Raw genomic sequence first — 57,671 nt, forward strand, 5'->3', positions numbered from 1 at the left:
AGGGCGTTTCCTGTTCAAAATTTGAACAAGAAGCGCCCTATCTTTCTCTAAAACGAATTTATTTATAAAAAACGCAAGTTTTTCAGTGCCCTCGTGGAAAACTTGGCTTTTCCATTATCGTGAAAGTTATTAATGGATTTAATCGCTTGATAAAATGTTTCTTGAGTTAGCTCTTCTGCTAAATCAAGGTTGTTTGTCAAAGTTAACAAGTATTTAAAAATAAAATCCCCATAATCTTGGTATATATTGTCCTTATCCACTGCCACCCTCCCATTTTCCGTCTGGCCATTCACCTATGTATCACAAAATTATTGATTTCGTTACAACATTTTTAAAAAAACTGCATCTTTATAACAGATGCAGTTATTCACTTATTCAATTAAATGGCCCGATTATTGAACAAACCTACCCCGTTACTTTAATAAAACTACTCCCCAGTAAATAAAACTCATAGTAAGAAAAACAAATGCAAATGTAGTTATTGTTTTTGGTAAGTTACGATAAAAGTATATTAATGCTAATCCTATGAGTATTGAATGAAAGCAAAAGAATAAGACTCATTCACCTCTTACCCAAATTGTACCATTGTATGTAGTGGAAAATAATGCCCTCTTTCATTAACCTGCTCCGTTAGTTGAAGAGCAACAATCTTTACGAAAACAACCTTCAATAAAGCTTTAATGGGGAAATTTTGGGGAAAAATATAGAAAATCCATAGAATCTATAGAATTTAAAGACAGAAAATAGGTGTAGAAAACTTGAATTCACTACATTTTCACAAATTCATTTTTTTGAGGAGTGGTGGTTTAAAACTTTCTATAATAACTACGGCATACGCGGCTTTTTAAATTTAATCATACAGCCACATGGCTTTTGAACGAATCACTCTCCATTATTGGAGAGTGATTTTTTTTATCAAAATGAGCTTTCTTGGAAATTATAATGAACTCAGTTTTGCTGAGAAGTAGCACCGCCTAAAGTTTGTTCCCAGTAAAAAGGAAAAGTGTTACAATTAAAAAACAATAATTGGAACATTAAACATCACCCCAGATGACATTTATTAAAGGGCATATCGATTTTAGAAAGCGCACTGATCTTCGTTCTTAGGCGATCTCTTCGTACCAACACCCAGTGGCACATCGGACGCAAATGGAGAGCGTCTCGTTGGAAAGGAACTCATCCCTAAGCTATTGTAGTAAATCAAATACAATTATGAATAGAAAGGAGATATTTATTTTGGGTATGAAAATATGGTGGGTTATAAATATTGTATGGCTATTCATTTTTGCTGCTGGAGCCATTTTTATTGGGGTTAGAGAAGTTGATTATGCAGGGGTAGTTCAAACTCCTGAAGTTAGAATGGTCTCATTCATTGTTTTAGGTATCGCATTTTTGATTGTTGCACTGTTTCAACTAATACTACTCATTTTTATTCATTTTGTTAAAAAAGGTACAACCAATAATTCAACAAAAAGACTATCCTAATAATTGGTGTTCTTTGTAGTTTTCTAAGTCACTTAAAGTAATGTAAAAGTGCCTGTGTTATCTAACTCCCTTCTAGTACCGTTAGCCATCCACCTTGAAGTGCAAAAGCCACACACTTTAGTCATAAAAAAATGCACCCCAATTGATGTGTCTATCAATTGGAGTGCAGTCAACTGCTTCTTTTTTTAAATTAAATAACAAAACCAACAATCGTTGCCGTTAAGATACTAACAAGCGTGGCACCATACAACAACTTTAAGCCAAAACGAGCAACTACATTCCCTTGTCTTTCGTTCAAACCTTTAACTGCTCCGGCAATAATACCGATAGATGAAAAGTTTGCAAAAGATACAAGAAAGACTGAAATAATAGCCAGTGTATGCGTACTCATAGACTTAGCTACTTCTCCAAGGCTTATCATTGCAACAAACTCATTCGTTACTAATTTTGTTGCCATAATTCCTCCAGCAGTAATAGCATCTGCCCATGGTATACCCATTAGGAAAGCAATTGGTGCAAAGATATAACCTAAAATATCTTGGAAGGATATACCAAAAATCATATCAAATAGTGAATTGATTAAATCCATTAATGCTACAAAACCGATCAGCATAGCTCCAACAATGATGGCCACTTTAAATCCATCCATGATGTATTCTCCAAGCATTTGGAAGAACGATTGCTTTTGTTCATCTATCTTTAAAATATCTTCGCTTGCTTCTACTGTATACGGATTGATGATCGAAACAATAATAAAACCGCCAAACAAGTTTAAGACAATCGCCGTTACAACATATTTCGGTTCAATCATCGTCATATATGCTCCAACAACTGACATAGAAACAGTCGACATTGCTGATGCGCATAATGTATACATTCGCTGTGGGCTAATCTTATCTAATTGTTTTTTAACAGTAATGAATACTTCAGATTGACCAACCATTGCAGAAGCAACAGCATTATAGGATTCCAATTTCCCCATACCACTTACTTTACTTAAAAGTAAACCTATCCCTTTCATGATGAGAGGAAGAATTTTAAAATGTTGTAAAATCCCTATCAATACAGATATAAAAACAATAGGTAATAACACATTTAGGAAGAAGGAATACTCCCCTTCATTCGCTAAACCACCAAAAACAAAAGTTATACCTGTACTTGCATAAGCCAACAAATGATCAAATACTTTTGTAAAACCTTTTATTAGAACATAACCAAACTTAGTATTTAGCAGTAATGCTGCAAGTATAAATTGGATGATTAACATAATAATTATGTTTTTATATTTTATTTCTTTTTTGTTTTTACTCATTAACAGAGCTAGACCAAAAACAAGTAGCAATCCACAAATGGATATTAAGTATCTCATGAGTTCCTCCATATATAATATTAATAATTTTTACGCGTTCGATATCCGAAACTACATATCCTTCTGTCATTCATTATGTTCCATTATTGAAACATGAATAACTGCTTTGGATCTTAAAACTGAATATATGTAGACAGTCAGACGTCAGACAAATCACTTCACTATACATTGTTTTCACTAGCAATTCAATAGTTAAAAGAAAAAAACTATGCGAAAAGTGTATACGCTTACAAAATCATCGTTATATAAAAAAAGACCATCATATATATGATGGTCTCTGCTTGTTACAATTTTTTGTAATATTTATTCAAATTTTACTGATTTAAATGAACTTATAAGGATGAAGCGCTGTCTCATAATTATAAATGACATTTAAACCACCCAACCTTTTTATTATAAGAATCTAGGTATTAGCATTTCAATTTCTGTATAAAATTTAATGCTTGCTGCGTAGATTCAATAAGAGATACATCACCATTAAGTTCCCTTAAATTTAATGCTTCTTTAAAGCATTTTTCTGCTTCAGCTATGCCCCCTATTTCTAATAAACACTTTCCTTTATGTTGTATGGCAAAGTCCAAATACAACAATTGATTGTTTGCCTTACTTTTAACTAAAACTTCGTTGAAGATTTCTAATGCTTTTACTGGCTCACCGTTATACTTAATTGCCTCTCCAAGACGTATTAAGGATACGATTTCTCGTTTGCTATTGTTTTGATTGCTGGCAATAGTAACGCATTTAGTTAAAATGTTAACGGCTATTTGTGGTTCTCCGTAAATTCTATATAAGTTCCCTAGCGTTCCCATTAGAAAAAATTTTTCATCTTCATTCGTTAGATTTGCCAGTAAATTTTCAGCCAAGTCTATAATTTCCCTTAATCTAAAAGGATTAGAAGTTTTTTCACGAAGATACTCATTGCTATCAAAATAAATTATTTCACTTATTGTCAAAAGACAGTTTTTAAACTCTGAGAAATTCATTTTTCCGACGCCTCCGATTAAAAAAGATTATAGAAATTATGTAAGTTAGATTTTGATTTTATGACGTTTATCGTTATCAATTTTTCACTTTACACACCCACCAGTATCCCACTTAAGTAGGAATATAAGGTTATATATTACATACACAAAAAAGAATTTATAACCTTCCTTCTTTTTGTATAATTCGCCTCCATTTTGCGCATATATGGTAGTAACAAGGGAGGTTATTACATTGAAGAAATTATTTTATTTATTTTTACTAGCCACACTACTATTATCAGCTTGCGGGAAAAATACAGCTCCAAAGGAAGTTGCCGTCGATAAAAATACTTCCGTTGAAGATATAGTTGGAGCTATCGTTAAAAATAAATTTACCGTTGAAGAAAAGAACGGTACCGTCTCAATCTCTATACAGGATACAGATGTGAAAAAAGGTATGAAAAATCAAATGCTGAAGGATTCCACTAAAATATTTGCAGAGCTGTCTAAGCTACAAAACGTTAAAGCTCCAGCTATTAATTGGTATGCACCTTTAACGGACCCTAAGGGGGATAAATCTATGACGGAGCTATTGAATATTTATTTTAGTGAGGAAGATTTTAAAAAGGCTAATTGGGCAAACTATACCCAGCTAGATATTGAATCTATTGCTACTCATTATCATCAAAGTGCTGCTTTAGGACAATAGAGCATTTCAAGATACCCCTCCGTGTATAACGAAGGGGTATCTTTTTTTTATTTATTAATTTCTTTGGACAAAAGATTTATTTGTCAGATGCCTGTTCCATCTTTCGATATTAAAGGGGTAATCATATACCACGCAAGGTATAAATATGTAAGCTTATACCCATTTAAATTCCCTCTGTATTCATCAATACGAGACGCCAGCCATCAGGATCTTCAATTGTGATACCTTTTTCAGCCCAATATTGATTTTCTGGTTCCACTTCAGGGTAGCCCATTTGCAATAATCGTTCAGCAATACGCTGTATGGTTGAACGATTAGGGATATACAATACGAGCAAATTATCTTTTGTCGGTGCTGGGCAAGGACTTCCTTCAATATGCTCTGTAAACTCTAAATGATAATCAGCATTCGGAAGACCGATCATGATACCAACGTAGCCCCGATGTCCTGAAAAAGAGCCGATTTTTTCTAACCCTACGCCTTCACAATAAAATTTTTCAATTTCCTTTATTTTATCAGTCGGCCGTGCAATGCGGACCTGTGCAACCTGTAATTCATCTGACCATTGTTGTCTCATTGTTATTTTTCTCCTTTTCAATCATTGTATAATTACAAAATAGAGCTAGAGAACAGCCAATAGTCTGAAAAATTATAATCAACCTTAATCCTCTTCTGAAATACCCGCGATATTGGTTGAAATACTCGCGAATCGGAGTTAAATACCCGCGGAAATTATGGGAGATTAACTGCCCGTAAACGCCCGATTGGTGAAGACGCATTAACGGGCAGTAATTATGTACCGAAAGAGAAGCGTCGGTACAACCTCGAGATTAATCGGAAGCCAAAAAATTATATGAGGTTAACTGCCCGTAAACGCCCGATTGGTGAAGACTATTAATCAGTGGGGATGAAGAAAATCCCCACTGATTAAAGTTTCACTTTATAAGGCGACACTAAAGGAAGCAGCTGTCTTCTTTGTTACTTCCTCTAATGAGACACCTTCTGCTAATTCTATGAGCTGCATGCCTTCATCTGTAAAGTCGAAAACAGCCAAATCTGTAATTAACCTATGCACAACGCCTTTACCAGTTAACGGTAGCTCACATTGCTTTTTTATTTTGGACTCGCCGTTTTTATTGACATGCTCCATCACGACGACTACTCTTTTTGCCCCAACTACAAGATCCATGGCGCCTCCCATACCTTTCACCATTTTCCCTGGAATCATCCAGTTTGCAAGGTCACCTGTTTCAGATACTTCCATGCCACCTAAAATAGCAAGATCGATATGACCACCACGAATCATGGCAAATGATTCGGCGCTATCAAAGAAGGAGGCGCCAGGAACAACCGTTACCGTTTCTTTACCTGCATTAATTAAATCAGGATCGACTGCGTCTTCTGCTGGGTATGGACCAATGCCAAGAAGTCCGTTTTCTGATTGTAAAAGGACGTTATAATCAGCCGGAATTGCATTGGCCACTAACGTTGGGATACCAATACCTAAATTGACGTTCATGCCATTTTGTATTTCTTTTACCGCTCTATTTACGATTCTTTGTCTTGTATCAGCCATCACGCATCCCCCTTTTTCACCGTTAAACGCTCGATACGCTTCTTATAATTTTCACCTAGTAAAATGCGTTGCACGAACACTCCTGGCGTGTGAATATGATCTGGATCTAACTCTCCTACCTCAACAATTTCCTCTACTTCTACAATCGTAATTTTTCCTGCCATTGCAGCTAAAGGATTAAAGTTACGAGATGTTTTTCTAAAAACTAAATTTCCTAGCTTGTCTGCCTTCCATGCTTTGACAAGGGCAAAATCTGCAATAATACCTTTTTCTAAAATATATTCTTTGCCATCGAAAACCTTTACTTCTTTTCCCTCGGCAATTGGTGTACCTACACCAGTAGCTGTGTAAAAACCCGGAATTCCTGCTCCGCCAGCTCGCATACGCTCCGCCAACGTACCTTGTGGTGTCAATTCTACTTCAAGCTCCCCACTTAAAAATTGCTGCTCGAAAATTTTATTTTCACCTACATAGGATGCAATCATTTTTTTGATTTGTTTATTTGCTAATAAAAGCCCTAAACCCCAATCATCCACACCGCAGTTATTGCTTACAACTGTTAAGTCCTTTGTACCCCTTTGGACTAGTGCCGCAATAGATTTTTCGGGGATACCACATAGCCCGAAGCCCCCTACCGCTAACGTATCCCCATCTTTAATATCCGCCACGGCTTCCTCAAACGAATTCCACACTTTCCCGTTCCCCATTTCAAAACCCCCTAAAATAGCTCACTTATTAAGAAAAATTCTACCTTAATACCATTTTATAAGTAAAGGAATTAATTAGAATACTATTTATTCTAAAAGTGCATAAATTACTTTTCAGGACATATTGTATTGAGTAGCTGCTTTAATGCAAAAGATTGATATGTATTTTTCTTCGTAATAACACCTAAACGCCATGGCATGTCAAAATTAAGTAACGGAATAATTTTGACATTTTTATTCGTCTGCTTTGCGGCTATTGAATATGGTAAAAGTGTCACTCCTAAATTCGAGGATACTAACTCCACTATTAAATCCCATTGCGAGCTTTTATAGCCGATTATTGGTGTAAATCCTACGCTTTTACATGATTTAATAACATAATCATGCAATGTGAATTCCTCTGCAAAGATAATGAATGTTTCATTTTTCAAATCTTGTAATAGAATATGTTCTTGTTGAGCCAATGGATGGGACTCATTGATAAAGACAAAAAATTGATCTTCCACAAATGATCGGACGGAAAATTTTCTTTCATCTGTAGGTATAACAACAATCCCCATATCAACATCGCCATTTTCTACTAATGTTCCGATCATTTTAGCTCCACGTTCCACAAGCTCTAAATGTACCTTTGGATACTGCTTATGAAACTTTCGAGCGATTTCAGGAAAAAATAGTGTGCCAATTAGCGGCGGAATCCCTAATTTAATCGTACCTGTTTTGATGTTCGATAAATCATCCAATAATATATGTAAATCATGTACAGACCGTATTATTTTTTGTCCTTGTTTATAGACAATACTACCTGCGTCTGTTAATTCTATATTGCGTGTAGAGCGGTTTAATAACTCTACATGAAGAGCATTCTCCAACTTTTTAATGCTTTTGCTTAATGAAGGCTGGGATACAAAGGATTCACTAGCTGCCTTTGTAAAGCTCCCATGTTCAACAACGGTTATAAATGCTTTTAAATCTCGTAACTCCATATAGATACCCCCTATTTATTCTAATTTGTTATAAATAATATTCCAAACTCCCCTATTTATTAATAAATTCTCCTCATATTCTACTAATCCTTCTTCTTAAAAATAAGTAGACAAATACAATAGCAATAAGCATTTGTTATGGTTTTTATAACATTTAATTACACACGATATCCGAGATAACAATCACGAGTTTATTTCTACATTACGTTCCGTTTATCGTTCTTAATACCCGTTTTATCTTTATTTATTCGTTTTCCCATGTACAATTAGAAATAATAGATGGCCGGAAAGGAAGGGGGATTTCTAACATGAAAACGTTAACAAGAATTTCGAATGCTATCATGGAAAAATATTTACCTGATCCATACATTTTTGTCACTATCCTCACTGTATTAACGTTATTATTAGGGGTTGCTTTAACAAATTCTTCTCCGCTCGATATGGTAATCTATTGGGGAGATGGTTTTTGGGAACTATTAGCATTTACAATGCAAATGGTGATTGTTTTAGCTGCAGGTCACATTTTAGCGAATAGTCCCGTGTTCAAGAAAGGATTAGCAGCCATTGCAAGTAAAATAAAAACACCAAGCATGGCTATTATCGTTATTACATTCGTATCTCTAATAGCTTGCTGGATTAACTGGGGATTCGGACTTGTCATTGGTGCCCTCTTTGCAAAGGAAATTGCTCGTCATGTTAAAAAGGTAGATTATCGTTTATTAATTGCTAGTGCCTACTCAGGTTTCGTTATTTGGCATGGTGGATTAGCTGGCTCCATTCCGTTATCCATTGCGACGGAAGGCCATAAATTTGCTGACATTATGGGTATCATCCCAACAAATGTTACACTTTTTTCAACATATAACTTATTTATAGTCATTGTTATCGTCTTCACTTTACCGTTCTTTAATCGTTGGATGATGCCAAAGGAAGAAGATACAGTTGAGATTGACCCTGCTTTATTAGTAGAAGAAAAAACAGAGTTACCTAAGCCTGAAAATAACTTCGCCAGCCGCTCTGAGCGTAGTTATATTTTAACGATTTTAATTGCTATTATCGGACTTGTTTATTTAGTACATCATTTTATGACGAAAGGCTTTGTTCTTGATTTAAATGTGATTAATACGATTTTTATTGTGCTAGGCATCATTTTTCATGGGACACCACAGCGTTTCCTTGCTGCTGCACAAGATGCTATTAAAACAACAACAGGCATCGTTTTTCAATTTCCGTTTTATGCAGGAATTATGGGCATGATGACCGCTTCTGGTTTAGCCGCTGTATTCTCAGAATGGTTCGTTAACATTTCCAATGAACATACTTTCTATTTGTTTACATTCTTTTCAGCAGGACTAGTTAACTTCTTTATACCGTCAGGTGGTGGACAATGGGCGGTGCAAGCCCCTATTATGCTAGATGCTGCAACTACTTTAGGTGCCGATTATGCTAAAACTGCTATGGCTATTGCGTGGGGTGACGCCTGGACGAATATGGTTCAACCGTTTTGGGCATTACCAGCTCTTGCAATCGCTGGCTTAAAGGCTAGGGATATAATGGGCTTCTGCTTATTCGTTTTAATCTTTACGGGCATTATTATTAGCATTGGCTTCCTTTTCTTCTAACCGAATATAAAGTATTTAAATAAACTTCACGAAGATGTTTAAGACCATACATTTTCGTGAAGTTTTTATGTACCTTTAAAAGCTATGCCATATATAAGTTGATTGTAGTGGAGATTAGGTGACGTTCATACTTTCTATGATTTGGACAACTTCTTCAGTTGGAATTTTCATATCATCATTTATCCATTTTCGAATTACTTCAATGATCCCTCCTGTTGAATAAGTGAAAAAATATTCTAACTGAGTCTCACTAGCATTTGGTAGCTTTTTTTGTATTTCTAGAATTGTTATATCATGAGCAGAATTCAAAACTGTATTAAGTACATGAGTGCTATTTTTTTCATTAAAAATAATTTTACAGAGATCCTTATTTATAAGTATCAAATTTAAAAGTTCATTTAGTATATTTTGTTCTCCTGAATTATTAATTGTACTCATCATTTTCTCTATCAATTCTTCTTCAATACTTCTCATTAAATCAAAGGGATCATTATAGTAAGAATAAAAAGTTCCCCTATTAATATCTGCTATTTTGCAAATATCCGTAACTGTAATTTTATTTAGGTTTTTTTCTTGTAGCAGCAATAAAAAAGCCTCTATTATTACCTTTTTACTATACAGTGTTCTTCTATTTCCTGGTGTACCAACCACGTTTTTTCCCTCCTGCTTATTAAGCAAATCACTTCAATCTGTTTTTAAATGGACAAAACAATAATAAATGATTATTTAATAACACATGTTTTCATTTTGCTTATTGTTACCTTCAATTAGCTTTAATATACTTTGTCTACGCCATTAAATCAACAGAGTGTACGATTAATAACTAGTTGTTTTAATGTGCTGTCTGTAATATTAGGATGAAAGGAAGCTGTTAATGGCAAAGTATCTTTATAAATTAGGAAAATTGGCGGCAAACAATAGTAAAAAAATAATTGGGGGTTCATTAACTGTTCTCTTCGTGCTTGCAATTATTGCAATGAATATGGGATCAAATTTTTCTGAGGATATGTCTATACCTGGATCAGAATCAGAAAAAGCCCTTCATCTCATTCAAAAGGAATTCCCCTCTAATACAGGTCAAGTACAATTAGTATTTAAAGCACCTGATAATAAGACCTTAGATTCTGAAGAGATTAATAATATAATTACGGATACATTGAGAGTGATAAAAGAAAAAGATAGTCATATTGTTTCTGTAGCAAGCCCGTTAGAATTAGAGAATTTAAATAAAGATAAGAAAATTGGTTATGCGATTGTTACTTATGATGTAGCAGCAGACAAGGTATCAGAAAAATCAAAGGAAAATATTACGAAAAACATCGGAAACATACGTGATGCTGGCATTCAAACAGAACTAGCTGGTGATGTTATATTTTCTGAAATGGAAATAGGAGGAGCAACAGAAGTAATTGGGGTAATTGTTGCTTTTGCTATATTAGCAATTACGTTTATTTCCTTCATAGCAGCTGGGTTGCCAATCATTACGGCAGTTATTGGACTAGCAATAGGAATATTATTAATTACGATTGGAACAAATTATTTGGATATTACCTCTGTTTCGATAACGTTAGCAGCAATGTTAGGACTGGCTGTAGGCATTGATTATGCTCTCTTTATTATGACTCGTTTTAGACAGCAAAGGAAAGAAGGATATTCTGTTCAAGAGTCTGTAGCAATTGCAAATGGAACAGCCGGTAGTGCTGTAGTGTTTGCTGGTATAACGGTCATCATTGCGCTCTTAGGTTTATCTGTTGCAAAAATACCATTTTTAACAATGATGGGTCTATCTGCTGCTCTTTGCGTATTATTCGCAATATTTATTGCAATAATTGTGGTTCCAGCCTTTTTAGGTCTGATGGGACATAAAGTGGGACCAGATAGAAAAAATACTTTTTTAAGTAAAATTATTAAAAGTAATAAAAAACAAACTACTCCCGATAGATGGGGAAATTTCGTAGTAAAACGCCCGTGGAAGGTAGCGATTATTGGAATCGCACTTTTATCTATAATTGCTATTCCTATTTCCCATATGGAACTCGCATTACCAGATAACGGTTCGAAGAATGAAAAGACAACAGAAAGAAGAGCATATGATTTACTTACCGAAGCTTATGGCCCAGGCCATCTTGCAACATTAATTGTAGCAGCTAAAACCTCAAGCGAAACAACCAATCCTCAAGTAGCATTAAGTGATACTATTGAAGAATTAAGTGGGTTATCAAATGTAAAGACTGTTAGTCCAGCAATTCCTGGACCTTCAGGAGAATTGTATCTTATTTCAATAACTCCAGAGACAGGAGCATCTGATTCAGAAACAAAAGATCTTGTAAACGATATTCGAGACAAGGCAAAGACCTTAGAAAAATCCAAACATATAAAATTAATGGTTACAGGTACTACGGCGGTAAACATTGATATATCACAAAAGTTGAGTGATGCATTGCCAATATTCGCTTTATTAATTATTGGATTTTCATTCATCTTATTAGTACTAGTTTTCAGGTCTATTCTAGTTCCATTAAAGGCAGTACTAGGATTTTTACTATCTTTAGGTGCAACATTAGGATTCACTGTATTTGTTATTCAAGATGGAAATTTAATTGATATATTTGGATTTCCTATTGCTAATCCTGTATTAAGCTTTTTACCAGTCATTGTGATTGGAATTTTATTTGGGTTAGCAATGGACTATGAGGTTTTTCTAGTTAGTAGAATGCGTGAAGTATTTACACATACCGGGGATGCACGTAAAGCTGTTTTAGCCGGAATGAAAGATAGTGGTGGAGTAGTAACAGCTGCAGGGTTGATTATGATTTCAGTATTTACTGGATTCATGTTAGCTCCAGATCCAATCATTAAAGCGATGGGCTTTTCACTCACATTTGGCGTTATATTTGATGCTTTTGTAGTAAGAATGGCTATTGTACCAGCAGTAATGATCTTAATGGGAAAAGCTTCTTGGTACTTGCCAAAGTGGTTAGATAAATTACTACCAAATTTAGATATAGAAGGTGAATCCTTTATGAAAGAAATAGAAAGAAAAAATGTTAAGTCGAATAATGAATAAATATTTTTAACTACTAGGACTGAAGAAAATCGATTCTTGTTTATTCTTCGGTCCTTTTAATAAGTGCATAGTTTGAATTAAATAAAAGCATGTTTTGATCAATCTTTTATCAAAACATGCTCTTTCTGCTTGTACTTTATTCTAAAGCAAAAAGCATTTTAATCTTAGTGGGCTTTTTCTAACGCTAGCTTAATACCAAAGCCAATTAGTACTGTACCTGTCAATCCTTCGATAACAGTTTTCGTCGTTGGCTTTTTCATAAATGCGCTAATTTTATCCAACAAGTAAACATAGAACACAAACCAAAATCCAGTTAATGCCGTATAAATAAGCCCCATTATAAGAAACGGCATAAATGTACCGCTTTTTCCATCTACAAACTGAGGTAAAAATGTTAGAAAAAATACAGCTACCTTTGGGTTTGTAACGTTCGTTAAAAAGCCTTGTTTAAAGCATGATTGCTCTGAATATTTATGATCAATTTCGGTCTCGTCTTGTACAACAGGAGGCTGTGTACGTATAGCTCGTAATGCCCATAAGGTTTTGACACCTAAATAGCATAAATAGACCGCGCCGACGTATTTTAAAATGGTAAATACATATGCTGACTTTACAATAATCGCAGAAAGTCCAACAACTGCTGCAAAAGTATGAATCAATAATCCACAGCACGAGCCGAGTAAAGTCTGTAAGCCTCCCTTTCTGCTTACGGTAAGTGTATTTTTTGTTGCGATTGCCGTATCCGGGCCAGGTAAAATAATTAATAAAATGCACATTAATAAAAAGACAGATATGTTCACCACTTCAATGACCTCCCTTAAGTCAGAAAATTGTAAAAATAATTTTAACATAAGTATGGCTACACAAAAAGACATTGAGAAAATTTATCCAATGTATTTATAATTGACATATAACCTTAAGGTGTTATATATTCATAACACCTTAAGGTTATATTTTATGTAAAGGAGTTCATTTTAAATGACTGAAAAACTAGAGAATATTGTTAAAAGCGTTACACTTAATGCACCAATTGAAAAAGTATGGGAAACAGTAACAGACGCTGAAAAGATTGCTACTTGGCTTATGCCAAATGATTTTAAGCCAGTTGAAGGGCATGAATTTACAATACAATCACCGTTCGGCCCTTCTCCATGTCGAGTAGAACAAGTAGATGCTCCACATTTTGTTCGTTTTGCATGGGATACAGATGGATGGTTTGTCACTTTTGAGCTGAAAGAAATTGGTGAGCAAACAGAATTTACGTTAACACACGGTGGCTGGAAAGAAGCTTCGCATATCATCCCTAAAGCTAACATGCCTGCTGAAGCTATTCGTACAACAATGGAGGGTGGCTGGACAATGCTTGTCGGCAAAAAATTAAAAGAAGTTGTGGAATCACAATGACACCGCTTGCTGTAAAGTATGATGTTTTTCAAGCAATCGCAGATCCAACAAGACGTCATGTCCTACAGCTACTTGCCTCAAGTGATAAACCGATTTCACTTATTTCTGAGAATTTTTCTATAAGCCGAACTGCTGTTGTGAAGCATTTGAAAATTTTAGAACAAGCTGAGCTAGTTTCTGCTCAGAAAAAGGGACGAGAAAAAATATACACATTACATGCCGAAAAACTAAAAGAAATTGAAGACTGGCTACAGTACTTTGATTTATTTTGGGATAATAAATTGGCACAATTACAAAGTATTTTTGAAGAATAATCAATAATGTCTCGGCATTATTGAGTCCTGAATAAATTAAAATGGTAAGGAGCTGTCCCCACTATTAGGACAGCTCCTCGTCTTTAATAAAGATAAAATAATCCACCATTAATAATTTCTATTTTAATTTTCGTATCGTATTGTTCCTCTAATGCCTTCTTCTCAATATCATAGCATTCAGGCTTGTCGTCTTCTTCCTCATAAAAATAATCCAATACTCGCTGATCACGTTGCCATCGTTTTTTTGCCTCAGTGGCCCACGAATGATCATCTCGTTCAATGATCTTTTCAATAGTAGCATTTAATCTTTCAAGTGCTCTAATGGGCTTAATGATAAATTGCACATGAAAAGCATTGTCTGCTGGAACCGTGTCAAACTCGGATGTACATATCGTCTCGTGAAAATCCTCTCTTATGAGCCCAGTTAGCAAGTTTATACCAAACGAATAAAGCATTTCTTTCGTTCGGTCGCAACAATACGACACTTTAAAGTTAACACCTAGCCAAGGCGTAAGGATAACTTGTCCTATTGCATTATCCACCTTTTCAAAAAGCTGAACATAAGCTCCTAGCTCCCTTGTTGCTTGAAAAAGCCGGTTCATTCTCAGAGAACCGAAATGAATAGCTTCGCCATAAAGGCTCCCAGTTGACGCTGTTTGGTTTGTAATGAACGTTACTTGAGCTGGATTTGCCTCACTATTTGTAGCTTCTACGTATTGCCAATAAAAAGGGCGATTCATTATTCTTTTATCGATATCAACGGTTAATTGTACAGTAAGATAATGATGGTCTTCTCCTAATATAGGGCAATTATTTTCATTAAAAAATTGACGTAAATAACTATGAACTTGCTGTGGATACATGGTCCTTCTCCCTTACACTATACAGATTCTTTAAAGTTAGATAGAATCGCATCTAAGTCGCCTACTACCTTTTCGAACACATCAATTTTCGTATGAAGTAATGCTAATATGTTCTCTTCAATCGTATTGGCAATAGCCAGATTATAAATATGAACATCATGCTCTTGCCCTAATCGATGTACACGGCCAATCCGTTGCTCTAGCTTCATAGGGTTCCAGGGTAAATCATAGTTAATGACATGATGACAAAATTGAAGGTTAATACCCTCTCCACCTGCCTCTGTTGCAATTAGAACCTGTGCCCTTTCCTTAAAAAGAAGCTTCATATAATCACGTTTGCTTTTGTTGAATTTACCGTTGAATAGGACACTTGTTATACCGTTAGAATGTAAATACCATTGCAAATAAATTTGAGTAGCTCTATACTCTGTAAAAATAATCACTTTATCCTTGGCCTGCTCGATTATTTCAAGGGTCTTTTTCGCCTTTGAATTCACTTCTAAGGCCATTAATTTTGCTAGTATTTCTTCAATTTCTTGTGATTGCGCATTGTCTTCAAGCATTTTAGATAATGTTAAACCTGTTGCCTCCTTGCTACTACACATTTCCTTCTGCAATGTAATCATTGAAAAAGAGGCTGTATTTTGAAGCGTTCCGAGCAAATTATAAACTTCCTCTTCTTCTTTCGTAAATTGGATAGGAACAATTTGAACACGACGATTTGTCCAGTCAATACCCGTGTCTTCTCTCCTATTTCTCACCATCACCTGATTCACTAATTCTTTTAAATAATCATCATGCTCTAAATCATGCTTACTTGCTGAGAATGCAGATTGAAATGTATCATAATTGCCAAGATGACCAGGCTTAAGTAAAGAGATAAGATAAAATAATTCAAAGACATCGTTTTGAATCGGTGTTGCCGTTAATAATAAACAAAACTTTTTCTTTAAGCCTTGTACGAATTCATAAATTTGGGTTTTATGATTTTTTAGTTTATGAGCCTCATCGATAATAACCATGTCGTAATCCTGCTCATAAATGCGCTCTTTATGAGGACTCTTCTTTGCCGTATCCAGACTCATAATAAGGACATCGTAGCGCTCTATCGGAACATTTTTTTTATAAGCTATTGCCGGAATGTGAAACTTTATATTTAATTCTTCAACCCACTGATTAATAAGAGATGCTGGAGCTAATATTAATGCTCTTTTTACGAGTCCTCGAATCAGATATTCCTTTAAAATTAATCCGGCTTCAATTGTTTTACCAAGACCTACTTCATCAGCCAATATCGCTTTACCATTCATACGTTCAATCACTGTTTCTGCAGCTTCCAACTGGTGCTTAAGCGGTTTTAAATTTGGTAAATACTTAGTCGCCTGTAAACCTGTGAAATCAGGAATTAACTTCATTTTCACAATGTCATAATTCATCTTGTACAATGTCCAACTATCCCATTTTTCATGTGGATTTAGCTTATTTATAAAGCCTTCTTCCCATTCGGACGACCTTTCTATTTTCATGATCATCACCTCATGCTATTATTTCTAAAGTTTAGGTTGTCCAAAAAAGAGAAAGCTATGTTAAGGTTTTGCGAAAGAATGACTAAAAAGTAAACTATGCTTCGGCAAAGTGCTTTTGTCTGTGCGAAAGCATAGTGACAGCAACAGCACCGATGTTGGTCATGAAGGCGTTATCACATGATGTGATGGTTTTAGCCTCCGTTCCTTTATTGCTAATCCCCAAGGAGTCGCACAGCCTCCACTCCAACCAACTTATTCAAATACGGCTATAGAAAAAAATCCATACTATCTAATACCGTATTATTTTCTACAAAGTTTTATTGCATATACACCATGATTACCACACATGCAAAATTCGTAACTAAACAAATCCGATCCCTGTATAAAAATTAAATATAGTACCTTAATTTCGTACAATTTAAAAGGATATTGGTATTAAGATAGTCTTTTTATTCTCTCCCTTTTTCCATACAATTAAAGATAGTATTACTTTCCAAAAATTACGTTTTTAGTAGAACGAGATTATCAATTTAACAGGATTTACATATACCGAGGAGGTTACTATGAATATTATTGAAGCATTATCAATATCAATACCTTACATTCATTTAGCTATGAAGGGCGAGGCCATGATTGCAGTAGTAGAAAAAGAGAGTGAGAGCATTATTACTTATTTACCTGGGAAACGGATAGATGCTGGTTATAAAAATGGACAAAAAATTCACCCAGATGATGCCATTTTACATCTCCCTCTTAAAGGCAAAAGTACTGATCAACCTGTACCAAAAGAGGTTTATGGTGTGGACTTTAACGCATTTTCTTTTCCTGTTCGTGAAAATGGGCATATCGTAGGTGCTCTAGCCTTTGGATTACCTATTGACCACGCTCTCCAAATGGAGAAATATATTTTTACTATGAATGATATTATTCAAAACCTACAGGATAAAGTACATACAATTGCCTCTCATTCAGAGGAACTAGCTGCAACTAGTGAGGAAATTAATAAACAGACACAATTTGCTTTAGAGGACGCTGAAAAAACAAATGGTATTACCGATTTAATAAAAAGTATTTCTCGTCAAACAAACCTACTTGGCTTAAATGCATCGATTGAGGCAGCACGAGCAGGCCAGCATGGTGCCGGATTTAATATAGTCGCACAAGAAGTTCGCAAGCTTTCTACTGAAACAACGACTGCTACTGATAACATTGAATCCTCACTTCGAAGCATCAATCATAATCTTGAAAGTTTACAGCAAAACATGACTCAAATAAATGGTGCCACAAACGAACAGGCACAACTTGTTCAGGACTTTAGTGAAATTATTGATGAGCTAAATACGCTTAGTATGGAAATGAAGGGTTTTATGTCTAACGTAATGAAATAAAGGCTTATATCAATGGAAAAATCCGCCCAGCTTTATGTGGCCAAATCAAGAACCACATAAATTTGCGCGGATTTTTTACTTTTAGTTACTTTTTTAATTACTGGAACAACAGGAGTTCATCTTAAAAATTTACAAAATATACTATATGGTCACTTTTTGGTACACTATTGAAAAAACAAACATGAGGTCAACATGAAGAGAAAGATATTTATTTTACATGAGATTTATGGCGTCAATGATTTTATAAAAATGCAAGCTGAAGCATACAGTAACGCCAACACTACTATTGAGTGCATTTCTTTATATTCAGACAATAGAATATTTCCATATGAACAAGAGCAGGAAGCCTATGAGTATTTCATAAATGAAGTTGGCTTTGATGCTCCTCTCGAAAAACTAACTGAAAAAATACTAGAAGATACGACACATTATGATGAAGTGCTATTAATCGGATTTAGTGTAGGTGCAACGTTGGCTTGGAGACTATCAGAACTGCCATTACAAGGAGTCGTTTGCGTTTATGGTTCACGCATTCGCCAATACTTGAATGTAAATCCCTCTTGTCCGACACTTGTTATTTTACCAAGTCATGAGAAAAGCTTTGATGTCCATGAATTAAAAGAAACACTCGATATATTACCAGCTGTTCATACGAGACAATATCTAGGTCAGCATGGTTTTATGGACTCCAATAATTCAAACTATAATTATGGAAGTTATTTACAATCAAAAGCTGAAATCTCGCAATTTTTCAATATTAAACAAGGAGGACTATGTAATGAACCAAAATGAAAGCATAATTATTGACCCTTATATAGAAGGAGGAAATGTTATATATCCAAACTTTCACCTTTCTATGCAGCCTGGAATTATTATTGGCATTTATACGGATGTGTCAAAAATACATACATTAACACAATGGTTTACGAAGCAACGTAATACGTTTACACATTTTCGTGAAAATGCTTTGTATGAGCGACTGACAGTTCGAGAATATATCAATTTTTGCTTAAAGCTTTTCAATGCTTCTTCTGAAAAGATGGATGATCTATTAATATTACTCGCTTTAACGGAGAAAAAAAGCACTAAAATAAGCAAGCTTTCAAATGGAGAAAAGCAACGTTTAAAACTGATTAATACATATCTCAATAAGGCACAGATACATGTTTTAGAAGAACCATTCCAAAACTTAGATGAGTTTTCCAAGCAAACAGTCATTCAGTTATTGGATACCCTTCAAAAACAGAATAAAACAGTCATTTTACTATCTAACAATCTTGAGGATTTAATTATTTCGAGTACAGAAGTTCATAGACTGGATACATTGGGCTTACATGCATTAGATGTTAAAGAAGATGAGACAGAACCAGCTTCCCCCTCTTCTGAGAATGCACCAATTCGGCTTGATAAAATCCCTACAAAGAAAAATGATAAGATTATTTTATTTAATCCCCCTGAAATCGATTATATCGAAAGTGTTGAGGGTGTTGTTTCGCTATATGTTGCAGGTGAAGCCTATCCATGTACATTATCATTAAATGAGCTTGAGCAAAAATTGACACCGTTCGGCTTCTTTAGAAGTCATCGCTCTTATATTGTTAACTTGCAAAAGGTACGGGAAATCATTACGTGGACTCGCAATAGCTACAGTTTAGCCTTAAATAGCAATGAAAAGACCGTAGTACCTTTGTCGAAAAATAATCTCGCAGATTTAAAGGAAATACTCGGAATTTAGTAGATTTCCCAGGAAATAAACGACTCCTGTCAGCTGAAATATTTCTCCACTAAAGGTCATTTTACTGCCTTTCACCTGTAATTTAATGTTGAGAGCCTTATTGTCCCTTATAGTGTAGATATCAACAACAACACAGGGAGGTTTTCAAATGAACGCAGTGATCGATGTTCAGCATTTGAAAAAAACATTTAATAAGGAAGCAGCATTACAGGATGTTTCATTTTCCATTCAAAAAGGAGAAATATTCGGCTTCCTTGGACCAAGCGGCTCCGGAAAAACTACTACTATTAAAATATTAACAGCACAAACTGAAAAAACTGCTGGCGATGTTTTATTGTTTGGCCGCCCAGCAAACGAGATGAAACAAAGTAACAATCGTAAACGCTTCGGTATTTTAACTGATAATAGCGGGCTATATACGCGACTTTCAATCGAGGAGAATTTATTACTCTTTAGTAACTTATATCAATTACCTAAATCATCCATAAAAGAGGCGTTGGATTTTGTTAACTTATACGGTGATCGTAAAAAGAAAATTAGTCAGCTTTCTAAAGGAATGATGCAACGTGTTACGCTGGCACGTGCCATCATGCATAAGCCAGAATTATTATTTTTAGATGAGCCAACTTCTGCACTCGATCCTGTTAATACACAGCATATTTATAATGGTTTGCGTAGATTAAACGAGATGGGTACGACAATATTTTTAACAACACATGATATGAGTGAAGCCGAAATACTTTGTGATCGTGTAGCCTTCTTACATAAAGGTAAAATTCGAGCAATTGGTGCGCCAAAGGATTTGAAAAAAGAGTTTGGCGATGAATCTATTACAGTTGAATTAAAAAACGGTGCTTGCAAAGTCATTCAAAATGGAGAGCAAGATGCTGAAAAACTGTTTCAATGGATGCAATCTAACGAAGTTTCTCGCATTTATACAAACGAGCCAACATTAGGGAATATTTTTATGCAAATAACAGGGAGTGATTTAGTATGAACATTTCAATGACACGTATTCAGGCTATTTTAATGAAGGATTACAAAGAATTTTCACGTAACTATGCTGTATCTGTTATGGTACTTTTGCCACTCTTTATGGCGTTTTTCTTTAATAAAACAGGTGGAAATAATATCGACATCTACGTCCTTACAGTAAATATGGCATTTTCCATGGTGACTACCTACGTACAATGCTGTCTAATTGCAGAGGAGAAAGAAAAAAATACACTTCGTAGTCTCATGCTTTCCCCTGCTTCACTTGGCGATATATTAATAGGTAAAAGCTTGTTTGTCTTTATCCTTACAATGGTAATTGTAGCATTGACTATTTTCATTGTTGGCTATAGCCCAGCTAATATTTTCATCTTAGCTATTGCTTTAATACTTTCGACTGTGTTCTATATTGCAATAGGAACATTATGTGGATTATTCGCTAAAACGGTTTTGGAAGGGTCTCTTATCATTCTACCTGTTATCCTTATTTTCACGTTCGGCACTTTTGCCCTAACATTATCGTCTGCCTTTCCTATTTTAAAAATTGCAGAGTGGTTACCAAGCTCCCAATTAGTACTATTAGCAGAAGCTTTAGAAGGATCCTACACAACAATGGACGTCATTATTCCAATGACTACAATCATTGTTTGGTCACTAGTAACTTGGATTACAGCAGGATTTATTTATAAAAAAAGAATGGTCGACTAATGACCATTCTTTTTTTGTATAATAATGGATCATGACTATAGCTTGTGGTTGATTATCAATTCGACTGAGCTTTCCTGATGGCGTTTAGTTTTTTCCATTATCATTTAGAAAACTCAACTAGCAACTGCTGCAAATGGTTTTTCACTTGTGGCCATTCTTGCAAAGTTATACTGTACATCACAGTATGGCGGGTTGTGCCATCCTTACGCACCATATGATTACGTAAGACCCCCTCCTTTGTTGCACCTATACGTTCGATTGCCTCTTGGGAACGCACATTTTCATGGTCTGTTTTAATTTGAACACGCTGTAGATGTAATACCTCAAAGCAATATTGTAATAATAAATATTTACAATTCGTATTAATAGCTGTACGCCAAAAAGCAGGTGTAATCCATGTAGTACCTATTTCAAGCCGTTTATGCGTTTCATCAATATCCATAAACCGAGTCGAACCGATGATTTGCCCAGATTTTTTATCCACAATTACAAATGGGAACTCCGTTTTTTCACGTTTTGTTAGTAATGCCTTGTCCACAAAGTTATTCACATCGTCCATCTTCTCTATTGTTGTGGGCATATGTGACCAAATCTCTGGGTAACTACCAGCCTCTAATATACCTTGCATATCCTCTTGTTGTAATGGTTTCAGTAATACGACCTCATTTTCTAACGCTATAAAATTCATTTTTCTTCACTCCTTTTTTCTATTTAACGGCATTTTTGATATGATAGAAATAACCAATTTCCGAAAAACACACCGTACCAGGAGGTGCAATGTTTTGGAGTTATCGATCTCATTTACTGGAGATGTATCGAAATACGTGCAAATTTACGAAGAAATAAAACAAGCGATTTTAAGAAAAAAACTACTGGCCCATGAGCAATTACCTTCTAAACGAACACTTGCTAAAACGCTTGATGTTAGTATCCATACGATTAAAGAGGCGTATGAGCAATTACTAGCTGAAGGCTATATCTATAGTAAGGAACGCTCTGGTTATTTTATAGCACCCTTTGAATTTGAATGGGGACAGCAGCAAAAGCAGCATATATCCACAGCTATAACAGCAACTACATATACAATAAAATATGATTTTAATAACGGACATGTGGATAAAGAAGCTTTTCCATTCTCGACCTGGCATAAGTTATTGAAAAAACACTTCAATGTGGATAATTTAACGACAAGTCCTTGGCAAGGAGAAGATCTATTGCGGACGGAAATCGCTCGCTATGTAGAACGATCAAGAGGAGTTACTTGTGAAGCATCACAGGTATTTGTTTATAGTGGTACACAAAACCAACTTCAAGCTCTATGCCACTTTTTTGGCTCAAAAGTAGAAGTTGGCTTAGAGGAACCTGGCTTTAAAAGAGTCCGTGCTACATTGCATCAATGTGGATTAACAACCCATGCTATTCCTGTTGATAACTTAGGGGTAACAATACCTAAAGAATCCATCCACATGTTATACACAACACCCGCCCACCAGTTTCCGCTTGGGATGGTCATGCCTGTTGAACGGCGTGCAGAACTTCTGCAATGGGCGACTTCTGAGCAAGCATATATTATTGAAGATGACTATGACTCAGAATTCCGTTATAAAGGGCTCCCTATCCCCTCTTTAGCAAAGATGGATCAGCTACAACGTGTTATTTATTTCGGAACCTTTTCTAAAACACTTATCCCATCTCTGCGTATTAGTTATATGATTTTGCCTAAATCGTTAGTCGACGAATTTATGCTATTTAATCAGGAGCAAAAATCCGTTGCCTCAAAAATAGATCAGCTTGTATTAGCAGATTTTATTGCTCAAGGTTTATTCGATAGGCATTTAGCTAAAATGCGCACTATTTATCGTAAAAAGCAACAGACATTACTAGCAGCTATTAGCACCCATTTTTCTAAGGAATTCGAAGTAATTGGTGAAAGATCTGGGCTACATATTGTTATGAAGTTACCAAAAAGACTTTCTGAGCAGGATGCGATTAGGCTTGCCCAGGAGGTAGGAATCGAAGTTTATCCATGTTCAACTTCCTATCAGCAAGGCTCTGACTATGCTATGGTCCTTATGGGTTACGGTGGGCTAACCCTTGAGCAAATCAAAGAAGGCATCGCGTTACTTGCATCAGTTTGGCAAGCATCCATGCCAGAATAATTTAAAAACCTTTGGATAGATCAAAAAAAGATGACTCCGACAGTACACCAGAGTCATCTTTTTATTATTTAATCAATATTGATATCTACCACTACATTTTTAAGGTACTCATCAAGATTCCCTTTATCCACAGTCTGCATAATAGTTGATCGTTCATCCCTGTTCTCTAAATCTTTAATGATTAAATCACCAACGTTTGGATAGTAATGCAACCAATCGAAAAAGTTGTTCTCATTTGTCGTTACTTCATTCATACTATGGAAGCTATAAACAGTACCAAACACATCTACCATATCATTCATCCATCTACTATAAGCCTCGTAACGATTATCGTTATGCAAAATTGTTTGAAGCCTTTTGGCAGGCATTAATTCTGTAAAGACTACTAGTTCTGTATTCGGGAATGCATCTTTTATAGCTTGAAGCCTTTTTCGATAGTCGGTATCATACATAAACGGCTTAGCGGTTTCTGCTTTAAAACTCTTCTTAAATTTTTGCCATTCCTGCTCCATATCATCATTTGGATACGTAGTTTGTGCAATATTATTACGCGTGTAACTGCGCGCACCGTCGTAATGATTTGCTTTTGAAATATCATAATTAAATAGAGCATAATGCATCGTACTTGCCGAAAATAAAGACTTTATTGCATAAAAAGGTGCCTCCGACGTCTCAATATATGTTTGCGGCGGATTCAATGTACTAGGTTTATCAGTATTCGCTGAATCAAAATACAACTCAATAAAAATTCTCTTAAACGGCTTACCATTTTTCTTTTCAGCATATTGCATGTAAGGCAAATATTCTTTTATATGCAGCCCGCTCAAAGAATAGTTATAAACATTTTCTTTTTTAAATGCCCTCTCATTAAGATACGTAATCCTGCTTGTTCCTATTAACAAACTATCATAATTAAAATCATGGCTATTTATATAATTTGTTTTTAATTGTCTTTCATCAAAGCCAAGCTGATAGTCGTTAAAGTCATTCTCATGCGTGTAATTCCAAAGAGGGTCAATAAAATAATTGAAACCCATAATTCCGAAAACAGGTAATCCTATTACTATGAAAGATGTGGCAAACAATTTTACTAACCATTTTTTCGGATCCAAGTTCATTCACACCTTTATTTAGAAATTAAAATATAAGAATATACTATTTTTTTGCATATAGTAAATCGATACTAGCACTAGTGCAATCATAAATTGCGTGTAAATGATTGCTCCCCAATTAAATTTCATCTTATCCATTAATTGAATAGAGTTTAAGGCCGTAAAGGCAATAACAAGTGTGATTAAGAGTCCTACAACAATCACTATTGGATCACTTAATGATAGTCCCAAAATATTAAAGGCTTCTGCTTGAGCAAAATTCGTGTGCGGCTCCGTAAAGAAATTAGTTATAGCTGTCATGTTTGGCGTAAACATTTTGGCTATAATAGTATTCGCTTGCACAAGACTTGTTGCTCGGAAATATACCCAAGCGATATTAACAAATTGGAAAGTAATAAACCACGAAAGTAAATACGGAAGCTTAATACCTGTTTTACTAAAAAGTCTCACAACAACAGACGCAAAGCCATGTAGAAGTCCCCACAAAATAAAATTCCACCCAGCCCCATGCCAAAATCCACTGATGAAGAAAATAATTAATATATTTAAATAGGTTCTAAAAGCCCCTTTACGACTACCACCTAACGGAAAATAAACATATGTAGTTAAAAATCTGTTCAACGTCATATGCCATTTTTTCCAAAACTCCTGAATATTACGTGCTTTATAAGGAGAAAAGAAATTTACTGGCAGTTTAATATTAAATAATAATGCTAAACCAATCGCCATATCAGAATATCCACTAAAATCATAATAAAGTTGCACTGTATATGATAATGAGGTAATCCAAGCTTCTATAAAACTTAAGTTACTATAATTAGCAAAGCCTTCATTCGCCCATATCCCTACCGTATCAGCAATAACAATCTTCTTGACTAAACCAATTGAAAAAATAAATAAGCCTCGTGCAACATTTTCATGAATAATTTTACGATTTTCCTTAGTATCATACTGAGGAAGCATTTCATCATGCTGAACAATTGGCCCTGCAATTAACTGCGGGAAAAACAAAATGAACAGCGCATAATGACTAAATTTATAATGAGCTGTTCCGTCACGGTAACTATCAACAATAAAAGCAATTTGTTGAAATGTAATAAAACTAAGTCCTAATGGTAGCAATATGTGCAACAGTGCATAATCTGTACCAAACAAACTATTTATATTGTCAATAAAGAAATCAGTATATTTATAGTAACAGAGAATTAAAATATTGAAGATTACGCCAATAATCATATAAGTTTTTCTCGAACGACTATTGGTATTACTAATCACCCGACTTAAAGCAAAGTTCACAACTATTGAGATCGTGATGATTGTTAAATAAGTTAACTTAAAATAGCCATAAAAAAACAAAGAGCTCAGTACCAACCAATAAATCGCATATTGCTGGTTTCTGAAACGATTTAATAAAAAATAGATAATAAATGTTATCGGTAAAAACAAGAAAATAAATTCAAAGGAATTAAAAAGCATTGCACCACTCCCCTAATAGCCATTCCTTTATATCAATTCAAAATTAAAGACTCTTCACCGCAACTCGGGGTTGATTTTCGTCCGGCTGGGGCTTTCTAAGGGCGACCTGATATGCCGCTTCGTTTGCACTTCAGGATTTCATCTGTGATCTAATCCCAAAGTAACACCCAGCCTTCACTCCAATCAACTGGATAGTTAATCAAATGTTGGTGAAGAGCCTATTTACATCAATTAGCCAAATAACACTTTAACATTGGCACACTAGTAAACTCTAATGAAATATATACCATCGATAATTTTAAGAAGCCAAATATAACATTATACTAAAAAGTAAAACAAATAACATATATCAAAATAAGGTAAAGAAAGATAAAAACCCATATAATAATACCTCATTTTGACAAATATTTAAAGGAAATTCCTATTTGTTGTCGAAAAATTAAAGGTGGTTTTAGTTAGGATAATACTCGCAAATAATGAGGTATTTCTTTGAAAAATAATAGGATTTTTACTAGTTTAAACTACTCTGTCTTTTTACTTTCTATTTAATGAGTGGACTTGATTTTGGACCTTCCACTCACAATAATGCTGTTTTCGAGCTACAGGCTCTAAAATAAAAGTAACCTCTGTATAGCGCTTTGATCACTATACAGAGGTTGTTCATTTTATATTTTAATTAAAATTTTCCCTTGATGTTGGCGGCTTTCCATCAAGTCATGCGCTTTCTGCATGTCTTCTAATTTAAAAATCTTAGCAATTGGTACTTGGAAATTTTCATCCTTCAATATTGCAAACATCTCCTGTGCAACTTGTTGTAGCATTTCTGGCTTGGAAGCTCGAGTCGTTCCTAGGCTAAAGCCTTTCACATTGCGGCAGCTGCTATGTAAATCAGATGTTTTTATATTCCCGGCTTTACCGCCACTATTTCCGAATTGCACCAACGTACCATACGGAGCTAAACAGCTAAAGCTCTCTTCTGTAATATTTCCAGCAATGGAATCAAAAATAATATTAACACCTTGACCATCCGTATATTCATTGACTTGCTCACTAAAATTATCGTATGTCAGTACATGATGTGCACCTAGTTCAAGAGCAATTGTCGCTTTCTTCATTTCGCCAACCGTGCCAATAATCTTCTTGGCACCTAACTTTTTCGCCATTTGAATAAGCATCGTCCCTGCACCACCAGATGCAGCATGAATTAATACGCTATCATTTGAGCTAATTGGCGCAATTTGATGTGTCAAAAGGTAGGATAGAAACAAAACCGTTGGTACCGCGGCTACCTTTTCCAAAGAGATGTCACTCGGAATTTTAAAGACGAGCTGCTCTTTTGCCACCACATATTCTGCATAGGCTCCATTTTTAGGGAATGCAATAACGACATCTCCAGCTTTAAAAGCACTACTTTCATCAAAAACCTCTTCAACTACACCAGCTACATCTAAACCAAGTACCATCGGAAAACTTGCTTTTGCTTTATTTCCTGTTCTGTTTTTAATATCAGCAAAATTCACACTCGTATACACCGTACGTATTAATACTTCCTCTGCTGAAATAGTGGGCTTTGGACATTCCACGTACTTTAAAACATCAGAACTACCAAACTCATTAATGATCACAGCCTTCATAAATTTCCCCCTCCTTGTTATAGTAAGATTATAAAATAAATAAGGAATAAATGGGGGTATTTCCATGAAAATCAAATTGGTAAAAAAACAACACAATGGGATCTCATACAATTACTTTGATAGCATTAGCGATAAGGTGTGCTTTATGTTCTCTGGCACAGGCTATACGTATGAAAAACCACTTCTTTATTATTCTACTGAGCTGATGCTAGAGCTTGGCTATGATGTAGTACAAGTTTGCTATTCATTTGATTCGCAGCAATTTGAGCAGGAGCCAGAAGCTATTTCAGCAATGGTTTATAATGCCGCGAATTCTATTGTAGAATATGTTTTAAGCACAAAATCTTATACAGAAGCTGTATACATTGGGAAATCACTCGGAACATTGCCTATCACAGATTTTTATATGCAACAGTCTTCATCTATTCCTTCTCGTTATGTACTTTTAACACCCCTACTGTCACTTAAGCATGTTATGAAAAATTTGCTTGGAAAGCAAGCATTTCTAGCAATCGGTACCGCTGACCCTCATTACTCTAAAGAAAGTTTAGAACAACTTTCTTCACATGAACTTGCTATTGTAGAAAATGCTGACCATTCTCTTGAAATAGCAAATCATACAGTTGAGTCGGTAATTCTTTGTCAATCACTATTAACGAGGCTTAAAGCTTATCTTCAATAAAAATTAATATCGGAACCTTTTCAGGATTTATCGGAATAATTTCTAAATTTATCGGAACATTTCCATAGTTTATCGGAATGTTTTCGGAATTTAACGTAATGTTTTTAAAATTTCGTACTTTACCAAAATTACAAACATATGCTACACTAGCAAAAATACATTGAAGAGAAGAGTAAATAAGGCTGTTCTTCCCAGAGAGCTCGGGTTGCTGAAAACGAGTAAGAACGAATTATTGAAACAAGCCTCGGAGTAGCGCATTGGATTTCTGCTTGAATGATGGTGCGACGGGAACTCCCGTTACAGAGTAGCAGTATAAGCATAAGTGTTTATGTCGTACTGAAAAGACTATTATGGCGACATAATAGTGAACTAGGGTGGCACCACGTGAGTATAAATTCCATAATCTCGTCCCTAAGACAAATCGTCTTGGGGGTGAGATTTTTTTGTTTTAGTTATTTGTCATAACTACTAGGAGGGATTTATATGAGCATGAATAAATTAATAGAAGCGTGGCGTTATCCAGCTATATTATTGTTTAGTATTGGTGTTTCCAGCGTTGGAAGCTGGATCTATTTTATAGCTTTAAATCTTATTGTCTTAAACCTTACAGGGTCAGCTATAGCTGTGTCCGGATTGTATATCGTTAGAGCATCATCTACACTTTTCGCCAGTTTTTGGTCAGGAAGTTTGATAGATCGTTTAAATAAAAAATATCTCATGATTGTTCTCAATCTTTTCGAATCTTTACTAATTGTCATACTACCTTTCTTCTCTACGTTGACTGGGATATATTTAATGGTCTTTGTGATCACAATGGCTAGTTCTATGTATAATCCAACTTCCATGTCCTACATTACGAAATTGATACCAATCGAACAAAGGAAACGTTTTAACGCCCTTCGAAGCTTACTTGATTCTGGCGCATTCATAACCGGTCCAGCCATTGCAGGGCTGCTGTTTACGATTGGAACGCCTACTATGGCAATTTACTTGAATTCCATTGCTCTATTTTTATCAGCCTGTATTACATTAGGTATGCCTAATGTTGAAGCCAATCAACAGCTGGCTAGTAAAGCAGATGAGGAAATTTCCTACAAGGTATTATTCAATGATTGGAAGCTTGTTATAAGATTTAGCCTTAAAAATTCTTATATTATGATGGTCTATTTTTTATTTAGTGCGATGATTGTCATGATGACAGCAACGGATTCTTTAGAAGCTGCTTTTGCTACTCAAGTACTATCATTATCCGAAGGTGAATACGGTGTTTTGGTGGGCATAGCAGGTGCTGGAGTATTAGTTGGTTCTTTAATGAATTCAGCCATCGTTGAAAAAACACCAATTGCTTGGCTTATAGGCTCGGGGTCATTAATAACAGCATTAGGCTACTTAATTTTCACATCCTCTTATACATTTCTTATCGCTTCTTTAGGATGCTTTATTTTGTCCTTTGCGATGGCCTTTGCCAATACGGGCTTCCATACGTTTTATCAAAACAATATTCCTGTCGATAGCATGGGGAGAATAGGCAGTATTTATGGTTTTGTAGAAGCCTTGTTCATTATTATCATAACTGCCATCTTTGGAGTTGCAGCTGAAATTATATCTATACGATATGTTGTGGTATCTGCAGCCATCATCATGCTTGTAGTAGCAACTATACTGCTAATTTTTAATGTTCAACCTTCAAAGGCCAGATTTTATAGAAATATTTCTGAGTAGAGAAGATTTCAATGCTATCGCTTCGCTTTCGGAAGCAATAACGGTATAAAAATAGTAGCACCTCTTTTTAGAGGTGCTACATAAATGTTGGGATAAGACATAATGGTTTTCTATCTTCAGATTGATAGTAATAAACGCCACTTTGTCGGGGCTATCCACGATTTTGGCTGTTCTATCCACGATTTTGGCCACTCTATCCACGACTTTGACGATTCTATCCGTCGCTCTGGCTCTTTTATCCGTCGCTTTGGCTCTTCTTTCCTTCGATTTGATTCTTCTATCTGTCGCTCTGACTCTGCTTTCCGTCACTTTGACTCTTCTTTCCGCCGCTCTGATTCCTTTCCGCCGCTCTTGCTCTACTATCCGTCACTTCGACTATTCTTTCCGTCGCTCTAGCTACCCAAGCTAAAACCAAGAAAAAAAGGGCATGAAATCAATATTACTTTTGATTCATGCCCTTAAAATATTAATATGCTAAGCCGAATAGTGCTTTGATGTGTGTAAGATAGCGAATGTTAGACGCTTCTTTCATAAGTGTTGCAGGAAGACCTTTAAGCTCTGTGTTGCTAGCACCGATAGTCGCAACAGCGTCTTTACGGCCTAAGCTTGCAAGTGTACCAGAGTTAATTGCTGAGAATGATTTCATCTCTTGGTTTTTGTATTGTGCGAATACGTTGTAACCAGCGCATTCACCCATTTGCCATGCAACTTGAGCAGTTGGTGCGTATAGTGGACGCCCACCATCAGCTGGTAGTGCCACAGATGCATCACCAATTACGAATACATCATTGTGAGATGTAGATTGTAAGAACTCGTTAATCGTAGCTTTACCGCGGTCTGCTGCAAGACCAGACTCGCCTACGATTGGAAGTGGAGCTACCCCACCTGTCCAAATAAGTGTATTAGCAACGATTGGTTCGCGATCTTTAAGAGAGATGACGTTACCATCAACGCCCGTTACAGGAGTACCTGTAATGAATTCAACGCCACGTTTTGCTAAGCTTTCAGTAGCACGTTGGATAAGTGTATCTGGAAGTACTGGTAAGATTTTCGGACCAGCTTCAACAAGTTTGATTTTAAGATCAGCAAAGTTAACACCATGTTTTGCTGCGATTTTCGGGAAGTTGTCCACGATTTCACCAACAAGCTCAACACCTGTTAAACCGCCACCACCGATAACGATCGTTGCATCTGCTTCATCTTTTGATTGTGCATATGCTTTAATACGGTCTTCGATGTGTTTGTTAATTTTGTTTGCGTCGTTCACTGATTTAAGTACCATAGAGTTTTCTTCTAATCCTGGGATACCGAAGAAACCAGTTTGGCTACCTAAAGATACTACTAAAGTATCGTAATTTAAAGTATAACCAGTATCTAGGTCAACTTTTTTATTGTCTACATTGAATTTTGTAACTTTAGCGATTTGTAAATCGATATCTAAACCTTTAAAGATTTTTTTAAGTGGTAAAGCAACAGCACCTTCAGCAATAGTACCACCAGCTAAACGATGAAGTTCAGTGATGATTTGGTGTGTTGGGAATTGGTTTACTACAGTAATTTTAGCTTCATCAGCTGATAGATACTTACGTGCTGTTAATGCAGTTAGAACGCCAGCGTAACCAGCACCTAAGATGACGATTTCTTTTGACATGATTAATTAATCCTCCGTCCTTACGAATTGAATGTATCTCGAGTCGAGTCTTATCTAGCTTTACGTTCAGCGCTTACTTGTAAGAAAGCATTAACAAAACGGAAAACACCTTGAACTTGTGGGTCCTTTAACATTTTCATAAGACCAAATAAACCAACTACTTCTTGGCTTTCAGAAGCACGGTCTTTCGCTTCAATTGCAGTAGCTGCAAGGTTTTTAGCTGATCCTACTACTGGGCCAGCCATTTCTGTTACCGCACCAACAGTATCATTTTTTAACACTTCATCAGTTGCAACAGCTTGAGCAAACTCATAAGATTTTGTTAATAGCGTCATCATTTCAGTTAACTTTGGTAATTGTTCAACTAAAGTTGTAAGTGATTCCTGAACCTCAGGCTTTAATAATTGATCTAGCACATCCAATTGTTCTTGACTTACAGTTAATTGTTCAGACTGTGTTTGGTTATTCGTTTCTGACATTTTGAACTCTCCTTTGCCATCACTATTACTATTTTAATTTTATTGCTTCCATGTAAAAAAGACCATTAAGGCACTTCTTAACAGTCGTTACAGCGCGTATATCTTACAAATCACCAGTCTCAAGAGCTGGATAGCAATTCGTATAATTTGTTATTACAATGTTAACTTTATTTTGCAAAAAGTGCATCATAATTCCATCCTATCTTGTCTTGGTGACTTTACAACCTCCATTATAAGGTTGTTTGTACATTATTTCAATGAGCTAAATCACAATTTCGACAATCTTTTCAAAATTCATTGATTTGTAACTATATATTAGTTTACTTTTTGCTCCTACTGTTAAAAAATACAATATTTTTAAAACGTTCCTTTATTATTTTTGATTTTCGATAATGTTTAGTCTATTTAAACTTCCCCTAAATCATTTGTGTAATACTTACTTATTTTATTTTCAGCATTTATATTACATATAATATAGGAAATCATTTTTCAACAGATTGCCAGAAAAAGTCTATAATTTCTTTCGCTGCCATAGCCTCTGATTGAAATAACCTTTTCCCTTCCCCATCTTTAAAGTAACCTACTGACATTAAAGCCATAAACGCATGTGCAAAAAAAGTAGCATTTCCCTTCCGTATCGTGCCTTGCTCCATCTCTAGCTGCATCGTCTGCTCTATCGTTTTATACATATTATTTTCCGCTGCCTGCACTTCTTTTAATTGGGTTTTCGATAAATTAATTGTCGCCTCTCTCATAAAATTTTTCATATCTATATCTACAGTGGCTGATAAATGAATTTCAACAAGCTGCGCCAACCGTTCTTTAAATGATATTGGCTGCTCTAAAATCTGCAAAATGGACAGTCTGATTCGATCCATCATTGCCAGCAACGCTGATGTATATAATTCCCCTTTAGTCGGGTAATAGTAATAGATAGTCGCCTTTGTAACGTTACAAGCTTTTGCTACATCATCCATTGAAATATTTTTATAGCCTTCTTTTATAAAAAGCTTTGTTGCTGTTTCAAGGACAATATCTTTTCTTGGCTTCGCATTTTCATCATTCCGAGGTCTCCCGAGAACACGTGGTGACTGCTTCAACAAGTTCGCCCCCCTTATAAAGGATTCTTTTTAGACATAGTATAGCATATAGATTTTTTGCAATTGATTAATTAACCTTCCGGTATATATAATAAAATTACTTATATGAAACGGAGGTCTTTAAATGAAAAAACACCCACTTGAGCAATGGGGCTCAATGGTAGCAAGTAAAAAAGGGCGCTTATTAGCCCTTATCTTTTGGATATTACTTGTTGTTGTGCTGTCATTTGCCTGGCCACAGATTAATAGTATAAAGAGTGAATCGGGTAAAAACTTACCAGAAAGTGAAATGTCTCAGCAGGCTGCAACTATTATTGCAGAACAATTTCCGAATGATGCAGGTACACCATTATTACTCGTTTGGTATCGGTATAGCGGGCTAACTACTGATGATTTCGTTGCTATCCAAAAGGTTTACGGAGAGATTAAAGCTAAACCTTTAGCAAATCAAACTATTCTTCCACCATATGATAAAATGCCTCCTCAAGCCTTTTTAGCCTCTGCATCTGATAACGGCACAACAATTGTAACTCCTGTTTTCTTTGAAAAAGGTGTTGCTACTGATGAGTTGCGGGAAAGTTTAAAGGCATTAACAAAAACAATGGATAAGTATAATATCCAACTAGATCAAGACTTAACTAGTAACAATCTGCATGTGCGTTATTCTGGACCAGTTGGTATTGCTACGGATGCTGCCAGTTTATTCTCTCAAGCTGATGTTAAATTATTAATTGCGACAGTACTTCTTGTTTTAGTATTACTAATTATTATTTATCGTTCACCATTATTAGCTATTATTCCATTGATCGTTGTTGTTCTTGCCTATGTCGTTATAAGTCCAACGCTCGGTTTCTTCGCTGATCATGGATGGATTGATAAGGACTCACAGGCTGTCTCTATTATGACCGTCTTACTCTTTGGCGCAGGTACAGACTATTGTTTATTTTTAATATCTAAGTACCGAGAGATATTATTTACAATTGAGGATAAAACTACTGCCATGAAGCTTGCTATAAAGGAGTCTGGCGGTGCGATTATGATGAGTGCCTTAACGGTTGTTATCGGTTTAGCTACTCTTAGCCTTGCCCATTATGGTGCGTTCCAACGCTTTGCTATTCCATTCAGCTTTGGTGTACTTGTGATGGGAATTGCTGCGCTCGTTGTACTTCCAGCAATCCTTGTTATAATAGGTCGCGTTGCCTTTTTCCCATTCATACCTAGAACAGAGGATATGGCTCATAAAAAAGGGAAAAAGCAGTACAAACCAACACATAAAATAAGCCATATAATCGGGCGCTTCGTAACGCATAAACCATGGATTGTCATTGTTGTTACTTTACTGTTACTTGGTGGATTAGCAGCATTCGTACCACGTATTCAGTACACTTTTGATTTATTATCATCATTCCCTGAGAATATGCCATCGCGCGAAGGCTTTACTTTAATAGAAGAAAATTTTTCACCTGGAGAACTAGCTCCAGTACAGCTCGTCATTGACACAGAGGGTAAAGAAATTCACTTGCAGCAGCAATTAACTGAAATCTCTTATATTGATAGTGTTGCAGATGGCCAAATCGGAGAGAAAAATAATGCTATCCAATTGTACGAGCTTTCTTTAAATACAAATCCTTATGCTAAAGAATCATTAGCCCATATTCCAGAGCTTAAAGCAGAGGTTATAAAAATGCTTGAGGCTGAAGGGATAAAGGATGCAGATAAACATATTTGGATTGGCGGCGAAACAGCCAGTCAATATGATACACAGCAGTTAACTGTACGCGATGAAACTGTTATTATGCCAACAATGATTGCTTTAATTGCTTTATTATTATTTATTTATCTACGCTCAATAACAGCAACTGTTTATTTATTAGCAACAGTTATTATTTCTTATTTCGGAGCACTTGGTGCAGGATGGCTAATTTTACACCACCTAATGGGAGCAGAAGCCATTTCAGGAGCGATTCCACTCTATGCATTTGTATTTTTAGTGGCACTCGGAGAAGATTATAATATCTTTATGATTTCAGAAATTTGGAAGAAACGCAGAACAGTAGATCATTTAACAGCTGTTGAGGAAGGCGTCGTACGAACAGGAAGTGTTATTACATCTGCTGGTTTAATTTTAGCTGGAACATTTGCTGTCCTTGCTACCTTACCTATTCAAGTACTTGTTCAGTTCGGTGTCGTTACGGCCATTGGCGTACTGCTTGATACGTTCATTGTACGTCCATTGCTCGTACCTGCCATTACTACTGTTCTCGGTAGATATGCATTTTGGCCAGGAGCATTATTTAAAAAGGATGCATAAAAATTACTGCACGGACATTAGCACAAATGGTTTGGATGATTTTAAAATTCATCCACCCTTTCGCTTTTGCTAATGTCCGTGCTGTTTTGAAATGTACATTCAACGAATATCGCTATCATTTTCCGAAAAATATATACTTATTCCAAAATTGCATGATTTGTTGTGTGTTTCTATTCCGACTATAAACAAAAGGGATGTGGCATTCATGAACTATCAAAAATTGCAACAGCGATTTCCATTACTAAGACCTTTTTCAGGTAATAAGATAGAATGTTATCTATTTAATTTTGATAATCAACTTTTTGAAATTCCAAAACATACAATTACACAAAGTGAGCTAGAGCTATTGCGTATTTTTTCAGGGCCAATCACGCTTGCGAATTACTACGATACGGCATGGTTTGACTACTTAACAGATAAAACAAATGAAAGTCCAACTGCAATCCACGAACATCGCATTCTGTTTCTTCATTTCGATAAAGTATTTTCTAGACCTCATTTACTTCGAACAGCCTTTGAGGCATTACTTGGAAAAGACTTTATACTCATATCATTAAATCCTCAATTGTTCGCCATTATTGAATGCATTGAAACCGATGAATTACTTAATTTTTCTCATTACATTGATCTTTTAAGCGAAGATTTAGAAACCAACTTTAAAATTTTTGTCTCTGATGTACTACCAGATATTGCGATAACAAAAAAGAGATTTAACTGGCTAGTCGCCATCCAACAATCACTTTGGTCTTATACATCTAAGCATGTTCTTACACAACAAGAGTTATTTGTACCGTACTTATCACAGCGACTCAGTATAGAAGAGAAAGACATTTTTATTACCTCTATTTTAAAAGATGCAACCTCACAGCCAGAGTTAGTACAAACAATAAAACAATTACTTGAATACGAAGGTAATATCACACTTGCTGCTAAAAAAATGTTTATGCACCGTAACACACTACAAAATCGACTAGACAAATTTCAGCAACTTGCCAGAAAAGATATACGGCAATTTGAGGATAGGCTTGAAGTCTTTCTTGCTATCACCTTTTTAGAGTCATTATAAGTCACACTGCACAATTTATAACTTAAATATTGTGCAGCGTTTATCTATTCCTTTTTCCCACTATTCTTTACAATGAATTTATCACTTACAAAGGGGCGTAGTGTATGGCTGAATTGCGTTTAGAGCATATTTATAAAATTTACGATAAAAATGTGCAGGCTGTGACTGATTTTAATTTGCATATCCACGATAAGGAGTTTATCGTTTTTGTAGGTCCATCTGGCTGTGGGAAAACAACGACATTACGTATGATTGCAGGCTTAGAGGATATTTCAAAGGGTGAATTTTATATCGACGATGTACGCATGAATGATGTGGAGTCAAAGGATCGTAGCATCGCTATGGTATTCCAGAGTTACGCCTTATATCCTCATATGTCCGTCTATGATAATATGGCATTCAGCTTAAAACTTCGCAAGGTTGACAAAAAGGAAATTGATCTAAGAGTGAGAGAAGCCGCAAAAATATTAGGTTTAGAGGATTACTTAAAAAGGAAGCCAAAAGCGTTATCAGGTGGACAACGTCAGCGAGTAGCTCTCGGTCGTGCTATAGTGCGTGATGCCAAAGTTTTTTTAATGGATGAACCACTTTCTAATTTAGATGCCAAGTTACGTGTACAGATGCGAGCTGAAATTCAGAAGCTACACCAACGTATTCAAACGACGACTATTTACGTTACACATGACCAAACAGAAGCAATGACTATGGCTACTCGTCTCGTTGTGATGAAGGATGGTCTTATTCAACAAATTGGCGCTCCAAAGGAAGTATATGATACGCCGAAAAATATGTTTGTAGCTGACTTTATCGGCTCTCCTTCCATGAATCTTTTTCAAGGACATTTAACAGAAACAACTGTAATTTTAGGTGAGCATAGCTTTCCGATTCCACCAAAATATTTAACAACGTTGAAGGAAAAAAATTATTTAGGCAAAGATATTGTACTTGGGATTCGCCCTGAAGATTTGCAAATAACAGCGGCCGATTCCCCTTATGTATTCAATGCAACAATTGACGTTGCTGAACTGCTCGGAGCAGAAACTTTCCTCTATTCTTCATTAGCAAATCAAACATTCATTGCACGTGTTAATGCTGAAACTAATTTACATCCAGCTGACGTCGTGACATTAGTGATGAAAGAAGAAAAGATACATTTCTTCGATCCACATACAGAAGAACGTATATAAAGTTGCTGTAGTTCAGTGGCTAAAAAATAACTCAAGCGATGCCATGACCTGTGATATCGCCTGAGTTATTCCGCTAAAGACCTTTTTTCACTATTTCCTTCTTCTATTGACTTTCTTGTGTAGCCCTTGAATTGCTGTACTTGTTGCATCTAGATAGTCAATTGTTTGTTCGTAGTCACTTGTTGCTACACACATAAATAAAATATCAATCACATGAAGTTGTGCAAGACGCGAAGAAGTTGCTCCGCTTCTAGATGTTGCTTCTACATTTGGTGACGTGTATAAACAAATATCTGCCAAGCTTGATACGAGTGAACTACCATAGCGTGTTAAACTTATTGTCGTTGCAGGCGTGTCACGAGCAATTTCAAGGATTTTAGCCACTTCATGCGTTTCACCAGAAAATGAAATCCCGACTACCACATCTCCCTCTTCAGCATTGACAACCGCTGTTGCCCCTAAATGTAAATCCATGAACGCCTTACTATTCTTATTTATTCGCAAAAACTTCTGATCTGCATCCATTGCTGCTATACCAGATGCACCGACGCCAAAAAAGAAAATTCTTCCGGCCATTGATAGGGCTGACACAGCCCGTTTCAGCTCTACTGCATCAATTAAATCTGCAGTTTGTCTTAAGATTTGACTACTTTGCATCGTCACCTTTTCTACAATGGATTGTAAAGGCTCATTCGGTTCAATATCACGATCATCTGTTTTTTCGCGTTGCAAATCACCAGCTATTCGTAACTTTAGCTCCTGAACACCACTAATATTTAAAGATTTACATAAGCGAATAACGGCCGCACTACTTGTATGACTCGCCTCTCCCAATTCAACAGCGGTCATTTTAATTGCCTTTGATGGATGTTCTAAAATATAGGAGGCCACCTTCTTTTCAGATGGAGGTAGCTTCTCTCGCATTTCTGCAAGCATAATCAATCCTGCATTTATCTTCTCCATTTCAATCAACTCCGCACTTTATTTTATATGTATAGAAGTAATAATGAAAAAGTGAATGGAATTATTTCCACCCACCCCTTTAGCTAATCCTTCTTCAAGGCTACTGCAGTGCGCACATGACCCTCTGATTGGGCAAGTAATGTTTGCGCATTATCTAAAGTCGTATTAGTGAGCAACATGACAATAGCAAGCTTCACTTGATAATTGGTCTGTTCTAATATGTTTTCTGCCTGTTCATAGGATACATTTGTTGCCTCACAGACAATCTTTTTAGCACGTTCACGTAATTTATAATTACTTGCATGGACATCCACCATGAGATTTTTATAGACCTTCCCAAGCTTTATCATTGTTGTTGTCGTTATCATATTCAATATTTGTTTATGAGCAGTCGCAGCCTTCAATCTTGTAGAACCCGTTAAGATTTCTGGCCCAGTAATGACTTCTATGGCAATATCTGCATGAGCACTAATGATGGATTGCGGATTACTAGCTAAACTTATAGTTTGTGCACCTATTTGTTGTGCATATAGTAACGCACCCTTTACAAATGGCGTTCTACCACTCGCTGCAATGCCTATGACAACGTCCGCTGCACTTAGCTTTTGTTTCTCTAGCGTTACTTTTCCCAAAGTAAGATCATCCTCAGCACCTTCTATGGCGGCCATTACTGCTTCTGAGCCACCTGCCAATATAGCTTGCACGAGCTTTGGTGATGTACTGAACGTTGGGGGACATTCCACTGCGTCTAATAAACCTATACGTCCACTTGTCCCAGCGCCTACATAAAATAATCTACCACCATTCTTCAGCGCATAAATGACGACCTCAATTGCTTGTTCAATTTCAGGCAATACCTTTGCAATAGCAAGCGGTATTTTGACATCATCCTCATTCATTAGCTGCACAATTTCAGCAATTGACATTAAATCTAAATTCGCTGATTGTGGATGGTAGCCTTCTGTTGTAAGTTTTGTCATTCTCTCCATCGAAGTCTAATCCCTCCTACTACATCTTATTTTTGTTCATCCAAGATTCTTTTACGATTTGCTGCAATGACTCCGTGATGTGAACCCCCTCACTAATAAGCCCTTTTACAAATGCCCCAATAACAGGTGGTACCTCGGGTTGAATGAGTCGATTATCAATTGTTGCTTGCTGTAATTTTCTTTGAAAACAATTAACGAAATAGCTACTATCAAATAAACCACCACAAGTGACGATTGGAAAGCTTTTGACCTGTGGCTCTTTTTGAAACAAAGTTAACAATAATTGAGCTAAGTAGGTAGTGGCACGTTCTATAATATCCTTCGCTGTTTCATGACCCTGTTCAGCTAGTTGTATTACAGTCTGCACAATAGACGCAATTAACGTGCGGGCTTGTGTATGCTCATAGATTACCGTAATCATTTCGGTCGGATCTTTTAGCCCCAGTTTCTTTAAAATTGACTCCGTAAGCACATCACCATCTCGGCCAAATGCATCATAATGCTGTGCAATGGCACGTAATGCCTCTTGCCCTATATAGTAGCCACTACCTTCATCCCCAAATAAATAACCCCATCCACCTACTCGGCTATCATGATTATTTTTTTGAACACAATAGACAATAGAACCGGTTCCAGCAATAATAACAAGCCCTTCATGTGCAAATGTACCACTTGTAAGTGCAGCTACGGCATCGTTTGTAACATGTACCTTGCAGGATTCAGATGAAAAAAACGAGTCCATCCAATTATGCCAGCGTACAAAATCTACCTGACGATCCCCTCCTGCCATACATAAAAAAATAGTCGAAACTTCTTTCCTCGTTACCCCTATTTTTTGTAGTAACTCCGTTAGTAGTTTCGTGATTTGCTGTTGTACTTCTGTTGGCGGAGTTGACTTTATATTTGCCCCCGCCCCCTCAACAACTGCAAGCACTTCCCCACATTTTGTCCCTATAACGGCACGGGTTTTCGTCCCACCACCATCTACACCAATAATATATTGTTTATTTAATGGCACCAGCCGTCAGCCCTTCCATGAATTGCTTAGATGCAATAAAGAATAAAAGTATCATCGGCAATGAGGCAAGTGTTAAACCTGCGAAAAGCGAACCCCAGTCTGCCGAATGTTCCCCAAAAAGTGACATCATCCCAACTGGAATTGTGCGCTTCATTTTATCTGTAATGAAAATAAGCGGGAAGAAAAAATCATTCCAAGCAGCAATAAAGTTAATGATGATTACTGTTCCCAATGCTGGCCTCATTAACGGTAACACGACATGCCAAAGAACCCTTAAATTTCCGGCTCCATCAATACGAGCAGCTTCCTCTAGCTCATATGGCATCGTTTTAAAGAAGCTTGTTAATATTAGCATCGTCAACGGAATGCCTGTCGCTGTATTCATCAAAATTAAAGACCACAATGAATTAATAAGCCCTAAATCACGCATTAAAATAAAAAGAGGTACAATCCCAAGTTTAATGGGAATCATCATCCCTAATAGGAAAATAAAAAATAGCGCTTGATTCCACGAAAATTTAAAACGTGCAATATAAAATGAAGCTAATGAACAAACAACAACAATTAGGACAACAGATGCAATACTCACGAAGACACTGTTCATGAAATAGGTTGTAAACGGAATTTTAGACAATAACGTACGGTAAGTATCTAAGCTAAAGCTGGTCGGTAAGCCCAATGGATTTTTGTAAATCTCCAAACTCGCCTTAAATGACGATAAAATCATTAATAAAATTGGATATAAACTGATTGTCGCCACCGTAAATACAACAATATAATAAAACGGCCTTGCCCAAATTGTGCCTTGCTTCATATACTCACCTCTTTACATTTGTACGTTCTTTTTATTCGTAAAACGTAAAAATACTGTTGTGCAAATTAATATAAAGAAGAATAAAACCGTTGCTAACGCTGACCCTAAACCAATAGCTGTCGCTCCAGAAGCTGTTGAGCTACCAAATGCTAAGCGGTAGAAGAACACAGCTAATGTGTCTGTTGAATAATAAGGCTCTCCCATCGAGCCCTGCATTGCATAAACAAGTTCGAAGGCTTCAAATGATTGAATAAATGTTAAGACACCCATGATCATAATAGAAGGAATCATTAACGGCAGGTAGATTGTACGTAATAATGTAAAGCCCTTTGCACCGTCTAGCTTCGCTGCTTCGATTAGTTCACTTGGTATCCCTTGAAAGCCAGCTAAGAAAATCAAGACGCCAAAGCCAAGACCAAACCAACAATTTACTAAAATAATAGCGATTAAAGCTGTATGAGGATCACCTAACCATGCCCTTTGTAAGCTTTCTAAACCTAATTTCCCTAATATTACATTTAAAGTGCCGAAGTTAGGATTCAAAATCAGTTTCCATAAAAACCCTACAACAATTACTGATAATAATCGTGGTAAGAAGAAGGCTGCTTTAAAAAATTCTGCTCCTTTAATTTTTTGATAAATAATAAACGCTAAGAAGAAAGCTAATCCATTCATTACAACCATTTGTAAAATAAAATACAGTGCATTATGTTTGAAGGCATTCCAAAACATTGACCCATATGGTTCGGTCGTAAACAATGTCACGAAATTTTGAAATCCAATAAAATTGCCTCTCGTCAGCCCTTTCCAGTCAAAAAAGCTATAAGATAATGCTGCTAAGATTGGATACAGGACAAACATTCCATAAATAATCAGAGCAGGGATTGGAAAAAGATGAATAGTCCACTTTGCCCAAGTCTTTTTCTTTTTAGTTGGTGAAGCTGTAGTTATTTTCATCATTGGACAGCCCCTTTAGAGGTATTTAGACAGCAAGACCCCAACTCCTTCCTTCGAAGCGTTAGTGGGGTCATGATTTTCAATACATCGTCATTGTCTAATTAACTTCCCTACTTGTCTGAAGATGTAAATTAAGCACTTATTCAAGGAAACCTAACATTATTTTTGAAATGGTTTAAACCATGATTTAGCGCTTTCTTGTACTTTTGCCGCTACCTCTTCCGGTGTTACTTGACCTAAATACATACCTTGTAACTCACTTTCAAGCAAGCTCTTTGTTGTCGGATCTCCACCTGTAAAATTAGTAACCCACATATATGGTGTTGCTTCATTTTCTGTGGATTTGCTAATGTCATTTAACAAAGCATTGTCAGAGGTAATGCCTGGGATTGCACTGATCATTGAAAATTCCTTTACAAATAACTCCCCAAATTCCTTAGTTGTTAAAAACTCTAAAAATGTTTTAGCAGCATCCTTATGTTTTGAATTTGCATTGATTGCAAATGAACCGTCTACCCAAGTCGTTACTGTTTTATTCCCAGCCTTTGATGGTATTGGGAAGTAACCTAAATCTAAATCTGGATTCATTTCTAACACTACCGGGATTTCCCAGCTCCCTAGTGGAAACATAGCCGCATCACCTAGCGCGAATAATGTGCGAATATCATCCATCCCTAAGCCTTCTGAATTCGCAGGGAAGTATTTCTTCAGGTCATTCATCACTTTTATAGACTCTATAAATGCAGGATCAGTAAAGTCCTTTTCTCCTGCAAGCACCGCTTGATAGAAATCATTTCCTCCATAAATAGCAGGGCCCACAATACCATGCAGCAATGATAATAGCCAACTTTCTTTAGTTCCCATTGCAATTGGCGTAATTCCCTTTTCTAGCAATTTATCATTTAATGCTATGAATTCATCCCAAGTAGTAGGTACTTCTAAGTTATTATCTTTAAATATCTTTTTATTGTAGAAGAATTGAGTTGAGCTCAAGTTAATAGGTACACCATACTGATTACCTTCTTCATCGCGTGAAGCTTTTAATGCTTCTTCAGAGTATACACTTAAACCATTAAAGCCATTAAATTTTTCTATATAACCAGCCTCAGCAAGTTTTAATCCTGCAGCATATGGACGTAAATGGAAGATATCTGGACCTTCGCCAGCTTGTAACGCTGTGTTTAACACTGTGTTATACTCTGTATTTTTAGTTGGGTTAAATGATATGTGTATTTTGGGATGTTTTTCATTAAATAAAGCGATGACTTTTTCATATTTCGCGACGTCTTCTGTACGCCAACTACCTATCGTTAGCGAAACCTCTTCCGTTTTTCCTTCATCATCTTTGTCAGGTGTTGTTGAGCTTGTTGATTTCTTATCTGAAGAACAGCCTACTAGTGCTACAACGAGTAATAAAAGCAACAGGAACAACCATTTATTCATTTGTTTCATAACCACACATCCACCCTTCATGTAATTAGATTTTCATAAATCATCGTATGAAGCTTTTCTCTAATTTCCCTTATGCGCGTATTTCTCCCATAATGAACTGCGTTTGTAAGTAAAATAACAAACGCCTTTTTAATAGGATCCATCCAAATACTAGTGCCCGTAAATCCTGTATGGCCAAAAGATCCTTTGCTCCACCCCCTACCAAAACAAAATAATGAATGATCTCCATTCCAAACTTCAAAGCCAAGTCCCCTATTTCCGATTGTCTTCGTGTATGCCAACTCCATCCACTCAAATGGTATAGTAGATTGCTGCGATATGCCCAACCAATATTTCGCATATTTCGCTAAATCATCTGCGCATGAAAATAACCCTGCACTACCTGACACCCCTTCTAATAGCAGTGCTTTCTCATCGTGCACAATTCCCTGCACAAATTTACCTGATATCATTTCTGTAGCTGCTGCTTGCCCCCTTTTCTGCTCAGGTAGCCGAAAATTTGTATGATGCATACCCAAAGGCTTGAAAATCTCTTGCTCTACAAAACTTTGAAAAAATTGACCTGTAACATTCTCGATAATCTTCCCTAATAAAATCATACCTAAATCACTGTATATTACTTGCTCATTCGGCTGCCCAATGACATTACACGCTAAAACTTCCTGCATAATATCACGCTGATGATGTCTTCTAACAGACGGCTCTAAGTCTGCTGGTAGTCCGGAGCTATGTTGTAATAAATGTTGTATTGTAATGTGTGGAAATCTAAAATCTGGTAAATACTTTTGTGCTGAATCCATCAAATTTAACTTGTTTCTACTAAGCAACAATAGAATAGCTGGTAATGTCGCTATAACTTTTGTTAATGATGCCAAATCAAACAAAGTATTTTTTGAAATAACTTGTTTACTCCAATCCTCAGCTGTATAGGATCCGTAGCTTTTTGACAATAAACATCTATGATTCTGTTGGACAACAAGAACTGCACCCGGAATTTCCTTATCCCTCACTAAGCGATTCACATATGCATCTACCAAATAAACACCTCACAATAAAATGACGAAATATTCTGTGATTTTATAGTATGAAATAAAATGATATAAAACAACAATTAATTTTAAAATTTTTTTTCATTTTTTAGTGTATTACTTTGTAAAGCATCAAAAAAACTCCCCTTCGATAAACAGAGTCATCTGTCTACCTATAGGGGAGCATATCAGTTCATTATTATTTAGTTGGTTTTTTCAAGTCCATAGAAGCCGCTGAGCTTTCAATTTTTACACGTTTTAGGAAGAACGCAAGCACTAGCGCAAGAACTGTAACACCAGCTGCTATTAAGAATGAGTGTGTAATACCTTCTAATAAAGCATTTTGCGTAATCTGATCCTGCATTTGTTGCATTTGTTCAGGCGTTGGTGCAACACCTGATTGTGCTGCATTGGCTTTTGCTTCTGCAATTAATTCTTCTGCTTTTGCTTTTGTACGGTTATTCATGATCGTTACCATCACAGCACTACCAATCGCCCCTGCCACTTGCTGTAAAGTATTATTAATGGCAGTACCATGTGGGTTCATAATTTGTGGTAATTGGTTTAAACCGTTTGTCATAATTGGCATCATAACCATTGACATACCGAACATACGAATTGTGTACATAGACACGATAAATGTATAGCTTGAATCTAACTCTAACTTTGTTAAACCGAATGTTGCAATTGTTGTAATCGTTAAACCAATAATCGCTAATACACGCGGTCCAAATTTATCAAAAAGTTTCCCTGTAATCGGCGACATAATCCCCATTACAAGTGCCCCAGGAAGCATCATTAAGCCCGCTTTAAATGGATCAATTCCACGAATCGATTGTACATAAGCAGGTGTTAAAATCATCCCAGAGAACATAGCCATTGACACGATAACCGAGATAGCAGATCCAAGTGCAAACATCGGATATTTATAAATACGTAATTCAAGTAAAGGTTGATCCATACGTAGTTGTTTAAGTATGAAGATGATTAATGCAAGAAGGCCAACTGAAATTGTGCCGTATACCCAAGGACTTGACCAGCCCTTATCCCCTGCAGTACTGAAACCATATAGAATACCACCGAACGCTATTGTTGATAATAGAACTGAAGCGAAATCCAAGTGAACTTCACGTGTTTCCATCACGTTTTCTAATTTCCAAATACCAAACAATAAACTAATTACAGCAAATGGAATAATCATTTGGAATAGCATACGCCAATCATGATGCTCAACAATATATCCAGATAAAGTTGGACCTATTGCTGGCGCAGAAATCATAACTAAACCGAAAATACCCATTGCTGCACCGCGTTTTTCTTTTGGAAAACTGATCAGCATTACGTTCATAAGAAGTGGTGACATACTTGCAGCACCTGCTGCTTGCACCATACGACCTGCTAAAAGTGTACCGAAGTTAGGTGCAAATCCGGCCATAGCCGTACCGATTGTAAAGACTGACATCGCTACAATAAATAAATGTCTATTTTTAAAGCGCGTTACGAAGAATGCTGAAGCAGGTACTAAAATCCCACTTACAAGCATATAACCTGTTGCGAGCCATTGTACTGTTGAATACGTTATATCAAAATCTTTCATGATCGTTGGTAATGCAACATTTAACAATGTGTTATTAAGAAAAGCAACAAAAGCACCCACAAATAAAATTGAAATCATTCCATAGGGGGGCTTTTGCAGTGTTTGACCACTATTCATTTATATCCCTCAATTCTTTCTTGTTTTTTTCGATAAAACTTATTTTATACTCGCAGTCTACTTTTTTCAAGAATTAAGATTAAAATTTTTTAAAACGTTGATATATATGCGTTTTAACTATAGAATAAGAGTATAATATTTTAAAAAGGTGAGGTTATGAACAAAAGAAAAAGACAAATCATTACTGCCGCTCGTGCTCTTTTTATTGAAAAAGGGTTCGTGGATGCATCGATTAACGACATCATTAGTGCAGCTAAAATTTCAAAGGGTACATTTTATAATCATTTTTCTTCTAAAAATGAATGCTTAATCGCCATATTAGACGAAGGGCGTGAGGAGGCAAGTAATCGCCGCCACGAACTTCTTTACGGCAAAGATCCTACTGATTTGGAAGTATTAACACAGCAAGTTGCGGTACTCATGTATGTCAATCGAGAACATAATTTAATTCAAATTTTTGAATCGGTTTTCCATTCTCGTGATAATGAACTGAAAAAAATCATTTTAAACTATCATTTACAAGAACTGGAGTGGCTTGCCAATCGACTTGTACAAGTTTTCGGAGAAGAAGTTAGTCCAATTAGCTACGAATGTGCTGTGCAAACACTTGGTATGATTAACCTTTCAATACGTGCTGTCTTAATTGCTGATTATAAATATATAAATCGTGAAGCCATTGTACGTGTAGCATTACGCAATATTAGCGTAATTATACCCGTTATGCTTGAATCAAAAGAAATCCTCATTAGTACGGAAATGATCAACACGATACAAAACGTCGCGAACTATAAAACCGTAGATAAGGGAACGGTCATCGAGCAATTAACAGGCTTTAAAAAAGGATTGCCTAAGAATGAAATAGCGGAAGGCTTAGAGTATGTGGAATTCTTGTTAGAGGAACTACAGCGTGAAAAGCCAAAGCTCTTTATCATCGAATCACTCCTTACACCTTTCCGTAAAGCATTCGTTGGAACCGAACACGCAGAAGAGGCACGTGATATCGCCAATAGCTTGTGGCGCTATGTAAAAATTGAGCGACCATCAGAGCGCTGCATCAAGTAAATTAACCACATAAACAAAAGGAGCTATATAGAAAGTCACACACTCACGACTTTCCATATAGCTCCTTTTTTCGGGTTTTTATCCTATTAATTTATTATGCGAATTTGATAAACCTGTAAGTTGATTGGAGTGGAGGCTGGGCGACTCCATAGGGATTAGCGTCACAGATAGGACCCTGCAGCGAAAGCGAAGCGGCAGCGATAAAAGCGCCCAGTCGGAACGGAAATCAACCATACATTACCGTGATGAATGCATTTATTACTTAACTTGACGATCTTTCGGTCCTACCCAAAAGCCAATCACAATGCTAATAGCTACTACAAGAAAAGGTGCATACAAAATAATAAATTGATTCATTATATTTCCCCCTATGCATGATGATCATGTTTACCGCAAGCATAATCACGATCAAACACGAACCATTTCATTACTAAATATAGTGAAGGGATGAGTAGAACTAATCCTCCAACAAACGTAATTACTAATGCAACCGCCATTGTTTCATTTGTAAAGCTATCATAGACTGATATGTACGGATACAGTAAATACGGATAATGTGAAATACCATAGCCGAAAAATGCAAATCCAAATTGAGCAACCATTAAAAAGACTGCAATGCCATAGTTTTTCTTCTTAAATAAAAGTATTAGTGTTACAAGAAATAACACACCTGAAATGGCGAAAAGCCACCACAGATTTAACATATTTTCATAATGCTCAGGCACATGTTCCTTTAACTCCACCATAATTCCTATTACACTTATTATGAGCGGCAAAGACCAACCGAGTGCATACTTTCGCATTAAATTAGAAGCATGCTCATCTCGCGCTCTTTTTCCATACCATGTTAGGAAAACGGCTGAAATATACAAAACTGCCACTATACTTAATAACACAATAGACCAAGTTAACGGATTTGTGAAAAGTTTAGCAATTTGTAAATGTGGTTCTTCATTTATTATTTTTACGAATCCTCCCTCAGATATCGTTAACACAATAGAAAGGGATGCAGGTATAAATAGACCCGTAATTCCGTACATCATTGTATAACCAATGTGTCCACCTTTTTCACTATAGGACTCAAATGCATAATAGCTTCCTCTAATTGCAATTAATATTAATGCAATACTGACCGGCACTAGCAAAATTGTGCCATAATAATAAGCTGTTTGAGGAAAGAAACCTACCATTCCAACAAAGAAAAATACAAGGAAGACATTTGTAATTTCCCACACTGGAGATAAATAACGCTTAATGACATTTGCTAGTAGATGGTTTTTACCAATCAAGACGCTATAAGCATTAAAGAATCCCGCTCCAAAGTCTATGGACGCTACAATGACATAGCCGAATAGAAATAACCACAGTACTGAAATTCCTAATATCTCTAAGCTCATTGCCCTGCACACCCTTCCACTTGTTTATGTTCTTCAATTTCACGCTCAATCGGATTGTTTCGGAACATGCGAATAAGTACTACGATACTTCCTATCGCTAATACAATATACAGCCCTGCAAATAGTATTAGCATAGTATCAACTTGACCACTTGTCGTGGCAGCTTCCGCTGTTTTCATATAACCACGAAGTATCCACGGTTGGCGCCCTACTTCGGCAAACCACCAGCCTACCTCAACAGCAATAAGCGATAATGGACCACTTGCTACTACTATTCTCTTAAAGCTTCTTGAAGAAATAAGCTTCCATCCTCGCCATCTACCTAGCACATAAACAACCGATAGTGCTATTAATAAAGTTCCGATAACTACCATGATGTCAAACAAATAATGGATATAAAGTGGTGGCTGTTCATCGTTAGGAATTTGATCTAAACCTTTTACTTCAGAAAAAGGATTATTATGCGCCAATACACTTAGTGCGTACGGTACTTTAATGGCGTATTTCACTTCTTCTCCATCTAACACTCCAAATAGGACAAGTGAAGCATCCTCTTTTGTTTCAAAATGCCATTCAGCAGCAGCTAATTTTTCTGGTTGATATTCAGCTAAATACTTCCCAGAAAAGTCACCTACAATCAGTGCTGCTAGCGAAAATACTAAGCCTAGTTTCAATAATAGATGTAGCGCTTTTTTATGATAAACATGCTTCGATCCTCGCAGCATACGATAAGCCGCAATAGAAGCTAATAAAAATGCCGCCGTCATATAAGATGTTACTAATACATGCGCTACCTTCGTTGGCATTGCAGGATTTAACATCGCCAGTACTGGTTGAATATTTACAAGTTCACCATCTACTAGATCAAAACCCTGCGGTGCGTTCATAAATGCATTCACAATCGTAATAAAAACGGCCGACATAGAAGCACCAATGGCTACTGGAATCAATAATAATAGATGTCGCTTTGGATTTTTGAATCGATCCCAAGTATATAAATATAACCCTAAGAAAATAGCTTCAACAAAGAACGCGAATGTTTCCATAAACAATGGTAATGCGATTACCTGACCAGCCAATTCCATAAAGCTTGGCCATAGTAGCGATAGCTGCAATCCAATTGCAGTACCAGTGACAACACCGATTGCCACTGTAATCACAAATCCTCTCGCCCATCTTCTTGCGAGCAATAAATAATGTTCGTCATTATTTTTCAATCCAACCCATTGAGCAATCATTATCATTAAAGGTATACCAACACCAATTGTTGCGTAGATAATATGGAATGATAATGTTAACTCCGTTAAGGCTCGACTCCACATTACAGCTGAATCATTCATTTTATTTCATCTCCTAGGTACCAAAAATTCTTCCAACTATCGAAAGAAACATTATCCCAGCTACTAAAAAACTTATCATTATTAGCTTTTTCTCATGCGATTTATAGGCAACAGCCTTTTGTTTTTCCATCATAGTAAATCAACCCAAATTTTTATTGCTGTCGCTAAAATGAGTACGGCTAAAATACTTTGTAAAATTTTCGTATTCATTTTTTTACCTATTTTTGCCCCAAGAGGAGCCGCTAGTAAACTTGCCAATATCATAATTACTGCAGAATAGTAATCGACTTGCCCTGTCATTAATTTTCCGATAGTTCCTCCAATCGATGAGATAAACGTAATAGCTAGGCTAGTTGCAATCGTCATACGCGTTGGGATACCTAGCACTACAAGCATTATCGGAACAAGTAAGAAACCACCTGCAGCACCAACAATCCCTGAACCAATTCCAACAATAAATGCTAATATCGCTGCTAGCGGCTTGTTGAAGGTTACTTCATTCATCGGCTTATCATCGATTTGCTTCTTAGGAACAAACATCATCACAGCAGCAATCAAAGCTAAAATACCGTAGACGACATTCACACTGTTTTCAGATAAAAACTTTGATCCGAAACTACCAACAAAGCTACCAGCTAAAATTGCCCCTCCCATATAAATAATGAGAGACTTATTAAGATAACCACCCTTTCGATATGCCCAAACCCCTGCAATCGAAGCAAAAAATACTTGTACCGCACTGATACCTGAAACTTCATGTGGGGAAAATGCCACCAAACCAAAAAGTGGTGGTATATATAGTAGCATTGGGTATTTAATGATTGAACCGCCTATCCCCAACATACCGGACACAAAAGATCCAACGAATCCAATCAGGAAAATCACAATTATAAATGTTATATCCACTGCGCTAGCATCTCCTTTAATTTATGTGCTTTCAGTATAGTCCTGTTACAATTTCAGACATATAGGGGTTTTCCACTATTAGCTTTACTCACTGTGACAATATTGAAAATTACTCCTATAAATAAAAAAAAGATCACTCATCTTTCAAGTGATCTTAGCTTGTCGGCAAAGGTATAATTATAAAAAATGTGTATCCACCAATTTCACCTTGGCATAATTGTAGCTATCGCTTTGCTTGTACTCCAGAGTCTCATCGAGCGCCCCTAGGCTTTGCTCTAAGCGAAAGCGAAGTGCTGCGAGAAAGCACCTAGTTGGAACGTAAATCAACCCCTAATTTTGCCGAAGAGCTTTACATATTGCAGTAGCTTCTAACAGTAACAAGTTGTTACATATAGTTATTTGCAAGCCCATACTGAATAAGCTCGGCTTTATTACTTAAATCGAGCTTTTGCATAATATTCGATTTATGATTTTCAACCGTTTTACTACTAATATATAGCTGCCCAGCAATTTGTATATTCGTATACCCTAGAACTGTTAACCTCATTATCTCCTGCTCACGAACAGTTAAAATGCATTGATCTTCATGCCCTTTATGTTCAAATAATTTTTCCATCTGCTCCTGCGGAATACCAACGTTGTAATAAATGCGACCATTATATACATCATGGATAGCCTCATAGAGAATTCCGCCTTGACTATTTTTTAAAATATAGCCATTGGCTTCAACAGCAATCGCTTTTTGAATATAAGCAACTTCATTGTGCATTGTTAACATAATAATTTTCACGCTAGGCATTTGCTTATGAATTTCTTGAGTAGCCGTAAATCCATCTAACCCATTCGGAATGGATACGTCCATCAAAATGACATCCGGGTTTAATGATATTGCCTGAGTGATCGCCTCCGCTCCATCACCCGCTTCGCCTACAACCTCTATATCTATATAATTTTCCAATAAAAGAACAATTCCTTTTCGGATTAGCACATGATCATCTACTACTAAAACACGAATCATCTAAAGTCATCCTTCCAATTAGGTACTTGAATGCTAATTTGTGTACCTTTATTGTGAGCTGAAGTAATATTAAAAAATCCCCCTAACAGTGTAATTCGCTCCTCCATATGCTTTAAGCCAAGCCCTTCTTTCTTCACTTGCTGTAAATTAAATCCTACGCCATTATCCTCAATATAGAGAGATAAATTTGTAGCTTTCTTTTCGAGCCGAATAACAACCTTTGAAGCCTTTGCATATTTAATAATATTGTGTAAAGCCTCCTGTACGACGCGATAAATATTAATTTCCACAGATGGATGACAACGTTCTTCAAAATCTGTTTCTAACGATATAGCAATATCAGGATGTACCTTTTGTACTGAGTCGACAAGGGTGTCTAATGTAGGTGTAATCCCTAACTGATCAATGCTATGAGGGCGAAGCTGATAAGAGTACAATTTAATATCATTCATTACTTGCTCTAGCTCATTGCGTACTTCTTCAATATACGTATTTAGCTTTTCATTGTCTTTGACATAAGATTCAATCGCTTGTAGAGCAACAGATATTGTATATAATGATTGGCCTACGCCATCATGTAGTTCCTGCGCAAGCCTTTTATGTTCTTCCTCCTTGGCCTCAATTAGCTTTTTAATAATAAGCTTCGAAATCCGAGCCTCTTCTTCCTTTAGTTGAAGAGTTTGATCGCGCAATACAAGAAGAAACTCTTGCTCATTTGTTTTACCGTCTGTATACATCAGTGCCGTGCTCATTTCAACATCTATCTTACTACCATGATACGTCGGCATTTTCGATAAAAAGTAGGGAACCTCATTATGCTCTATTAAATAACATGTATGTTCTGTTGGAGACTTTTGACGGTTTTCACAAAATGAACAAAAGGGCACTCGCTCTCCTAATTTCCATCCCGTTAACCGCTTCGCCGATGGATTCATCATTAAAATTTCACGCTTGTGATTCATTATGATGATTCCGTCTTGAATATATTGAAATATTTGCTGTAAATATGACTGTTCTTTCTCCATTTTAAACACACTCCTAACTTAAAAATGAAAGCTCAACAAAAATCAGTGCCTTCCTTTAAGTTTCCCTATACTTTTTCTTCTATCAAGCTATAACTCCTCACTTCATGCCCTGCTTTCCGAATGATTCGAACACTCATATTTTTTTCTAGCTGAGTTGATGCAATAATATGAAGGGGTTTTTTTGGTAGTTCATGTATATGACGTACTAAATAAGCAATTGGCAAATTTAATGCATTTGGTGTAGGTGATTTGTAAGAGTCATTATAATCACGTACATCCACTATCGCCGTTCCCACATTTAACTCTTGCGGTAAACACTCTTGTACTTGACGTACCGGAACATGGCGTTTATAAATAATTCTACCAATAATAAGAAGGAATATACTCATAATTACAATAATCATTTCTTAACCCCTTTTACCGAGAAAAAAAGGTTGTCTAAATCTATTTAACGTTCCACAGGCGAGTCTACGATGCTTTACTAAACTATAACAATTTCTACTCCTCATCTTTCAAGCCCTAAACGAAGAAAAATAGCAAACTAGGATTACTAGAATGCTATTTTTCTTTTAGAACAACCTCTTTAGATCAATTTCGCCATAACGTAATTTGTTGCTGTCGCTTCGCTTTCGCACAGTAAACATTTGTTGCTGTCGCTTCGCTTTCGCACAGTAAACATTCGTTGCTATCGTTTCAGATAACACTCGCTAACTGAAGATATAACTTTCTTTATTTACTTAGTACCTCTTGTTGCCAAGCCATATAGCCGCCCGTTAAATTTACAATGTTATGAATGCCATTCGCTTTCAGTACACTTACAGCAATTGCAGAGCGAGCACCGCCTTGGCATTGTACAACAATTTTTTTATCCGTTTGCAATTCATCTAAACGACTAGATAGTGTACCAACCATAATATGCTGAGCGTTTTCAATATGCCCTGCATCATATTCTGTTTGATTGCGCACATCAAGCACATGAACTTGTTCACTTTCAATTAATGATTTCGCTTCTAAAGGAGTTATATTTTCATAACTTTCTAGAGAAGTAGCCTCTTCCAAAACTTTCGTCACATTCCCATAACCAACAACATTGTCGATACCAATAGAACGTAAAGCAATTAAAATATCATCTAGTTGCGAAGGATTAATTAGTAAATATAATGGTTTTGTATAATCTACTAGCCAGCCAGCCCAATTTGTCAATGAATTATTGTAAGGAATGTTTAGTGTACCTGCGATAAATCCGCGTGAGAAATCTTCTGCGGGACGTGTATCAATAACTTGCTTTCCATCTGCAAGAAGTTGAGCAATCTCTTCATAGCTTGTCACGACCTTCACTGGCGGTAAGTTCTTAATAAGCTCTATTCCCACTTTGTTAACACGCTTCATAACAGCGAAATAATAAGGAGGCTCCGGTTGACCATCTAGTAACGCGTCAATAAATTTTTGCTCATCGTCAAATTGCATAGCCCAGTTGAATTGCTTCTCATACCCAACTGTTGAAGACGGTACAGCTCCTAGCGCTTTACCGCAAGCACTACCCGCTCCATGAGCTGGCCAAAGCTGCATGTAATCTGGTAAAGCCTTAAAGCGTTCTAATGATTTAAACATTGCTTTTGCGCCAGAAAGTGATGTACCCTGAATCCCAGCAGCTTTTTCTAATAAATCAGGGCGTCCAATATCACCTACAAACACAAAATCACCCGTAAAAATCCCCATTGGTTTATCTGCTACGCCGCCACGATCTGTTAATAAGAAGGAGATACTTTCAGGCGTATGCCCAGGTGTGTGCATAACTTTAAAGATAAGATTACCTATACTAAATTCATCACCATCTTTTAATAATTGATGAGGAATACCTTCTAGATTTTGATACTTCCAATCAGCATCCCCTTCGTCGGAAATATACATCTTTGTTCCAACACGGTCTGCTAACTCACGAGACCCTGCTACAAAATCAGCATGGATATGCGTTTCTAATGCGCCAACAATTTGCATCTTCTCTTTTTCTGCTAATGCAAGATAGGGTTCAATATTACGCATCGGATCAACGATAACCATTTCTCCTTTCGCCTGACATCCCACAACATAAGAAGCGTGTGCTAATTTTTCATCGTAAAAATATCGTAATAACATGTTTAAACTCCCCTTTTCACTCAGTTTTTTCTTTTAAAATATCTAATGTCGATTGGACATAATTCAGTGTTTTTTGAACAGTGGGATCTTTCATCCATTTAACAATTGAAAAAATATTAATATGCTGAGGCTTTTCTTCTGCTCTTTGCTGTACAGTTTTTAAAAACTCCATAGCAATTTTTCCATTTTCAACGTATGGATCGATGTAGCCCTTTAAATTATTCATTGTATATTCTGTCGTTTGCTTATCCTGAAGTATTGCTGTAACAAAATCAACGATGTTTTCTAACTGATGAATGATTTGAACAAGCTTTGGCAATTTCTCTATAAGTTGTACAATAGCTGTTATCGTTTCTGAGCCTACATTATAAGTAGTGACAAATTGTTCATATCGATCTATCGTCTTTTTATCCGTCAGTACTGCTTTTCCAAAATCCACAACATTTTCAGCTGAATCTATCGTTTGCTCTACATTCGGTAATTTATCCAACAATCGCTGTAAAGAGTGTCGAACTTCTGGTTTCTCAAGCGTTTCGATTATTTGATATAATTCTTCGCTCATACTTACCGTTGCGTTAGCCATGCTTGTCGCCTCCCTTCATTTGTAATTACATTGTGCCTTTCAACATGCCATCCCAGTACATGACAGGCAGTAAATCCTTTTTCATGAAATACATACTAGATCTTTCCACAGCCTGGTTAAAAGGCATAGATTCGACAGGCTCTTTATTGTAATCAAACTCAGCTAATATCAGTTTGTTGTAGCCTGTTACAATTGGGCAAGAAGAGTAGCCATTGTACATTTCCATCATTGGCTGTTGTCGCAATAAAGCAATAAGATTTTGTGCAACAACAGGAGCTTGCTTGCGTATAGCTGCACCCGTTTTTGATGTTGGAAGATTGGCATTGTCACCTATCCCAAACACATTGCCAAACTTTTTATGCTGCAAAGTAAATTTATCAACATCTACCCAGCCACATTCGTCTGCTAATGCACTTGTTCGTATAAACTCAGGTGAACACATATAAGGTGTCACATGAATCATGTCATATTTAATTTCTTCTACTGTGCCGGTATCTAAATTTTCAAAAATAGCTATTTTTTCATCAGCCTTAATTTCAATCAAATTACGACGGAATCGAGCATCAATATTTTTCCGCTCTATTACCTTTTCAAGTGCTTCACGATATTTCAATACATCGAAAATAGCTGGATTGGCTGAACCAAAAATAATGTTAATATTGTCACGAACATTCACTCTATTAAAATGGTCCTCTGCTAAATGCATAATTTTTTGTGGTGCACCGCCACATTTTACTGGAGAGTTTGGATGTGTAAACAATGCAGTCCCCTCTTTAAAATTGCGGATTGTTTCCCACGTGTAATCCACATGCTCAAAAGAATAATTACTGCATACACTTTTTGTCCCAAGCGCTTCTTTAAGCCCTTTAATAGCCCCCCAGTTAATCTCTATCCCTCCAGCAACCACTAAAAAATCATACGTATATGTTGTACCGTCAAGTGTTGTTACCTGGTTTTGATTGGGGTCAAAGCTACCAACAGCTTCTTTTAACCAAACAGCTCCTTTAGGGATAATGGAAAGCATCTCACGTTCAGAGTCCCACTTATTCGCTGCACCCCCTCCCACCAATGTCCAGAGTGGTTGATAATAGTGTTTTTCTGAAGGATCTATGATGGCAATCTCCCCTTGAAGTGAATGTGATTGCCGAAGTAAACGTGCAGCTACTGAAATACCAGCAGTTCCTCCTCCAACGATGACTACTTTAAAAGAAGTCTTCATGTGTATATCCTCCTTATCATGCTGTCTTTCGTATACAACTTTTACACCTTAATAATA

At 36.3% G+C, this 57,671-nt stretch carries 54 protein-coding genes and 1 other annotated feature; of the genes, 18 read left to right on the forward strand and 36 right to left on the reverse strand.

Annotated features, from left to right (window positions below; genetic code table 11):
* Positions 1-62: 62 nt before the first annotated feature.
* Positions 63-260, reverse strand: a complete 198-nt coding sequence (locus ACFVT8_RS22225; protein WP_387085530.1) for a sigma factor — start codon at positions 258-260, stop codon at positions 63-65.
* A 982-nt stretch (positions 261-1,242) separates the two neighbouring features.
* Here ACFVT8_RS22225 and ACFVT8_RS22230 point away from each other — a divergent pair.
* Entirely contained in the window at positions 1,243-1,485 is a 243-nt protein-coding gene (locus tag ACFVT8_RS22230) for a DUF3923 family protein (RefSeq protein WP_387085761.1), read from the forward strand.
* A gap of 190 nt (positions 1,486-1,675) precedes the next feature.
* Here ACFVT8_RS22230 and ACFVT8_RS22235 read toward each other — a convergent pair whose 3' ends face one another.
* Positions 1,676-2,854, reverse strand: coding sequence for a NupC/NupG family nucleoside CNT transporter (locus ACFVT8_RS22235; RefSeq protein WP_387085533.1), 1,179 nt, complete (start codon positions 2,852-2,854; stop codon positions 1,676-1,678).
* A 410-nt stretch (positions 2,855-3,264) separates the two neighbouring features.
* A complete protein-coding gene (locus tag ACFVT8_RS22240) occupies positions 3,265-3,837 on the reverse strand; it encodes a tetratricopeptide repeat protein (protein ID WP_387085536.1) in 573 nt (190 codons plus the stop codon).
* A 232-nt stretch (positions 3,838-4,069) separates the two neighbouring features.
* Between ACFVT8_RS22240 and ACFVT8_RS22245 the strand changes: the two genes are divergently transcribed.
* Positions 4,070-4,525, forward strand: coding sequence for a hypothetical protein (locus tag ACFVT8_RS22245; protein WP_387085539.1), 456 nt, complete (start codon positions 4,070-4,072; stop codon positions 4,523-4,525).
* A 163-nt stretch (positions 4,526-4,688) separates the two neighbouring features.
* Here ACFVT8_RS22245 and ACFVT8_RS22250 read toward each other — a convergent pair whose 3' ends face one another.
* The 4 genes from ACFVT8_RS22250 to ACFVT8_RS22265 all read right to left on the reverse strand — a co-directional run bounded on the left by ACFVT8_RS22250 (position 4,689) and on the right by ACFVT8_RS22265 (position 7,794).
* On the reverse strand, positions 4,689-5,102 hold the full coding sequence (locus ACFVT8_RS22250; protein ID WP_387085542.1) for a VOC family protein: 414 nt from the start codon (positions 5,100-5,102) through the stop codon (positions 4,689-4,691).
* Positions 5,103-5,465: 363 nt separating this feature from the next.
* On the reverse strand, positions 5,466-6,101 hold the full coding sequence (locus ACFVT8_RS22255) for a 3-oxoacid CoA-transferase subunit B (protein WP_387085545.1): 636 nt from the start codon (positions 6,099-6,101) through the stop codon (positions 5,466-5,468).
* A complete protein-coding gene (locus ACFVT8_RS22260) occupies positions 6,101-6,808 on the reverse strand; it encodes a CoA transferase subunit A (protein WP_387085548.1) in 708 nt (235 codons plus the stop codon). The genes ACFVT8_RS22255 and ACFVT8_RS22260 overlap by 1 nt, the downstream gene beginning before the upstream one ends.
* A 107-nt stretch (positions 6,809-6,915) precedes the next feature.
* Positions 6,916-7,794, reverse strand: a complete 879-nt coding sequence (locus ACFVT8_RS22265; RefSeq protein ID WP_387085551.1) for a LysR family transcriptional regulator — start codon at positions 7,792-7,794, stop codon at positions 6,916-6,918.
* Between the two features lie 308 nt (positions 7,795-8,102).
* Here ACFVT8_RS22265 and ACFVT8_RS22270 point away from each other — a divergent pair, with 308 nt between their 5' ends.
* Positions 8,103-9,416 carry a short-chain fatty acid transporter gene (locus ACFVT8_RS22270; RefSeq protein ID WP_387085554.1) on the forward strand — a complete coding sequence of 438 codons (1,314 nt, stop codon included), beginning with the start codon at positions 8,103-8,105 and terminating at the stop codon, positions 9,414-9,416.
* Positions 9,417-9,530: 114 nt separating this feature from the next.
* Here the strand turns inward: ACFVT8_RS22270 and ACFVT8_RS22275 are convergent, their stop codons facing one another.
* Positions 9,531-10,067 carry a TetR/AcrR family transcriptional regulator gene (locus ACFVT8_RS22275; protein WP_387085557.1) on the reverse strand — a complete coding sequence of 179 codons (537 nt, stop codon included), beginning with the start codon at positions 10,065-10,067 and terminating at the stop codon, positions 9,531-9,533.
* A 223-nt stretch (positions 10,068-10,290) separates the two neighbouring features.
* Between ACFVT8_RS22275 and ACFVT8_RS22280 the strand changes: the two genes are divergently transcribed.
* Positions 10,291-12,483 (forward strand): MMPL family transporter, encoded by a 2,193-nt coding sequence (locus tag ACFVT8_RS22280; protein WP_387085559.1) that lies wholly within the window; start codon positions 10,291-10,293, stop codon positions 12,481-12,483.
* A 164-nt stretch (positions 12,484-12,647) separates the two neighbouring features.
* On the opposite strand, the gene ACFVT8_RS22285 is transcribed toward ACFVT8_RS22280, so the two are convergent.
* Positions 12,648-13,286, reverse strand: a complete 639-nt coding sequence (locus tag ACFVT8_RS22285; protein ID WP_387085562.1) for a LysE family translocator — start codon at positions 13,284-13,286, stop codon at positions 12,648-12,650.
* A gap of 175 nt (positions 13,287-13,461) precedes the next feature.
* Between ACFVT8_RS22285 and ACFVT8_RS22290 the strand changes: the two genes are divergently transcribed.
* Together ACFVT8_RS22290 and ACFVT8_RS22295 are read left to right on the forward strand one after the other, a co-directional pair.
* A complete protein-coding gene (locus ACFVT8_RS22290; protein ID WP_387085565.1) occupies positions 13,462-13,887 on the forward strand; it encodes an SRPBCC family protein in 426 nt (141 codons plus the stop codon).
* Positions 13,884-14,201: an ArsR/SmtB family transcription factor gene (locus tag ACFVT8_RS22295; protein WP_387085568.1), complete on the forward strand. Its 318-nt coding sequence runs from the start codon at positions 13,884-13,886 to the stop codon at positions 14,199-14,201. Before ACFVT8_RS22290 ends, ACFVT8_RS22295 begins: the two co-directional genes overlap by 4 nt.
* Positions 14,202-14,284: 83 nt before the next feature.
* Here ACFVT8_RS22295 and ACFVT8_RS22300 read toward each other — a convergent pair whose 3' ends face one another.
* Both ACFVT8_RS22300 and ACFVT8_RS22305 read right to left on the reverse strand, forming a co-directional pair.
* Positions 14,285-15,064, reverse strand: a complete 780-nt coding sequence (locus tag ACFVT8_RS22300; protein ID WP_387085571.1) for a YqhG family protein — start codon at positions 15,062-15,064, stop codon at positions 14,285-14,287.
* A 17-nt stretch (positions 15,065-15,081) separates the two neighbouring features.
* Positions 15,082-16,596 (reverse strand): DEAD/DEAH box helicase, encoded by a 1,515-nt coding sequence (locus ACFVT8_RS22305; protein ID WP_387085574.1) that lies wholly within the window; start codon positions 16,594-16,596, stop codon positions 15,082-15,084.
* 557 nt (positions 16,597-17,153) lie between these two features.
* Between ACFVT8_RS22305 and ACFVT8_RS22310 the strand changes: the two genes are divergently transcribed.
* The 5 genes from ACFVT8_RS22310 to ACFVT8_RS22330 all read left to right on the forward strand — a co-directional run bounded on the left by ACFVT8_RS22310 (position 17,154) and on the right by ACFVT8_RS22330 (position 21,414).
* Positions 17,154-17,978 carry a methyl-accepting chemotaxis protein gene (locus ACFVT8_RS22310; RefSeq protein WP_387085576.1) on the forward strand — a complete coding sequence of 275 codons (825 nt, stop codon included), beginning with the start codon at positions 17,154-17,156 and terminating at the stop codon, positions 17,976-17,978.
* A 192-nt stretch (positions 17,979-18,170) separates the two neighbouring features.
* Positions 18,171-18,770 (forward strand): dienelactone hydrolase family protein, encoded by a 600-nt coding sequence (locus ACFVT8_RS22315; protein WP_387085579.1) that lies wholly within the window; start codon positions 18,171-18,173, stop codon positions 18,768-18,770.
* The gene (locus ACFVT8_RS22320) at positions 18,757-19,713 is read left to right on the forward strand and encodes a LytTR family transcriptional regulator DNA-binding domain-containing protein (protein WP_387085582.1); all 957 of its coding nucleotides are present in this window, start codon (positions 18,757-18,759) and stop codon (positions 19,711-19,713) included. Before ACFVT8_RS22315 ends, ACFVT8_RS22320 begins: the two co-directional genes overlap by 14 nt.
* A 148-nt stretch (positions 19,714-19,861) precedes the next feature.
* On the forward strand, positions 19,862-20,710 hold the full coding sequence (locus ACFVT8_RS22325) for an ABC transporter ATP-binding protein (protein ID WP_387085585.1): 849 nt from the start codon (positions 19,862-19,864) through the stop codon (positions 20,708-20,710).
* Positions 20,707-21,414, forward strand: coding sequence for an ABC transporter permease (locus tag ACFVT8_RS22330; RefSeq protein WP_387085588.1), 708 nt, complete (start codon positions 20,707-20,709; stop codon positions 21,412-21,414). The genes ACFVT8_RS22325 and ACFVT8_RS22330 overlap by 4 nt, the downstream gene beginning before the upstream one ends.
* 100 nt (positions 21,415-21,514) lie before the next feature.
* On the opposite strand, the gene ACFVT8_RS22335 is transcribed toward ACFVT8_RS22330, so the two are convergent.
* Positions 21,515-22,102 (reverse strand): GNAT family N-acetyltransferase, encoded by a 588-nt coding sequence (locus ACFVT8_RS22335; RefSeq protein WP_387085591.1) that lies wholly within the window; start codon positions 22,100-22,102, stop codon positions 21,515-21,517.
* Between the two features lie 94 nt (positions 22,103-22,196).
* Here ACFVT8_RS22335 and pdxR point away from each other — a divergent pair, with 94 nt between their 5' ends.
* The gene (pdxR, locus tag ACFVT8_RS22340) at positions 22,197-23,573 is read left to right on the forward strand and encodes a MocR-like pyridoxine biosynthesis transcription factor PdxR (protein ID WP_387085594.1); all 1,377 of its coding nucleotides are present in this window, start codon (positions 22,197-22,199) and stop codon (positions 23,571-23,573) included.
* A 68-nt stretch (positions 23,574-23,641) separates the two neighbouring features.
* Here pdxR and ACFVT8_RS22345 read toward each other — a convergent pair whose 3' ends face one another.
* From ACFVT8_RS22345 to ACFVT8_RS22355, 3 genes are all read right to left on the reverse strand, one after another.
* On the reverse strand, positions 23,642-24,685 hold the full coding sequence (locus ACFVT8_RS22345) for a hypothetical protein (RefSeq protein WP_387085597.1): 1,044 nt from the start codon (positions 24,683-24,685) through the stop codon (positions 23,642-23,644).
* Positions 24,686-24,703: 18 nt separating this feature from the next.
* Complete coding sequence (locus ACFVT8_RS22350) at positions 24,704-26,161, reverse strand: MBOAT family O-acyltransferase (protein ID WP_387085600.1); 1,458 nt, start codon at positions 26,159-26,161, stop codon at positions 24,704-24,706.
* A gap of 665 nt (positions 26,162-26,826) precedes the next feature.
* Positions 26,827-27,795, reverse strand: coding sequence for a quinone oxidoreductase family protein (locus ACFVT8_RS22355; protein WP_387085603.1), 969 nt, complete (start codon positions 27,793-27,795; stop codon positions 26,827-26,829).
* 64 nt (positions 27,796-27,859) lie between these two features.
* Here ACFVT8_RS22355 and ACFVT8_RS22360 point away from each other — a divergent pair, with 64 nt between their 5' ends.
* Together ACFVT8_RS22360 and ACFVT8_RS22365 are read left to right on the forward strand one after the other, a co-directional pair.
* Complete coding sequence (locus ACFVT8_RS22360; protein WP_387085606.1) at positions 27,860-28,477, forward strand: hypothetical protein; 618 nt, start codon at positions 27,860-27,862, stop codon at positions 28,475-28,477.
* A 151-nt stretch (positions 28,478-28,628) separates the two neighbouring features.
* Positions 28,629-28,893 (forward strand) — a binding site (T-box leader).
* 67 nt (positions 28,894-28,960) lie between these two features.
* Positions 28,961-30,199, forward strand: coding sequence for an MFS transporter (locus ACFVT8_RS22365; RefSeq protein WP_387085609.1), 1,239 nt, complete (start codon positions 28,961-28,963; stop codon positions 30,197-30,199).
* 466 nt (positions 30,200-30,665) lie between these two features.
* Here ACFVT8_RS22365 and ACFVT8_RS22370 read toward each other — a convergent pair whose 3' ends face one another.
* From ACFVT8_RS22370 to ACFVT8_RS22380, 3 genes are all read right to left on the reverse strand, one after another.
* Positions 30,666-31,850: an NAD(P)/FAD-dependent oxidoreductase gene (locus tag ACFVT8_RS22370; RefSeq protein WP_387085612.1), complete on the reverse strand. Its 1,185-nt coding sequence runs from the start codon at positions 31,848-31,850 to the stop codon at positions 30,666-30,668.
* Between the two features lie 50 nt (positions 31,851-31,900).
* Complete coding sequence (locus tag ACFVT8_RS22375; protein WP_387085615.1) at positions 31,901-32,329, reverse strand: DUF1641 domain-containing protein; 429 nt, start codon at positions 32,327-32,329, stop codon at positions 31,901-31,903.
* Positions 32,330-32,811: 482 nt separating this feature from the next.
* Complete coding sequence (locus ACFVT8_RS22380; protein WP_387085618.1) at positions 32,812-33,432, reverse strand: TetR/AcrR family transcriptional regulator; 621 nt, start codon at positions 33,430-33,432, stop codon at positions 32,812-32,814.
* Positions 33,433-33,553: 121 nt separating this feature from the next.
* Here ACFVT8_RS22380 and ACFVT8_RS22385 point away from each other — a divergent pair, with 121 nt between their 5' ends.
* From ACFVT8_RS22385 to ACFVT8_RS22395, 3 genes are all read left to right on the forward strand, one after another.
* On the forward strand, positions 33,554-35,740 hold the full coding sequence (locus ACFVT8_RS22385) for an MMPL family transporter (protein WP_387085621.1): 2,187 nt from the start codon (positions 33,554-33,556) through the stop codon (positions 35,738-35,740).
* Between the two features lie 205 nt (positions 35,741-35,945).
* The gene (locus ACFVT8_RS22390; RefSeq protein WP_387085624.1) at positions 35,946-36,806 is read left to right on the forward strand and encodes a PucR family transcriptional regulator; all 861 of its coding nucleotides are present in this window, start codon (positions 35,946-35,948) and stop codon (positions 36,804-36,806) included.
* A 104-nt stretch (positions 36,807-36,910) separates the two neighbouring features.
* Positions 36,911-37,993, forward strand: a complete 1,083-nt coding sequence (locus ACFVT8_RS22395) for an ABC transporter ATP-binding protein (RefSeq protein ID WP_387085627.1) — start codon at positions 36,911-36,913, stop codon at positions 37,991-37,993.
* A 90-nt stretch (positions 37,994-38,083) separates the two neighbouring features.
* Here ACFVT8_RS22395 and ACFVT8_RS22400 read toward each other — a convergent pair whose 3' ends face one another.
* The 8 genes from ACFVT8_RS22400 to ACFVT8_RS22435 all read right to left on the reverse strand — a co-directional run bounded on the left by ACFVT8_RS22400 (position 38,084) and on the right by ACFVT8_RS22435 (position 46,928).
* A complete protein-coding gene (locus tag ACFVT8_RS22400; protein ID WP_387085630.1) occupies positions 38,084-38,956 on the reverse strand; it encodes a MurR/RpiR family transcriptional regulator in 873 nt (290 codons plus the stop codon).
* Positions 38,957-39,039: 83 nt separating this feature from the next.
* Positions 39,040-39,945 carry an N-acetylmuramic acid 6-phosphate etherase gene (gene murQ, locus ACFVT8_RS22405; protein ID WP_387085633.1) on the reverse strand — a complete coding sequence of 302 codons (906 nt, stop codon included), beginning with the start codon at positions 39,943-39,945 and terminating at the stop codon, positions 39,040-39,042.
* A gap of 19 nt (positions 39,946-39,964) precedes the next feature.
* Positions 39,965-40,963, reverse strand: a complete 999-nt coding sequence (locus tag ACFVT8_RS22410) for an N-acetylglucosamine kinase (protein ID WP_387085636.1) — start codon at positions 40,961-40,963, stop codon at positions 39,965-39,967.
* Positions 40,950-41,777: a carbohydrate ABC transporter permease gene (locus ACFVT8_RS22415; protein WP_387085639.1), complete on the reverse strand. Its 828-nt coding sequence runs from the start codon at positions 41,775-41,777 to the stop codon at positions 40,950-40,952. The genes ACFVT8_RS22410 and ACFVT8_RS22415 overlap by 14 nt, the downstream gene beginning before the upstream one ends.
* Positions 41,778-41,789: 12 nt before the next feature.
* A complete protein-coding gene (locus ACFVT8_RS22420) occupies positions 41,790-42,737 on the reverse strand; it encodes a carbohydrate ABC transporter permease (RefSeq protein WP_387085642.1) in 948 nt (315 codons plus the stop codon).
* Between the two features lie 156 nt (positions 42,738-42,893).
* Complete coding sequence (locus ACFVT8_RS22425; RefSeq protein ID WP_387085645.1) at positions 42,894-44,207, reverse strand: ABC transporter substrate-binding protein; 1,314 nt, start codon at positions 44,205-44,207, stop codon at positions 42,894-42,896.
* Positions 44,204-45,223 (reverse strand): serine hydrolase domain-containing protein, encoded by a 1,020-nt coding sequence (locus ACFVT8_RS22430; protein ID WP_387085648.1) that lies wholly within the window; start codon positions 45,221-45,223, stop codon positions 44,204-44,206. Before ACFVT8_RS22430 ends, ACFVT8_RS22425 begins: the two co-directional genes overlap by 4 nt.
* A gap of 190 nt (positions 45,224-45,413) precedes the next feature.
* Positions 45,414-46,928, reverse strand: a complete 1,515-nt coding sequence (locus ACFVT8_RS22435; protein WP_387085651.1) for a DHA2 family efflux MFS transporter permease subunit — start codon at positions 46,926-46,928, stop codon at positions 45,414-45,416.
* A gap of 156 nt (positions 46,929-47,084) precedes the next feature.
* Between ACFVT8_RS22435 and ACFVT8_RS22440 the strand changes: the two genes are divergently transcribed.
* On the forward strand, positions 47,085-47,990 hold the full coding sequence (locus ACFVT8_RS22440; RefSeq protein WP_387085654.1) for a TetR/AcrR family transcriptional regulator: 906 nt from the start codon (positions 47,085-47,087) through the stop codon (positions 47,988-47,990).
* Between the two features lie 258 nt (positions 47,991-48,248).
* On the opposite strand, the gene cydS is transcribed toward ACFVT8_RS22440, so the two are convergent.
* From cydS to ACFVT8_RS22490, 10 genes are all read right to left on the reverse strand, one after another.
* The gene (gene cydS, locus ACFVT8_RS22445) at positions 48,249-48,347 is read right to left on the reverse strand and encodes a cytochrome bd oxidase small subunit CydS family protein (RefSeq protein WP_387085657.1); all 99 of its coding nucleotides are present in this window, start codon (positions 48,345-48,347) and stop codon (positions 48,249-48,251) included.
* 11 nt (positions 48,348-48,358) lie between these two features.
* Entirely contained in the window at positions 48,359-49,387 is a 1,029-nt protein-coding gene (locus ACFVT8_RS22450; RefSeq protein ID WP_387085660.1) for a cytochrome d ubiquinol oxidase subunit II, read from the reverse strand.
* Positions 49,384-50,727, reverse strand: coding sequence for a cytochrome ubiquinol oxidase subunit I (locus ACFVT8_RS22455; protein ID WP_387085663.1), 1,344 nt, complete (start codon positions 50,725-50,727; stop codon positions 49,384-49,386). Before ACFVT8_RS22455 ends, ACFVT8_RS22450 begins: the two co-directional genes overlap by 4 nt.
* A gap of 129 nt (positions 50,728-50,856) precedes the next feature.
* A complete protein-coding gene (locus ACFVT8_RS22460) occupies positions 50,857-51,633 on the reverse strand; it encodes a sulfite exporter TauE/SafE family protein (protein WP_387085666.1) in 777 nt (258 codons plus the stop codon).
* Between the two features lie 385 nt (positions 51,634-52,018).
* Entirely contained in the window at positions 52,019-52,651 is a 633-nt protein-coding gene (locus ACFVT8_RS22465; RefSeq protein WP_387085669.1) for a response regulator, read from the reverse strand.
* Positions 52,648-53,676, reverse strand: coding sequence for a PAS domain-containing sensor histidine kinase (locus ACFVT8_RS22470; protein ID WP_387085672.1), 1,029 nt, complete (start codon positions 53,674-53,676; stop codon positions 52,648-52,650). The genes ACFVT8_RS22465 and ACFVT8_RS22470 overlap by 4 nt, the downstream gene beginning before the upstream one ends.
* Positions 53,677-53,741: 65 nt before the next feature.
* Complete coding sequence (locus ACFVT8_RS22475) at positions 53,742-54,080, reverse strand: rhodanese-like domain-containing protein (RefSeq protein ID WP_387085675.1); 339 nt, start codon at positions 54,078-54,080, stop codon at positions 53,742-53,744.
* Between the two features lie 325 nt (positions 54,081-54,405).
* Positions 54,406-55,812 carry an MBL fold metallo-hydrolase gene (locus tag ACFVT8_RS22480; protein ID WP_387085678.1) on the reverse strand — a complete coding sequence of 469 codons (1,407 nt, stop codon included), beginning with the start codon at positions 55,810-55,812 and terminating at the stop codon, positions 54,406-54,408.
* A gap of 16 nt (positions 55,813-55,828) precedes the next feature.
* Positions 55,829-56,395 carry a helical membrane plugin domain-containing protein gene (locus ACFVT8_RS22485; RefSeq protein WP_387085681.1) on the reverse strand — a complete coding sequence of 189 codons (567 nt, stop codon included), beginning with the start codon at positions 56,393-56,395 and terminating at the stop codon, positions 55,829-55,831.
* Positions 56,396-56,420: 25 nt separating this feature from the next.
* A complete protein-coding gene (locus ACFVT8_RS22490) occupies positions 56,421-57,614 on the reverse strand; it encodes an NAD(P)/FAD-dependent oxidoreductase (protein WP_387085684.1) in 1,194 nt (397 codons plus the stop codon).
* Positions 57,615-57,671: the final 57 nt, after the last annotated feature.

It is taken from the genome of Lysinibacillus sp. NPDC058147, from assembly GCF_042884205.1.
Taxonomy (GTDB): Bacteria; Bacillota; Bacilli; order Bacillales_A; family Planococcaceae; genus Lysinibacillus.

Excerpts from the sequence above, each read along its gene's own strand:
- ACFVT8_RS22355 (WP_387085603.1), bottom strand. The coding sequence starts at position 27,795 with ATGAAGGCTGTGATCATTAATGAGTTTGGTAGTTCTGATGTTTTAAAG.
- ACFVT8_RS22435 (WP_387085651.1), bottom strand. The coding sequence starts at position 46,928 with ATGAATAGTGGTCAAACACTGCAAAAGCCCCCCTATGGAATGATTTCA.
- ACFVT8_RS22455 (WP_387085663.1), bottom strand. The coding sequence starts at position 50,727 with ATGAATGATTCAGCTGTAATGTGGAGTCGAGCCTTAACGGAGTTAACA.
- ACFVT8_RS22420 (WP_387085642.1), bottom strand. The coding sequence starts at position 42,737 with ATGATGAAAATAACTACAGCTTCACCAACTAAAAAGAAAAAGACTTGG.
- ACFVT8_RS22240 (WP_387085536.1), bottom strand. The coding sequence starts at position 3,837 with ATGAATTTCTCAGAGTTTAAAAACTGTCTTTTGACAATAAGTGAAATA.
- ACFVT8_RS22450 (WP_387085660.1), bottom strand. The coding sequence starts at position 49,387 with ATGAGCTTAGAGATATTAGGAATTTCAGTACTGTGGTTATTTCTATTC.
- cydS (WP_387085657.1), bottom strand. The coding sequence starts at position 48,347 with ATGAATCAATTTATTATTTTGTATGCACCTTTTCTTGTAGTAGCTATT.
- ACFVT8_RS22390 (WP_387085624.1), top strand. The coding sequence starts at position 35,946 with ATGAACTATCAAAAATTGCAACAGCGATTTCCATTACTAAGACCTTTT.
- ACFVT8_RS22365 (WP_387085609.1), top strand. The coding sequence starts at position 28,961 with ATGAGCATGAATAAATTAATAGAAGCGTGGCGTTATCCAGCTATATTA.
- ACFVT8_RS22260 (WP_387085548.1), bottom strand. The coding sequence starts at position 6,808 with ATGGGGAACGGGAAAGTGTGGAATTCGTTTGAGGAAGCCGTGGCGGAT.
- ACFVT8_RS22230 (WP_387085761.1), top strand. The coding sequence starts at position 1,243 with ATGAAAATATGGTGGGTTATAAATATTGTATGGCTATTCATTTTTGCT.
- ACFVT8_RS22290 (WP_387085565.1), top strand. The coding sequence starts at position 13,462 with ATGACTGAAAAACTAGAGAATATTGTTAAAAGCGTTACACTTAATGCA.
- ACFVT8_RS22490 (WP_387085684.1), bottom strand. The coding sequence starts at position 57,614 with ATGAAGACTTCTTTTAAAGTAGTCATCGTTGGAGGAGGAACTGCTGGT.
- ACFVT8_RS22265 (WP_387085551.1), bottom strand. The coding sequence starts at position 7,794 with ATGGAGTTACGAGATTTAAAAGCATTTATAACCGTTGTTGAACATGGG.
- ACFVT8_RS22480 (WP_387085678.1), bottom strand. The coding sequence starts at position 55,812 with ATGTTATTACGATATTTTTACGATGAAAAATTAGCACACGCTTCTTAT.
- ACFVT8_RS22400 (WP_387085630.1), bottom strand. The coding sequence starts at position 38,956 with ATGGAGAAGATAAATGCAGGATTGATTATGCTTGCAGAAATGCGAGAG.
- ACFVT8_RS22320 (WP_387085582.1), top strand. The coding sequence starts at position 18,757 with ATGAACCAAAATGAAAGCATAATTATTGACCCTTATATAGAAGGAGGA.
- ACFVT8_RS22415 (WP_387085639.1), bottom strand. The coding sequence starts at position 41,777 with ATGAAGCAAGGCACAATTTGGGCAAGGCCGTTTTATTATATTGTTGTA.
- ACFVT8_RS22310 (WP_387085576.1), top strand. The coding sequence starts at position 17,154 with ATGAATATTATTGAAGCATTATCAATATCAATACCTTACATTCATTTA.
- ACFVT8_RS22305 (WP_387085574.1), bottom strand. The coding sequence starts at position 16,596 with ATGATCATGAAAATAGAAAGGTCGTCCGAATGGGAAGAAGGCTTTATA.
- ACFVT8_RS22250 (WP_387085542.1), bottom strand. The coding sequence starts at position 5,102 with ATGAGACAACAATGGTCAGATGAATTACAGGTTGCACAGGTCCGCATT.
- ACFVT8_RS22440 (WP_387085654.1), top strand. The coding sequence starts at position 47,085 with ATGAACAAAAGAAAAAGACAAATCATTACTGCCGCTCGTGCTCTTTTT.
- ACFVT8_RS22255 (WP_387085545.1), bottom strand. The coding sequence starts at position 6,101 with ATGGCTGATACAAGACAAAGAATCGTAAATAGAGCGGTAAAAGAAATA.
- ACFVT8_RS22475 (WP_387085675.1), bottom strand. The coding sequence starts at position 54,080 with ATGATTATTGTAATTATGAGTATATTCCTTCTTATTATTGGTAGAATT.
- ACFVT8_RS22335 (WP_387085591.1), bottom strand. The coding sequence starts at position 22,102 with ATGAATTTTATAGCGTTAGAAAATGAGGTCGTATTACTGAAACCATTA.
- ACFVT8_RS22280 (WP_387085559.1), top strand. The coding sequence starts at position 10,291 with ATGGCAAAGTATCTTTATAAATTAGGAAAATTGGCGGCAAACAATAGT.
- ACFVT8_RS22315 (WP_387085579.1), top strand. The coding sequence starts at position 18,171 with ATGAAGAGAAAGATATTTATTTTACATGAGATTTATGGCGTCAATGAT.
- ACFVT8_RS22395 (WP_387085627.1), top strand. The coding sequence starts at position 36,911 with ATGGCTGAATTGCGTTTAGAGCATATTTATAAAATTTACGATAAAAAT.
- ACFVT8_RS22370 (WP_387085612.1), bottom strand. The coding sequence starts at position 31,850 with ATGTCAAAAGAAATCGTCATCTTAGGTGCTGGTTACGCTGGCGTTCTA.
- ACFVT8_RS22470 (WP_387085672.1), bottom strand. The coding sequence starts at position 53,676 with ATGGAGAAAGAACAGTCATATTTACAGCAAATATTTCAATATATTCAA.
- ACFVT8_RS22360 (WP_387085606.1), top strand. The coding sequence starts at position 27,860 with ATGAAAATCAAATTGGTAAAAAAACAACACAATGGGATCTCATACAAT.
- ACFVT8_RS22375 (WP_387085615.1), bottom strand. The coding sequence starts at position 32,329 with ATGTCAGAAACGAATAACCAAACACAGTCTGAACAATTAACTGTAAGT.
- ACFVT8_RS22385 (WP_387085621.1), top strand. The coding sequence starts at position 33,554 with ATGAAAAAACACCCACTTGAGCAATGGGGCTCAATGGTAGCAAGTAAA.
- murQ (WP_387085633.1), bottom strand. The coding sequence starts at position 39,945 with ATGGAGAGAATGACAAAACTTACAACAGAAGGCTACCATCCACAATCA.
- ACFVT8_RS22425 (WP_387085645.1), bottom strand. The coding sequence starts at position 44,207 with ATGAAGGGTGGATGTGTGGTTATGAAACAAATGAATAAATGGTTGTTC.
- ACFVT8_RS22295 (WP_387085568.1), top strand. The coding sequence starts at position 13,884 with ATGACACCGCTTGCTGTAAAGTATGATGTTTTTCAAGCAATCGCAGAT.
- ACFVT8_RS22485 (WP_387085681.1), bottom strand. The coding sequence starts at position 56,395 with ATGGCTAACGCAACGGTAAGTATGAGCGAAGAATTATATCAAATAATC.
- ACFVT8_RS22330 (WP_387085588.1), top strand. The coding sequence starts at position 20,707 with ATGAACATTTCAATGACACGTATTCAGGCTATTTTAATGAAGGATTAC.
- ACFVT8_RS22235 (WP_387085533.1), bottom strand. The coding sequence starts at position 2,854 with ATGAGATACTTAATATCCATTTGTGGATTGCTACTTGTTTTTGGTCTA.
- ACFVT8_RS22465 (WP_387085669.1), bottom strand. The coding sequence starts at position 52,651 with ATGATTCGTGTTTTAGTAGTAGATGATCATGTGCTAATCCGAAAAGGA.
- ACFVT8_RS22350 (WP_387085600.1), bottom strand. The coding sequence starts at position 26,161 with ATGCTTTTTAATTCCTTTGAATTTATTTTCTTGTTTTTACCGATAACA.
- ACFVT8_RS22270 (WP_387085554.1), top strand. The coding sequence starts at position 8,103 with ATGAAAACGTTAACAAGAATTTCGAATGCTATCATGGAAAAATATTTA.
- ACFVT8_RS22300 (WP_387085571.1), bottom strand. The coding sequence starts at position 15,064 with ATGTATCCACAGCAAGTTCATAGTTATTTACGTCAATTTTTTAATGAA.
- ACFVT8_RS22325 (WP_387085585.1), top strand. The coding sequence starts at position 19,862 with ATGAACGCAGTGATCGATGTTCAGCATTTGAAAAAAACATTTAATAAG.